Genomic DNA, 57,671 nt, shown 5'->3' on the forward strand with positions numbered 1-57,671 from the left:
CACGGCGACGACGACCAGGTCGTGCCGATCGACACGACCGCGCGCCGGGTTGCGGAGTTCGCGCCGAACGCGACGCTGCAGGTTGTGCCGGGCGCGAGCCATGGCCTCTGCACGGTCAACAAGGACGTCGTCAACGAGGCGCTGCTCGCCTTCATCCGCGCCTGAGTGACCATTTGTTCCGGTGGCCCGGCCCTGCGCCGGGCCACCGGCGTCTCCGGTCGGCCGGAGCCGTTCCGGGAGCCCACCAATGACCGATCCCCGCCATCCGGATCTGATCATCCATCGCGGTCTGATCACCACGCTCGACCGCACCAATCCGGTCGCCGAGGCGGTGGCGATCCGCGATGGCCGCTTCGTCTCGGTCGGCCGCGACCACGAGGTCATGCCGCTCGCCGGTCCCGCGACGACGATCGTCGATGCTGGCGGCCGACGCATCCTGCCGGGGCTGATCGACAATCATCTGCACATCATCCGCGGCGGCCTCAACTTCAACCTCGAACTGCGCTGGGACGGCGTGGCGTCGCTCGCCGATGCCATGGACATGCTGAGGCGGCAGGTCGCGATCACGCCGCCGCCGCAGTGGGTGCGCGTGGTCGGCGGCTTCACCGCGCACCAGTTCGCCGAGAAGCGCCTGCCGACACTCGACGAGATCAACGCGATCGCGCCCGATACGCCGGTGTTCCTGCTGCATCTCTACGATCGTGCGCTCCTGAACGGCGCGGCGCTCCGGGCGGTGGGCTACACGCGCGACACGCCGGAGCCGCCCGGCGGCGAGATCGTGCGCGATGCGGCCGGCCATCCGACCGGCCTGCTCATCGCCAAGCCGAACGCGGCCATCCTCTATGCGACGCTCGCCAAGGGGCCGAAGCTGCCGCTCGACTACCAGATCAACTCGACGCGCCATTTCATGCGCGAGCTGAACCGGCTCGGCGTCACCGGCGCGATCGATGCCGGCGGCGGCTTCCAGAACTATCCGGACGACTATGAGGTCGTCGCCAAGCTCGCCGAGGCCGGCCAGCTGACGATCCGGCTCGCCTACAATCTGTTCACGCAGAAGCCGAAAGCTGAGAAGGACGACTTCCTGAATTGGACGAAGACGTCCAAGTACAAGCAGGGCGACGACTATTTCCGCCACAACGGCGCCGGCGAGATGCTGGTGTTCTCCGCCGCCGACTTCGAGGATTTCCGGCAGCCGAGGCCGGACATGCCGCCCGAAATGGAGGGCGACCTCGAGGCCGTCGTGCGGATCCTCGCCGAGAACCGCTGGCCCTGGCGCATGCACGCGACCTACGACGAGACGATCTCGCGCGCCCTCGACGTGTTCGAACGGGTCGCGCAGGACGTGCCGCTCGATGGGATCAACTGGTTCTTCGACCATGCCGAGACGATCTCGGAACGGTCGATCGACCGGGTCGCGGCGCTCGGCGGCGGCGTCGCCGTGCAGCACCGTATGGCCTACCAGGGCGAATTTTTCATCGAGCGCTACGGCTTCGGCGCGGCCGAGGCGACGCCGCCGGTCGCGCGCATGCTGGAGATGGGTGCGCGCACCTCGCTCGGTACCGATGCGACACGCGTCGCCTCCTATAACCCCTGGGTCGCGCTCGCCTGGCTGGTCACCGGCCGCACCGTCGGCGGCACGCGCCTCACGCCGCAGCGCAATTGCCTCGATCGTGAGACGGCGCTCAGGATGATCACCGAGAAGGTGACCTGGTTCTCCGACGAGGAGGGCAAGAAGGGCCGGATCGAGGCGGGCATGCTGGCCGACCTGATCGTGCTGGAGCGCGACTACTTCGCCTGCCGCGACGAGGAGATCGCGGACATCACCGCCGCGATGACCGTGGTCGGCGGCAAGGTGGTCTGGGGCGCGGGTGATTTCGCCCGCTTCGACCGGTGCGAACCGCCGCCGGCGATGCCGGACTGGTCGCCGGTCCGGACGTTCAAGGGCTATGCGGCCTGGGGCGAGCGGGAGCGCGGCGAGGGGCAGGCGACGGCGCAGCGCCTCTCGGCCGCCTGCGGCTGCGCGTCGCGCTGCAATGTCCACGGCCATGCCCACGCGAGCGCCTGGGGCAGCCGCGTCCCGGCCGGCGATCTCGCCTCGTTCTGGGGCGCGCTCGGCTGCGCCTGCTGGGCGGTTTGAGGCGCGGTCCCGGAATTGCGCGCCGGAGCGAGCATCGTGCGAGTTCGACGGGCGAAGCGACGTAGCGGTACGATCGACGGTCGGCGCCGATCGGCGTAAGCACTGTCAGGCTCCAGGCGGCGAGCAGCGGCGAAGAGGGGACATCGCCTATGCCCACAAGCGGATCGACGGCGCCGAAGATGGTCGAGAAGACCGAGCCGCAGGCGTCGTTCGTGCGGTTCGAACTGCCGCCGGGCGGGCGGGTCGAGCTCAATCGGATCTTTCACGAGACGGTCGTGGTGATCGCCTTCGTCGGGTCGGTCTGGCACAGCCGGCAGGGCGGGCGCGACTATCTGGAAGTGCCGGGCTCGGTCGTGCTGCGCGATGCGGGCGAGGTGTTCGACACCCGCACGCTCGAGGTCGATCCGGTCCATGGCTCGCTCTGCCGCGAGATCCATCTGGCGCCGAAGCAGATTTCCGATCTGCTCGGCGAGGTCGGCCTGTCGATCGATTTCGGCCAGGCCGTGCTCGGCAATCGGCTGCTCTACGAGCAGGTGGTGGCGACCCACAGCGCCCACGAGACCGATGGCTGCGCGCTGCTGCGCTCCTCCGCGCTCGCCTCGATGGTGCTCTCGCTCGCCGAGGCGACGGCCGGGCGGGTGGCGAACCTGCCGGGTGACCGCCGCCATGCGATCGTCGTCGACTACCTGCGCGAGAACTACGACCGTGCGGTCACACTCCAGGAGCTGGCGGACGTGGCCAGGGCCAATCCCTTCGTGCTGCTGCGCCAGTTCAAGCGCGACTATGGCGTGACCCCGCACGAGTATCTGCGCGTCCACCGCGTCAATCGGGCGCGGGAGTTCATCCGCCGCGGCTTCCGGCTCGCCGAGGTCGCCGCGCTTTGCGGCTTCGCCGACCAGAGCCACCTCAATCGCCAGTTCAAGCGCACCGTCGGCGTCACGCCCGGCAAGCTGATCGTCTCTGGCGCATAGCGCGCGGGATTCGCGCCGAGAGGCGATCTCCCCATCCTACAGTTCCGAAGCCGAACGGCCTCGGGGCGCGGTCCCCTTGCGGCGTCCGGCCGTCGAGTCCCGTCGGTTCCTCCCGGATCGGACCCGGCGCTGCGTCGGCGGACCAGCGCACCGGCCTTTGCGCGCGGACGACACACGCGTCCTGTGCGCGGGGCTTCGCGTGTTATGCGAAGCAATACGCTGCGGTATTCATGTTATTTCGCAGTCAAGACTTATAATAATTACAATCAAAAAGCGCATATCAGTTCTTATTCTCGTTGACTCTGAGTATATATCCGCTAAGCATGCATCGAAGAGTGCCGAAATAGACAGCTATTCGGCGGTTAAATAGTCGTGTTCTTGTGTGGTTGGGCGGGAAGATATGTCAGTCGATCGTCGTATTCGTTCCGGGGGCGTGGCCAGCATTGTCACGGGGCCATCCCGCCTCGTCCTGATGCAGACGACGACGGCGCTCGTCACGGCCCTGTGCGTGGTCGCAGGCGCGCGGGCTGTCCGCGCCGAGGAGACGGTGGCGCTGCCCGAGATCGTGATCGAGGGCGCGGGGCGGGCTCGAACCGGCTGCCGGAGTTCGCCGGCGGCCAGGTCGCGCGCGGCGGCGCGCTCGGCCTGCTCGGGGCGAAGGACACGTTCCGGGCGCCGTTCTCGCAGACGAGCTACACCTCCGAAACGATCCGGAACCTGCAGGCCGCGACGGTCGGCGATGCGCTGGTGCTCGATCCATCGGTGCGCCTGCAGACGCCGCCGGGCGGCATCCTCGATTCCTTCTACATCCGTGGTCTGCCGATCGGGGAGGGCACGTCCGGCGAGGTCGCCTTCGACGGCGTCTATGGCGTGGCGCCGGGCTTCCGCGTGTTCACCGACTACGTTGACCGGATCGAGGTGTTCAAGGGCCCCTCGGCGATGCTCGGCGGCATGTCGCCGAACGGCGGCGTCGGCGGCGTGGTCAACGTGGTGCCGAAGCGCGCCGAGGCCGATCTCACCCGCGTCGGCTTCGGCTACGCGACCGACGCGCAGTTCGGCACCCATTTCGATGTCGCGCGCCGCTACGGCGACAACCGCGAATTCGGCATTCGCGCCAACGGCTCGTTCACGGGCGGCAAGACCGCGCTCGCCCACCAGAGCGACAAGGCGCTGGTCGGCTCGCTGGCGCTCGACTATCAGGGCGAGCGCTTCCGGATCTGGTCCTATCTCTACGGCCAGAACGAGCGGCTCGACGCGCCGACGCGGCCCTTCGCGATCGCCAAGGGCATCGCCGTGCCGCGGGCGCCGAACGGCGCGAACAATCCGACGCAACCGTGGGAATGGTCGAACGCCTTCGATACCGGCGCGCTGGTCAAGACCGAAGTCGACCTGTCGGACCAGGTGACGGCATTCGCCAATATCGGCGGCGCGCATGGCGAGGTCGAGCGCTTCTTCGGTCTGCCGACGATCGTCAATGCCCGCGGCGATACGACCACGACGCCGCAATACTACGATCTGCGCGTCGATCGCTTCACGGCCGAGGGCGGGCTCCGCGCCAAGTTCGATACCGGCTTCGTCAGCCATGCCGCTTCGGTGCAGGTCATCCGCTACCGCGACGACCAGTATCGCGCGTTGCCGGCCGGCAAGGCCTACCTGTCGAACATCTACACCCCGGCGACGATCGCCGAGCAGGGCTACGTCGTGCCGTCGACCGTGCCGAAGCTCTCGGACACGACGCTGACCAGTCTCGCGGTCGTCGACACGATGTCGGTGCTCGACGAGCGGATCGCGCTGACGCTCGGCGTCCGGCAGCAGCGGGTCGAGTCGCACAACTTCTCGACCACGACCGGCGCCGTCACCGCCGCCTATGACCGCAGCGCCGCGACGCCGATGGCGGGTCTCGTCGTCCGGCCGCTCGATTTCGTGTCGTTCTACGGCAACTACATCGAAGGCCTCAGCAAGGGCGACGTCGCGCCGACCACGGCGCGCAACGCCGGCGAGGTGTTCGCGCCCTATCGCTCCAAGCAGGTCGAGGCGGGCGTGAAGTTCGATCTCGGCCGGATCGGCCTGACCTTCGGCGCCTTCCAGATCACCAAGCCGAGCGGCGAGCTCAACGGCGGCGTCTACAGCGTCGGCGGCGAGCAGCGGATCCGCGGCTTCGAGGTCGAGACCTTCGGGGCGATCACGCCGGACCTGCGCGCCGTCGGCGGCTTCACCGTGCTCGACGGCCGGATCACCAAGACCGCGACGCTCGCCAATCTCGGCAAGACGCCGATCGGCGTCGCGCCGTTCCAGGCGAGCTTCGGCGTCGAGTGGGATTGGCCGGGGCTCAAGGATCTGACGCTGTCGGGGACCGTGGTCTACACCGGCCGCCAGTATGTCGACAGCGCCAACACCCAGTCGCTGCCGGACTGGACCCGGCTCGATCTCGGCGCCCGCTACGCCACCACGATCGGCGACCGCAAGGCGACCTGGCGCGCGTCGGTCGTGAACGTCGCGGACACGAAGTACTGGGCCGGCGTCGCCTCGTTCGGCACGTTTGCTCAGGGCGTGCCGCGCACCTTCCGCGTCTCATTCGACATGGATCTCTGAAGCGACGGAGGGCGATCCCGGCCCGTCGCGGCCGGGAACCGGCCGCGCGAAGCCGGCGACGCCTTCTCGACGACAGCGAACAGATGAGGACGAGAAGCCATGGCCTCGGTTGATCTTCAGATCGCGGCGGCGCCGGTGTCGCCGACTCCGCTGCCGCCCGGCCTGCCGCCGCTGGTCGAGCCCGCGATCGAGCGCTTGATCACGCAGGACCCCGACCGGCTCCGCGACCTCGTCGCGAGGCACGGATCGCCGCTCCATCTCGTGTTCCCCACACCGTCGCGACCAATACGGCCGCGCTGCGGACGGTGCTCGAGCGGCACGGGGTCGACCATGCGATCTACTACGGTGCCAAGGCCAACAAGTCCTGCGCGTTGGTCGCCGCGGCGGTCGCGGCCGGCGCCGGGGTCGACGTCTCCAGCCTGGCCGAGTTCCGCGATGCGGTCCGCGCCGGCGCGACGCCGGACCGGATCTGCGCGACCGGGCCGGCCAAGTCGACGGCGTTCCTCCGTGCGCTCGTCGAGGCGGGGGCGTTGATCGCGGTCGACTCGCTCGAAGAGCTCGACGACATCGCGGCGCTCGCGCCCGCCGGGGCAGGGGAGCGCGCGATCCGCATCCTGCTTCGCTACCGGCCGACTTCGGCCGAACGGTCGCGCTTCGGCATGGAGCGCGGCGCGCTCGCCGTCGCGCTGGAGCGGGTCGCGGCCTGCGACTCGGTGTTCCGGCTCGAGGGCTTCCATTTCCATCTCGGCGGCTACGACCCCGAGACGCGGGTGGTCGCCCTGCGCGAGCTCGTGCCGCTGATCGAGATCGCGCGGATGCGCGGCCTCGATCCGCGCACCATCGACATCGGCGGCGGCCTGCCGGTCCGCTATGTCGAGCCCGAGCTCTACGAGGCCCATCTCACCGCGCAGGGGCCCTGGCACTACCGGACCGGCCGCGTACCGCGCTCGTTCTACCCGTACGGCGGCCGCATCTCGGCGGCCGACTGGCTCGAGCGCTTCCTGTCGGCGACGCCGATGGTCGGCACCACGGTCGCGGCCTTTCTGCGCTCGCGTGGGCTGACGCTCGCGCTCGAACCGGGCCGCAGCCTCGTCGACCAATCGGCGATCAGCCTGTTCCGGATCACGCGGGTGAAGGCGCTCGGTGGCGACGAGCGGGTGATCTTCGTCGAGGGATCGAGCTTCAGCGCCTGCGAGACCTGGTTCGCATCGGAGTTTCTGGTCGATCCGATCTTGGTGCCCGGCGCAGCGTCCGGCGTGGATGAGGCCGCGCGGCCGGTCCGCGCCTTCGTCGCCGGTCACAGCTGCCTCGACGAGGATGTCCTCACCCACCGGCTGATCCGCTTCGACCGCGAGCCGCGCGCCGGCGACCTCATGATCTGGGCCAATACCGCCGGTTACCAGATGGACCTGCTCGAGAACGAGTTCCATCGCCATCCCGCGCCCGCGCGGCTGACCGCGACGGTCGGCGCCGACGGCGCCTTCCACTTCGCAAGCGACATCTAGCGTGTCGATCGCGGCGGGCCGTCGCGCCCGCTACGCCGCCCCTGCGCCACTTCGAGCACCGCCCCATCGATCTCGTGGAGACGATCATGATCCTCGACCGCGTCACCGATCTCATCGGCAACACCCCGATCCTGCGTCTGCCCGTCGGCAACGCCGCGCTGCTTCTCAAGATGGAGAAGAACAATCCGGGTGGCAGCACCAAGGATCGCATGGCCCACAACATGGTGCTGGCCGCGATCAAGTCCGGACGGCTGAAGCCGGGCGGGGTGATCGTGGAATCGTCCTCCGGCAACACCGGCATCGGGCTCGCGATCACCGCGGTCGAACTGGGGCTGCGCTTCATCGCGGTCGTCGACCATCATGCCGCGCCCGACAAGATCGCCGTCATGCGCGCCCTCGGCGCCGAGATCCGCATGGTCGAGGGCAGCTATCGCGACGACGAGGTCGCGGTGGTCGAGCGGCAGCGGCTGGCGGCCGAGATCGCGGCCTCGATCCCGGGCGCGATCTTCATGAACCAGTCGGACAATGCCGCCAATGCGGGCGGCTATTCGGCGCTGGTGCGCGAGGTGATCGAAGAGACCGGCGGGGCGATCGACGCCTATGTCGGCTGCGTCGGCACCGGCGGCTCGATGACCGGCATCGGCCGCGGCCTCAAGGCGCACCGGTCGGGGACGATGATCGTCGCGGTCGAGCCGGCCGGCTCGATCGTGTTCGGCCGGCCGGGCCATCCCTACTACCAGTCCGGTACCGGCACCCCGGCCGGCGACACGGTCGGGCTGGTGCTCGACTACAGCTGCATCGATCTCGGGCTCCAGGTCACGGACGCGCAGGCGTTCGAGACGGCGCGCTATTTCGCCCGGCGTATCGGCCTGCTCGTCGGCGGCTCGACCGGCGGAGTGCTCTATACCGCGCTCAGGCTGATCCACGAGGGCACAATCGGCGGCAACGTGCTCGTCTCCGTCGCCGATGGTGGCGAGAAGTATCTCGGCACCATCTTCAACGACGACTGGATGGCGGCGCGGCGGCTCAACGATCCGACGGTCTGGATCGACCTCGACCGCTGGCTCGGCCGGGCCGCGCCCGCGATCGCCGCGTCCGATTTCCCCTACCTGTCGGCGGCCTGAGATGCGGGCGCTCAATGTCACCGTGTGCGGCGGCGGCCGCACCGGCCATCTCGACGCGGCCCTGTTCGCCCGCCGCGACGGCGTGCGCGTCACCTGGCTGACCGGCAATGCCGCGCTCGCGGCGGGCGCCGCGGGAGAGCGTACCGACGGGCAGGGTATCGCCATCCACTGGCCGGACGGATCGATCGCGTTCGGCCGTCCGGACCGGATCACCACCGACCCGGCCGCCGCGGTCGGCGAGGCCGATGTCGTGGTGATCACGGTGCCGGCGCAGGCGCGGCCCGATCTGGTCGCCCGCATCGCGCCGCATCTCCCGCGCGACAAACCGGTGTTCCTCGGCGCGATCCCGGGCTTCTGCGGCTTCGACTGGCTCGCCGGCGGCCTCGTCGCCGATCGGCCGAACGTTGTCGTCTGGGGCATGAAAGACGTGCCGCATACCGCCTTCGACTGCGTCGCGGGGACCGCGATCCGCGTCGGCGGCGCCAAGGAGCGGCTGCATGTCGCGACGCGGGGCACGCCGTCGCCGGCGCTGCGCGACGCCCTGCACCGGCATCTCGAACGCCTGTTCGCGATCCCGGTCGACATGCTCGCCGACTATCTGGAGATCACGCTGACGCCGGGCAATCCGATCATGCATGCCTCGGTGATCTACGGCCTGATCGGGCCCTATGGCCAGTGGCACCGGCGCCCCTTGCCGGAGGGCCTGTGCTGGTGGAGCGACTGCCCGGAGCTCGGCGCCTATTTCCTGGAGCGGACCGACGAGGAGAACCAGCGGATCAAGGCGGCGCTCGAGGCGCGGCTCGGGATCGATCTCGGTTCGGTCAAACCGCTGAAAACCGAGATCGTCGAGGCCTATGGCGACCAGATCGCCGACGCCGCCACCATGCTCTCGGTGCTGCGGACCAACCGGGCCTATGCCGGCATTCCCGCGCCGGTCGCGCACGACCCGGCGCTCGGCGGCGCCACCATCGATCCGGCGAGCCGGGCGTTCCGGGAGGATGTCGCCTTCGGCCTGACGCTGCTGGTCGAGATGGGCCGGCGGCTCGATCTGGCGACGCCTCACATGAGCGAGATCCTCGACTGGAGCGTCGCCCGTATGGGCGGGCTCGGGCGCTCGGCGCTCGACTATGTGCCCGCAAACTGGCCGGAGGTGGCGTGATGGCCGTCGAACCGATCCGAGCTGCCCGCGTCGAGACGCCGGCCGGCGCTCCCGATCCCCACCAGGCGGTCGCGCGCCGCAACGGGTTGCGGCGCCTCGTCCGCTGCCTGTTCGCCGAAGGCATCGTCGACCGGCGGAAACTCGTCGTTCCGCCGGGGACGACCACGGCCCGCATGGTGCTGGCCGGGCAGGGCGGCACACTGGAGTTCGAGCGGCTGACGCGCGCGCCGGCCGATACGGTCCTGCTCGACAGCGACATCGTGCATGTCGCGCCGGACGGACGTCGGACCCGTGTCGAGACGCCGGCCGCGCTCATCGCGCTGCTGCGCCGGGATTTCGCCTTCGACCTGCCGGAGGCGGGGCTCGCCAGGCTCGTCGCCGACATGGACGACAGCATGGCCAATGACGCGGCGGCGCGGGCGTTCCGGGTCGACTGGAACGCCGATCTCGACCGCCGCGCCGCGGAAGTCGGGGCGCCCGATCTCGCCGCCTGTCTGCTGTGCCGCGCGACGCCGGCGGAGGCGTCCGCACTGCTCGATCGCTGGGGGGCGCTCGAAGGCCATCCGTTCCATCCGACCTGGAAATCCCGGCCGGATCTCTCGGCGGCCGAGGTGGCCGCGCTGTCGCCGGAGTTCGACGCCCGCGTCTATCTCCGGCTCGGCGCGATCCGGCGCGACATGGTCCATCTCGAAACCATGCCGCGCGTCGCCGACGCGAACGCCTGGTTCGCGGAGGCCTATCCGACGGCCTTCGCGGCCTGGCATGCCGGCATGACCGCGCGCGGCCTCGATCCGGCGAGCTGGCTGCCGCTGCCGATCCATCCCTGGCATCTCGAGGCGCATGTGCGTTCGAACTACGCCGAGGAGATCGCCGAGGGCATCCTGATCGTCGACGGACCGACGCTGCAGACCGCGCCGAGCATGTCGTTCCGCACCATGATGCCGGTCGCGCCGGCCGATGCGCCGCATGTGAAGCTGCCGATCGCGCTCTGGATGACCAGCGAGCAGCGCAGCCTGCAGGCGAAGTCGATCCACATGGGGCCGCGCAACAGCGCGGTCATCGAGGCGATCCTCGCCCGCGAAGGCGGCTTCGGCGGCCGGCTGGCGATCTTCCCCGAGGAGGTCGCCTATCACTATCGCCATGCCGAGCGGCAGGATGATGCGCCGGGGCGGTTCCTCTCGGTGGTGTTCCGCTCGGTGAAGGCGGTCTTCGCCGATTGCGCGGGGCTGCTGCCGGTTCCGGCAGCGGCGCTGTTCGCCGGGCTGCCCGGCTCGGGGTTGCCCGGCTCGGGGCGGCCGTTCTTCACGGCGCTGGTCGAGGCCGAGGGGCAGGTCGCCACCGTGGCACGCATCGAGGCGTTCTTCCGGCGCTACGTGCGGACGGTGGTTCGGCCGGTGATCGCGATCCATCTGCTCTACGGCATCGGTCTCGAGGCGCATCAGCAGAACACCATCGTCGCCTTCGACAAGTCGGGCGCGGCGGTGCGGACGCTGGTCCGCGACTTCGGCGACGGCCGCAGCTTCGCGCCGCTGTTGCGGGCGCAGGGCTTGTCGTTGGAGCCGTACCGGCATCCGCGCATCCTGCCGACCGTGTTCGAGGACGATATCGAGCCGGTGCGCGCGCTGGTGATGAACGCCTGTTTCGTCTGCCATCTGCATGCGCTGGCCCTGGCCATCAGCCGCGAATACGGGCTCGGCTCCGATCGGCTCTGGGCCGTGCTCGCCGAGGAGACGGCGGCGGCGTTCGAGGCGGTGCGCGACCGGGTCGCGCCGGATCTGTGGCGGCAGGAGCGCGCCGCGTTCCTGGAGGCGCCGTGGATCGGGCGCTCGCTGCTGCGCATGCACATGGAGACCTACGTCGACTACCGCCGCCAGCACGGGCTCACCAACCCGCTCGCCGGGCACGTCGCGGCGGAGGTCCGATGAGCGGGGTGTCCGAGGCCGGCCTCGTGCGTCTGTTGTTCGCGATCCAGTTCGTCACCATGGGCGCCATGGAGATGAGCGGGCCGTTCTGGCCCGTGCGGGTCCGGGAACTCGGCGGCGCCGGGGCCGCGGCGGGCGTCGCCGATACGCTCGTCTATGTCGCGCCGATGCTCGGCATCGCCGCGACCGGGGCGTTCTGGGGGCGGATGGGCGACCGCTACGGCCACCGGGCGATGATGTTGCGCGCGCTCGCCGGGCTGGCGCTGACGCAGCTCGCGCTCGCCTTAGCGACCGACGTCTGGCTCGTGCTCGTGCTGCGCTTCATCCAGGGCGCCTGTGCCGGGTTCTCGGCGCCGGCGCAGGCCTATGGCGTTTCGCTGGTGGCGCAGGAGCGGCGCGGGCGGCTGTTCGCCTTCCTGCAGATCTCGACCAATGTCGGCTCGCTCGCCGGTGCGGTGTTCGGCGGCTGGCTGCTCGACCGGGCCGGGTTCGCCATGATCAATCTCGGCGCGGCCACGCTCTGCGCGGCATCGTTCGGCGCCGTGGTCGTGCTGCTGCCGGCGGTCGCGGCATCGCCGCGGGGTACCGGGCGGGGCCGTGACCGGGCCGAGGCCGGGGCATGCACGGGCCCGGTGTTGGTGCCGCTGATCGTCGGCCTGCTGGTCGTCCATGCCGCCCTGCTGGCGACCCGGCTGATGCCGCAGTCGATCTTCAGCCTCTATGTCGCCTCGACCTTCGTCGCGCCGCATTGGCTGGTCGGGCTCTGCTACGGGCTGCTCGCGACCGGCTTCATCGTCTCGGCGCTCTGGTGGGCGCGGGTGTTCGAGCGGCGCGGGCTCTCCGAGGCGTTACGGCTGCTCGGAGGCGTCGTGCTCGCTTGCGGCGTGCTGACCGCGGCGGCCGCCGCCACCCGCGACATCGTCCTTTTCGCGGCGCTGCAGTTCCTCTGGGGCGTCTGCCTCGGCGCCACCACGCCGGTGCTGACCGCGCTCGTGTCGCGCGCCGCGCCGGCCGATCGTCAGGGGCAGGTGCTCGGCATCGTCCAGAGCACCGCGCAGATCGCCTCGATCACCGGGATCGCGCTCGGCGGCGCCGTGGCGGCGCTGTGGCGGCCGGGGGCGGTCTACCCGGCCGTCTCGGGCCTCTATGTCGCGACCGCGATCCTGATCCTCGTCGTGGAGCGCAGGTTCGCAGGCACATTCGCGCGCGCAGCGGTCGCGCGCCCGACCACCGCGCCTGCCGCGCGCGGTCCCGCCCAGCCCAAGGAGACCTTGCCATGAGCCATCCCGACTTCGCGCTCCTGCCACCCTGCGATATCCGGCCGACCGAAGAGATCCTGCCGGACCGTGTGGCTGAGGTCGTCGCCATGATCCGCGGCCGCCGCGCCTGGACCCGGCCGATCGCGGTCGAGGCGTCGAGCCGGGCGCTGCTCGACGGGCACCATCGGCTCGCGGCGGCGGCGATCCTCGGGCTCGAACGCGTGCCGGTGCAGTTCTTCGATTATGACGAGGTCGAGCTGACCTCCTGGCGGGTTGACTTCGCGCCGACCCGCCGCGAGGTGATCGACCGGGCGCTGAGCGGCCGGCTCTATCCGCACAAGACCACGCGTCACCACTTTCCGGCGCGTCCGGCCGTCGTGATCGCGCTCGATGCACTCGGCGCCGCACCGGTGCTTCCGGCATTGGTCCCGGGCGGACGCGTGGCCGCGCCGTTCCACGGGGCCCTGGCATGACCGGACGCAGATCGACGCGCCGAAGGTCGGCGGCAGCGGATGCGGGGCGCCGGCGGTTCCTCGCGGGCGGCGTGGCGCTGGCCGGCGCCATGCTGGCCGGGTTGGGCCGCCCCGGTCGGGCAGCGCCGAGCGGCGGGATCACCGTCACCGACATTCTCGGCCGCAGCGTGACGGTCGCGGGGCCGGTCGAGCGCGTGATCCTCGGCGAGGGGCGGCAGATCGCGTTCGTCGCCGCCCTCGACCGGGAGGCGCCGTTCCGGCGCGTGGTCGGCTGGCGTGACGACCTGATCAAGTCCGATCCCGCGACCTTTGATGCCTACCGCGCCCGCTTTCCCGACATCGCTTCACTGCCGCGGTTCGGCACGGTGTCGACCGGCGGCTTCGACGTGGAGCGGGCCATCGCGCTCGCGCCTGATCTCGTCGTGTTCAATGTCGAGGCGCGCGGCTCGATCGACGAGAGCCGCGTCGTCGACAAGCTGGCGAGCGTCGGCATTCCCTGTGTTTTCATCGATTTCCGTGATCGGCCGTTCGAGCACACCGAGCCGTCGATGCGGATCCTCGGCCGGCTGTTCGGCCGCGAGGATGTGGCAGAGGCGATGATCGCGTTCCGGCGTGCTGAGATCGCGCGCGTGACCGAGCGGCTGGCCGCGCATCCGGATCTCGTCCGGCCGCTCGTCGAGATCGACCGGATTCCGGGGACGACCGACGACTGCTGCCTGTCGTTCGGAGCGGAGAATTTCGGCCGCGTGGTCGAAATTGCCGGCGGGCGCAATCTCGGCAGCGCGCTCATTCCCGGCACATTCGGCATCCTGAACCCCGAGGCGATCGTGGCGGCCGATCCGGCGGTGGTGATCGCCACCGGCGGCAATTGGCAGGCGATCGCGCCGGGCGGCGGCTGGGTCGGGCTCGGCCCGGGAGCCGATCTTGCCGAGGCGCGGCGTCGGCTCGCCGCGCTGATGCGGCGGCCGGCCTTCGTCGAGACCTCGGCGGTCCGCACCGGTCGGGTCCATGCGATCTGGCACCAGTTCTACAACACGCCCTATCAGTTCGTCGCCGTGCAGGTGATCGCGCGCTGGCTCCACCCGGAGCTCTTCGCCGATCTCGATCCGGATGCGACGTTCCGGACCTTGCACGAGCGCTTCCTGCCGGTCGCCTACCGTCCGGGCTATTGGGTCGATCTCGTCGAGAGGGCGCCATGAGCGAGGCGGCTCCCATCGAGGCGGCGCCGGCGCGGGCGAGGGCGAACCCGACCCGCCGGCGTTATCGGACGCTCGTCGTGCGGCGTCTCGTGATCCTCGGCGCCCTCGCGCTCGTGGTGATCGGCGGGCTCGTCGCCGATCTCATGCTCGGGCCGGCGCGTTACAGTGTCGGCGACGTGGTCGCGGCGATCCTGTCGCCGGAGGCGGTCAGGCCGGCGGTGCGGGTGGTGATCTGGGACATCCGGCTGCCGGTGGCGCTGATGGCGGTGCTGACCGGCGCGTCGCTCGCGATCGCGGGCGCGCTGATGCAGACGATCCTCAACAATCCGCTCGCGAGCCCCTTCACGCTCGGGATCTCGGCCGCTGCCGGCTTCGGCGCCTCGCTGGCGCTGGCCTTCGGCGTCGCGCTGGTGCCGCTCGCGCCGGACTATGTCGTCCCGCTCAACGCCTTCGTCATGGCGGCGGCGGCAGCGCTCCTGATCCATGCGCTCGCCCGGCTCAGGGGCGTCACCGGCGAGACCATGATCCTGGTCGGCATCGCGCTGGTGTTCACCTTCAACGCGCTCATGTCGCTGCTGCAGTTCTTCTCGTCCGATCAGGCGCTGGCGGCGATCGTGTTCTGGACCATGGGCAGCCTGACCAAGGCGACCTGGACCAAGCTCGCGCTGACCGGCGCGGTCCTCGCGCTCGTGCTGCCGTTCTTCGTGCGCAACGCCTGGGCGCTGACTGCGCTTCGGCTCGGCGACGACAAGGCGGCGAGCTTCGGCGTGCCGGTCGGGCGGCTCCGGCTGCAGACCATGCTGCTGGTCAGCCTGCTCGCGGCGGTGCCTGTCTCCTTCGTCGGCACGATCGGCTTCGTCGGCATCGTCGGACCGCACATCGCGCGGCTGCTCGTCGGCGAGGAGCAGCGCTACTTCCTGCCGGCCTCGGCGCTCGCCGGCGCGGCGATCCTGTCGGTCGCGTCGGTCGCCTCGAAGTCGATCCTGCCGGGGCTCGTGTTTCCGATCAGCATCGTCACCGCGCTGATCGGCCTGCCATTCTTCTTCGCTCTCGTTCTCGGCGGCCGGAGGCACGCATCGTGATCGAACTCCGTCTCGACGACGTCCGGGTCGCGCACGGCCGCGTGCCGATCCTCCACGGCATCTCGACGCCGCCCCTGCGCGGCGGCGAGGTGGTCGCGGTGATCGGACCGAACGCGGCCGGCAAGTCGACGCTGATGCGGCGTATCGCAGGGCTGGTCGGCGGCGCCGGCACGGTGTCGCTGACGGGCACGAGCCGCGTCGCGGGGCGGCGGGTGCCGAGCTGTTGCTACATGCCGCAGGATGGCGCGGTCGCGGCGGCGCTCAGCGTCTACGAGGCGGTGCTGCTGGCGCTGAAACAGGGCGCGTCCTGGGGCGTGACCGATGCGGATCTCGGCCGCGTCGAGCGGGTGCTCGACGACTTGCGGCTCACCGATCTCGGTTTCCGTTCGATGGCGCGATTGTCCGGCGGCCAGCGTCAGCTCGTGTCGCTGGCCGAGACGCTGGTGCGCGAGCCGGACCTCGCGCTGCTCGACGAGCCGACCAGTGCACTCGACCTCAGCCGCCAGATCGAGATCCTCGACCATGTCCGCGGCGTGGCGCGGCAGCGCGGCACCTGCGTGCTGATCTCGATCCACGATCTCAATCAGGCGCTCAGGATCGCGGACACGGTGCTGGTGCTCGACGGCGGGCGTCTCGTCGCGCTCGGGCCGCCGGCGGCGGTGATCACGCCGGCGCTGCTGCGTACGGTCTACGGGGTCGAGGCGCGTGTGGAGGCCGCAGGATCGGCGGGCCTGCATGTGCTGGTCGACGGCCTGTCGGGCTTGCGCAAGGCTCCGGGCGGGACAGGGGCCGCGACCGCGATCGCGGCACCCTGAATGCAGCCGATCGGCCTTACTTGGTCAGGTCGGCGACGCGGTTCAGCGCCGAGGACAGGCCCTTGAGCGAGATCGTGAACACGACCGGCTCGGTCTGGCCGAGCACGCCGACGGTGACGGTGAGTGCCTTGCCGGCCTTGAGCTTGTTGATGGCATCGGTCTCGAACACGAGCGGCACGAGGCAGCCCTGCTGGACGCAGACCGAGAAGGGCTGCATGGCGCCGAGCGCGGCGTCATCGATCTTCAGCTGGGCGCCGGAGGCGAGCGACAGGCCGAGCGGCAGCAGCAGCCCGCCGCGATACTTGCCGTCCGGAGCCTTCGTGATCTCGGCGGTGAGGACGTGCTGGTTGGTCTGGCTCTTCGCCTGGACCTGCCGGACCACGCAGGTCGGAGCGTTGTTCTGCATCTGGCAGACGACGTTCCAGTCGTCGTAGCTCTCCGTCAGCGAACTGGCGCCACCCGGCAGCGGCGCCGCGCTGGCGGAGCCGGCCATGAGGCCGGCCAGGAGAAGCGCGGCGGTCCGGGCGACGGTGCGGCATGCGAGCATTTCGAAAATCCCTCTGAAATCCGACCTATGCGTACAGTGTCTGTCGGATCGACGCGACGACAAAAACGGTGGGCAATTCCGATCCCGGCATGCGAATGCTCGGTCATTCGGACCAGACCTCGTCCGGCCCGCGGGCGGCGATCCTTCGGATCGGCGCGAGCGATAGCGGAGCAGGCGAGGGCAGGCGAGCGCCCGGCGGCTCTCGTAACACGTGGTCAGGGCTGTTGCTATGCGGGTGCCGGCCACCAGCCATCAAGGCCTGGTGATCGGTTCAGAACCTCAGCGTCAGCCGGCCGCGGAACGTATTCTCCTGGAGACCGCGTCCGAACTGGCCGCCGTAAGTGGCTGAAAGCACGGCGCTGTCGCCGAGCCCGACATCGATGCTGGCGCCGATCTGCGCACTGTCGCGGGCGAAGGGCGCGCCGGCAACGGCGAAGGGTCGCGATCCGCTGGCGAAGGATGCGGTCGCGGACGGCGCGACGTCGCCGAAGGCGTGGACCCAGGCGAAGCTCAGGCTCGGCGTGATCGACAGGTAGGGCATCGGATCGAACCGGCCGCCGAGGCGCAGGCCGAGGCTCGAGAACACCGTGTCCGTGTCGCGGGGCGCTATCGCGAGGGCCGCGTCGACGCCGCTCTCGGTCGCGCCACCGGCACCGACATGGACATAGGCGAGGCCGGCGAAGGGCTCGACCGAGAGCCTGTCGAACCGGGCCGTGTAGCTCGCCTCGCCGAACACCTGCGTGGTGGCCGCGCGATATCCGGCGTTGTTCGCTTCGCTGAAGCCGGGGAAGGCGACGGTGCGGCGCATGGCGATATCGTGCCAGGTGTGGGTCACGCCGGCCTTGAGGCCGACCGCGCCGAAGCGGCCGCCGAGATAGGCGCCGAGATCGTAGTTGTCGATCGTGCCGGACGTGGAGCGCGCGGCGACCTTCAGCGTCGAGCGGCTGTAGCCGCCGACGATGCCGAGACGCCAGGTCTGGTCGAGCGCGACGTCGGCTCCGCCGAAGCCGCCGGCGATGCCGGTCCGCACCGTCGCGGCGTTGCCGTTACCGAAGACGTTGCCCCAGGCACCGAAGCCCTGGAACCAGACGGTCGGCGCGAAGCCGGGCGCGAGCGGCGCGGCCGTCGCGCCGCTCGCCGCTACGCCATCGTCCGCGGCACTGCCCGCCTCGAAGCGCCTGACCCAGTCGGGCGCCGACAGCGTCGCGCAGATGCGACGATTGCGAGAGCAGGATCGCGCCGGTCGAGGCGTAGGCCTCGCCCGAGAGGGCGTCGAAGGCGGCGGGCACCGCGTCGGGGGTGAGGCCGACGAGCGCGCCGTAGAGCCGCCGGGTGGTAGCGAGCGTTTCGGCCGCCGTGGCGGGTGCGCGCTGGTTCGCCGTCACCGTGCGGCTCGCGAAGGTGATCGTGTTTCGATCGAGCGTCAGCACGACGTCGTTGGCGCCGTAGGAGAGCACGGGCGTCAGGAAGGCGAGGTTCGACGTCGCGGTCGTGAAGGTGCCGTTCACGCCGCCGTCGGCGTGCAGGATGGTCCGGCTCGTCGTCGCGCCGTAATTGCCGGTCGCGGCATTGACCGCCACGGTGCCGCCGGTCAGCGTCGCGCTGCCGGTCGCGGTGATCAGGTCGTGGTCGCCTGCCGCGGTCATGTCGACGCTGTACACCGAGCCGGGCTGGAACGCGACATTGCCGGTGACGGTGAGCGTGCCCGGCGAATAACCCGGTGCGGCGGTGCCGCCGCTCGTGACGGTGAGGTTCGCGATCGTGCCGATGCCGGAGATCGTGGCGCCGGCATCGATCGTGTAGCTCGCCGGCGATACGGCCCCGCGCGCGAGTACGAAGTTCGTACCCGCGATGCTGATCGTGCCGGTGAATCCGCCGCCGGTGCCGGTGAAGCTCGCGGTCCCGCCGCCGAGGATGGAAACCGTGCCCGAGCCGGAGAGCGCGGTCGGGAATTGATAGGTGCCGCTGCGGTTGAACACGAGCCGGGCATTGTTGACGATATTGCCCTGGATGGAGCCGGTGCCGCCGCCATTGCCGATCTGGAGCGTGCCCTGGGCGATCGTCGTGCCGCCGGTGTAGGTGCTGTCGCCGGTCAGGATCAGCGTGCCTGGGCCCGTCTTGGTCAGCGAGCCCGAGCCGGAGATCGCGCCGGGCAGGGTGATCGAGCCCGAGCGATCGATCACGAGTGTCCCGTTATTGGCGATGTCGCCGACGATCGAGCCGGTGCTGCCGCCATTGCCGATCCGGAGCGTCCCGCCGGCGATCGTGGTGCCGCCGGTATAGGTGCTGTCGCCGGTCAGGATCAGCGTGCCGTACGCGGTCCTGGCGAGCGACCCGGAGCCTGAGATCGCGCTGGAGAGGGTGAACGGGTCCCAGGAGCGATCGATCACCAGGCGCCCGTTGTTGACGATGTCGCCGACAACCGAACCTTCGGAGCCGCCGTCGCCGAACGTGAGGGTGGCGTTGTCAATCGTGGTGACGCCCGTATAGGTGTTGTCGCGGAGCATCACAGTTGTGCCGCCGCCCGTCAGCGTAACGCTTCCTGTTCCCGAGATCTCTCCGTAGACGCGGATGCGGCCTGGTTGGTTGTACTGCAGCACTGCATTATTCGTGATTCGATCTGCAAAAAAACTGCCGGCTCCCATCCGCAGCGTACCCTCCGCGACCGTAACATGGTCCACGAACAACGAGCTGGTGACTGTGAGCGTGCCGGTCCCGCGCTTCACGATGTCGCCTGGACGACCGAAAACGATCCCCGCGTAGGTCTGGTCGTAGGGGCTGTTGAATTCCAGCGTTCCGCCGGCCACGATGTACACGTTGCCGATAATCGACCCGCCCGGCCCGATCTGGAGCGTGCCTCCAGCGCGGTCGATTATGGTTCCGCCGGAATAGGTGTTCGCGCCGGTCAAAACGAGGGTGCCTGGCCCCCCCTTGGTGAGGGTGCTGCCATCGGTGATCACGCCGGACAGCGTGAGCGTGGTTCCTGCGTCTTGGACGAGCATGCCGCCGTTTGCGATGTATACGTTCCTGGACGTCGCGAAGCTGTCGGTGGTCTGCAGCCGACCGGTGGAGCCGACGTAGAGCATTCCTCCCGGGGCGCCGAGATTGGCATCCGACCCGATCAATAGGTACCCGCCGCCACCGAGCCAAGGCCGGTCGCCCGGGCGCCACGTGCCGCCCCCGATCGACGTATATCCGGTGTAGGTGTTCGTGCCGGTCAGGGTCAGCCAGCCGTCTCCGTAAACCTCGAGATTGCCCGGACCCGAGATCACGCCCGACAATGTCACTGTTCCTCGACCCGTGTCGAAGTTCGTCGTGCCGCCGGGGAGCGTGATCGGCATTGACGATGAGGTGACGCTGCCGGCGCGCGCGGGCGGACGATCGAACGCCGGCCATAGCAGGGCGAGCACCGCGGCGCTGGTCAGAAGGCGGCGCCTGCGCGCGTAGGTCTTTGCCGATCCGGCCATGCGATACCCTGACCAACAGCCGCTTCGGCGTCGTCGGCGCAGCCTATCGACGTGTCGGGACGTGAAAAATCAGCATTCGCCGAGCGTCGCCCTTATCCCGACGGGTTGCAGCCGCGTGTTGCGGTTGCGTCACGCTTTGGAAAGGTGCCCACACCCTTGTCCTATCGCGGCCTGATGTTGCCAAAGGCGGACGCGGCGAGGCTCCCGCCGTGCAAGACGGATGGTGCTCGATTCGCATCGGTCGCGCAGGGCGTCGGTGGCGCAGGGCATCGGCCGGCCGAGCGTCGGTCGATAGGGCGTCGCGCGGCCGGGTCAGCCCCAGGCCGCGAAGGCGCGTTCGATGATGCCGAGCTTGTCGGCCTGATAAGCCGCGTAGTCCTGGAAGAATGTCGGCGAGATCCAGAGCCGCGAATGGAAGCGCCGGTCGCTCCAGCCGAGGATGCCGGCCTCCTCGGCCTCGCGGAACTTGCGCTGCAGGTGGCCTTGCGAGATCGAGACCATCTCGCAGAGCTCGTCGAGCGAGTGCCACTTCAGCGGAATCGGTCCGGTGCCGGTGACCTCGCCCTCGATGCCGACGATCAGCCAGTCCATGACGATGCCGCCATCGGCCATCCAGGTGAAATGCGAAAACGACGGCGGTGGCCAGCGGACGCGGGCGGACCGCAGCAGTTCCCGGCAGATCGGCGGATGGACGCGCTCGAGCGCGGTCGGGTCATCGCGGAAGCGCTTGCCGCGGCCGCCATCGCCGCCGGGGCCTTCGATCTGGTCGAGCGTATCGAGGTGGGTCGCGATCCAGCTCTCGAAGAAATGCCGGCCCGAAGCGCTGAGACCGAGCGGCCGCCGGCGCCGGTCGCGGCCGGCCGGCTTGGCCTCGATCATCTGATAATGCATGGCGGTCTTCAGGAAGCCCTCGGCCGCGCTACGGCTGGCGACGCGCTGCTCGGTCGCGGCATCGAGGAAGTCCGACGCGAAGGTCTGTTGTTCGTCGCTCTCCAGGGTGAGCGCCGCGAAGATATGGGCGAACAGCCAATGATGCTGGGTGGCGAAGATCCGCGCGCGCGGACGGTCCCGGAGGCTCAGGGCCAGCCTGCTCTGCGTCTGGGCGCGCAGCACCGTCGCGAATCGCGGGTGGCGATGGAGGCCGGTCCCCGTCGATGGGACGGCCGAGATCGTGGCTTCAAGCAACATGATCGGTGCTCGCCCTTGTTACTCCCCGGACCGAATGCCGTTCGTCGTCCCGCTCGACGGCGAGAGCGCGGCGTTCTTTCGCGGACGTGGTTTCCGCCCAGTCGCAAACGGTCGTCGCGCCCGGTCATCGTAGCTGCGCTGCCGCAACAGGGAAACGTCAAAATTTGACGCGACGCAGTTTTGTAAGATTTCGGCTAGATCAATTTCGCATTTCATAGCCGAAACATGTTTCCCGTGTGTTGCGATGGGCTGAAATTTCAACTCTGCTCAAATACACCCCGAAATGTTCGGGGCGCTTCTGTTGATCGGATCGCCCAAAACGGCTCATAAGGAGGGGGACCAGCGGCCGAGATGCCGTCTGGGCTTCGTTTGATACAATTTACTTAGGGTAAGTGTCTGGCCATGTTCGTTACCCGTCTTCGTTCTGTCTGTCTCGGCTCGTTGCTGATCCTGGTGTCCGCAGCCCCGAGTTTCGCCGATGCCGACGACGTCGCGTGGATCAAGCGCTGCGTGTCGGACAATGCCGACCAGGGGCAGAGCGCCGAGACGATCTCGGTCTACTGCACCTGCATGAATTCGAAGATGTCGTCGACCGAGACGCTGTCCATCACGGCCTGGGAGAAGGCGCATCCGGTCGAGACCGAGGCCTGTTCGAAGCAGGCGAACTGGAAGAAGTGACATGAACCGTCGCGGCGCGTGCCCGGTCCGGGTCGCGCCGCGGCGGTCCGGTTCGGCCTGGCCGACTGCGCGTCGAGCATGCGCGTTCGACCCGGCCGGCCGCAGGGCAGTCCGTTTCGCGGTGCCTCGCACCGAAGGCCGACCGCTCGGTTGCCGGCGACGCCGTCACGGCGTCGCCGGCTATCGTCGTCGGGGCCACGCAGACGGTCTCGATGTTCGATGAACCTCATGCCGCAGTGACCAGCATCGGGGGGCGTTTTTGCTGCTCCCGTTCTTTCTAGAATTCAGGGATTTTCGCCATGCCCGCTTTTACGACCGATCCGCACCATTACGACGCCGTCGCCGGCTTCGATACCTCCGCGCTGTTCTCGGCCGGGGCATTCAATGTCGCGGCGTTGCAGGATGGCACGGGCGGCGTGGCGATCGCGGCGGCCGCGCGGGCGGCCGGATCGACGGCGGGCGGTCTTGCGCTCATCGCGGCGGTCGCGGCCGACCAGGGCGTGAGCCCGATCTGGACCTACACGTCCTTCGCGGGCCGGACCAAGGCACTCGGCGGCTCGGCCGCCGATCTCAACGCCGTCGGTGCGGCGATCGCGGGGCGCTTCGCCAATCCGGTCGCCGGGGTCACGGATTCGCTGTCGGATCTGAGCTCCGCCAGCGGCGCGGGCCAGATCGCCTTCGCCGATGTGATCGGCCTGGTGGTCGGCATCGCCGCGGCCGGCACCGACCGGCTCACGCTGCTCGCCGGCATGACGCTCGGCAACGTCGTGCAGCAGCAGCCGCGCGGCGGCGAGGGCGGCGAGGGTGGCGGCAGCGAAGGCGGGGCGGCTCGACCTCGCCGATCTCGACCGCCGTGACCGCCGCGCAGGCGGCGCTCTCCGGCGGCACGCTGACGACGATGCGCTTCGTCGCGCTGATGGCCGGTCTCGACGGCACCGTCTCCGACTTCCGCAATACCGCCCGCAACGCGGCCTTCACCGCGATCGGGACCGATGCGGGGCTCATCGCCAGCACGTTGCGCATGCTGGCGTCGGCGTCGCCGGCGGTCTCCTATCTTTCGAGCCTGGCCAATTTCATCAATGCGCTCGGCGACCGGGGCTCGCTCGATCTCGCGACCGTGTTGCAGACCATCCGCGCCGAGGTTTCGGCCGGCAATCTCACGGCGGCGGCGTCGATCCGGCTCGGCGAGGCGCTGGTCTACTACGCCTATGGCCTGACCTCGAACCGCGACAGCGTGTTCGCGTCGGAAGTCGTGGCTCAGATCGATGCCGGGCTGATCTCGGCGACCAGCGCGGTCGCCGCGCTCGGCGCCGTGCGCGACGAGTTCGGCGTCTACGAGGCCGACCGGCACCTCATGGACCTGGTGTCGGCGCGCAACACCGCCACGATCCGGATCGCGGTCGCCCAGCAGATCGCCGCATCGGTCTACAACATCGATCCGAACGTCATGGATCCGGCCAGCCAGGGCAATCGGATCCTGGTCTCCAACGCCATCGGGTTCATCCGCGGCCGCATCGATGCCGGGATCACCGCGACCGACGCGACGACGATGCTGACGGCGGTGGCCGCTCTCGGCGGCTACGCATTGCGGGCGATCGGCGACAACCTGCGAACCAACGCGCCGGGTACCGCAACGATCGATACGGTCGCGGCTGCCGCCGACGCACTCGGCCTCACCGCCGCGCAGAAGATCACCGTGCTCGCCGGCATCGGCGGCAGCTCGGCGATGCAGTTGCAGGGTAACAGCAGCGTCTGGGTCGCCAACACCGACTTCCAGACCGCGGCGGCGGGCTGGATCTTGGGCGTCGCCAACACGGCGCACATGAGCGCGGCGGATCTCGCCGGCGCCTTCATCGCGGCGCTGCCGGACGCCGCCGGCGGCGGCAATCTCTACTGGCAGGAGATCGGCCGCGTCCTGATCGACATGGCGACGGTCGGCTCCAACCCGGATGCCGCCCAGGCGCGCTATGTCGGCGCGGCGATCGCGGCCTATGTCACCTCGGGCCCGGTCGGCGTCGCAAGCATGATCGGCCTCATCGACGGCATGGTCCGGATCAGCCAGACCATGACCGTCGATCAGTCGCTGTCGGTTCTGATCGGCATGGCGGCGAACGGCGGCCTCGCCGTGCAGGCCGCCGCCGCGGGCGAGATCGCCGATCTCGCCACCCGCAACGTGATGCAGCTCGCGACCGGCGTCACGGCGATCACATCCGCGCTCAATGCCTCGATCCTGACCAACGCCCGGGCGGCGACGCTGCTCGCGGGTATCGTCGGCGCCAGTGCGATCGGCACGGTGGGGACCGCCGCGATCGACGCATTGGTCACGCTCACGGGCTCGTCGACATCGACGCTCACGGACGCGATCCAGGCGGCGGTAACGGGCTCGGCGCTGTCGCTCGACGCCGCGCTGCGGGTCTATGCCGAGGTTGCCGGACGCTCGTCCGCGACCGTGCAGGGCGCGATCACCACGGCGATGCTGTCGCTCGTGCCGTCGAACGGCATCGAGGCGGCGATCACCACGCTCGCCACCGAGGCGGCGACCGGGACCACCGGCGTGCAGATCGCGATCGGCCGAGAGATCGCGGCCTTTGTCGCCCAGGGTGGCGTCACGGGTGCGCGGGCGATCGCGCTGATCGACGGGCTCATTGGGGCGAACACGTTGACGGCGGCGCGCGCGCTCGCCGTGCTGGTCGGCTTCGGCGCCGGCGACAGCGGCCGCGAGACGCTGGTGCAGACCGAGATCGCGACGCTGGTCACCAACGGCGCGATCACCGCCGCCGCGGCCGTTTCGGCGCTGCAGGGCCTGCAATCGGGCGCGGCGTCCGACGTTTCGACCGTGATCGACGATGCGCTCGCGGGTCTCATCACCGATCCGGCGTCGCTCGCGCAGACCGCTGGCCTCGGCACGCCGGCGCAGGTGCTGCTGGTCGCCCGGACCATCGCCGGCTACATGTCGACCGACCCGACCGCAGCGGCGACCATCCTCGACGGCCTGTCGCCGCGTATCCGGGCCGGTTCGCTGACCGGCGCGCAGGCGGCGCGGCTGCTCATCGACGTCGCCGCCCAGGGCGGCGGCGCCCAGACGGTCGCGATCCTGCGCCTGACGGTGCTGGCGACTGTCCAGCAGGGGCAGTCCGCAGCCGACGTCGCGCTCTCCGACATCACCGGCCAGGTCTCCGCGCTGCTCGGCGCCGGCACGCTCGGCTCGGCGATCGCGCTCGACGTGCTCGACCACCTGATCTCGCTCGGTGGCGCTCAGATCCGCTCGGCGATCGCCGGCCTCGTCGGCACCGATTCCACGTCGTCGATCACGGTGGCGCAGATTGCGGCGGCGGTCGGCAATGCCTCGCTGTCGGATTCCGACGCGATTTCGATCCTCGGCCTCGTCGCCAAGGCGAACGGCGGGGCCTTGCAAGCCTCAGCGATCAGCCAGATCGCGACGCTGGCGACCGACCCCACGACCGTTCAGCAGGCCGTCGACGCCTTCGCCGCGATCGGCTCGGGCGCGACGGCGGCGATCCGGGCGGCGGGCTATACGGCGCTGAATACGCTGCTCGGCGCCAACGCCGGGTTGGCCGACCGCGCGTTCAACGCAATCCTGCCGTTCGCGGGAGCCGGCGATGCCGGCGTGCGCGCCGATGCGGTTGCCGAGATCGCGACGCTGGTCGGATCGCTCGGGCTGTCGACGACGACGGTCCTCACCGAGATCAACGCCCAGCTCGCGTCCTCGGCGGCGGTTCTGACCGCGAACCAGGCGCTCGCGGTGCTCGTCGGCCTGCTCGGCGTGCCCGCTGCCGAGAGCACAGTGTTCCAGGCCATCGACAGCATCGCGTCGAACAACCACTACTCCCAGCAGACGCCGCGGCCGGGCTTCACGGCCGAGGCCGCGATCACCGCGATTGCCGGCGCCTATGGCGACGACAGCGCGCGGGCCGCGACGACGGCGCAGGAACTCAGGGTTCTCAAGACGCTGGTCGGTACGCCGAGCTTCCTCGGGGCGCTGGCCGGCGTGGCGGCCTCGACGCAGTTCACCGTGCTGTCGAACCTGCTGCCGAATGCCGACGCCGACACCTCGACCGCCTATATCCAGCGGATCGTCACGTTGCTGGCGGGCATGTCGTCGACCGACGCCACGACCGCCCGCACGGGCCTCCTCAACAACAGCGCGCTCAGCGCCGCGCAGGCCGCGCAACTGGCGGTCGCCTACTATGTGAGCGGCAGCGCCTCGGCGTTCCTCTCCGCCGCCGGATCGATGAATGCCGGTGTGTTGACGGGCGGTATCGCCGACCTCGTCACCGCCGGGACGGTCTCCGTCCTCTCCGCGCAGGAGATGCTCGCGGTCCTCGCCACCCAGGGGACGGCGGGACTCAAATCGTCCGCCGTGACCAAGCTCTCCGATGCGCTGGTCGGGCAGACGTCGCTCGCGACAGCGCTGATCAGCCATATCTCCGGCTTCATCGACAGCGCCGTCCTGACCGGCGCGCAGGCGGTCGGCTTGTTCGCCCGGATGCTGCTGTCCAATCCCTCCGCGCTCGGGTCGGCGCTTCAGACCGCCGAACTCGATCTGATCACCCAGGGCAAGATCGGCTACCTGGATGCGCTGACCGCGGTCGCGGAGACGGCTGCCGGCGTCAATGCGTCCGGCATGGCGACGGTCGCCCAGGAGATCGCCGGGATTCTCTCCGGCCGCACGATCGACGCGAGCCGCGTTGCCGACGCGATCGCGGCGCCGGCCGGCGGACCATCGCCGAGCCTGACCACGGCGCAGGACGTCGCGCTTCTGATCGCGGTCGGCGGCGCGGTCGGCGAGCCCATGCTCACGGCCGCCGGGCGCAAGATCGGCGCCTTCGCCGCCGCGGGCTCGATCGCCGGCGATGCGGCGGGCTATGCGATCTATCAGGCGAAGGTCGACGGTCTCGTCACGGCCGCGCAGGGGGTGGCGATCGCCATCGGCGCGCTCGCCGGCGGCAGTCCGGCCGCTGCCAACGCGGCGATCTACCAATTCCTCTACCAGAATGCGATCAGCGCCAGCGATGTCACGACCGCGCTCGACGGCGCCGTTGCGGCCGGTACGATCACCGCGACCGCGACGGTCGATCTGGCGGAGAGCTTCCTCAACACCTCGATCTCGACCGATGCCACCGTCGCGATCCTGTCGACGCTGATCACCAATGCGCGGGCGACCGGCGCCGCGGTCGTCGGCGAACTCGGCAGCTTCATCGGTACGGTCGGCGCCACGATCTCGCCGGCGCTGTTCATGTCGGTCGTGGCGAAGGTGGCGACCTCCGCCGCCCGCACCTCCGGCGCCGACGCCTCGATCGGCCTCGGCCTCGCCGACCTGATCGCGGCCAACAAGATCACCAAGGCGCAGGTCTCCGACGGGCTCGTGCTGGCGGTCAACGGCGCGACCACGCCGGTGCAGATCGCCGCGACGCTGTCGTTCGCGAACGCGCTCACGATGCTCGTCGGCATGGCCGCCGATACCGCCACGGCGGCGGTCACGGCCGGCGTTGCCGGCACCGCCGGATCGCTCGCCGCCGCGCTCGCCGGCTCGGACGCGACCCGGCTCGCGGACGCCGAGACCGCCTTCGACGGCGCGAAGACGGCGGGTACGCTGACCGCTGCGCAGCTTCTGAAGGTCTATGCCGGCCTGGTCGGGGCAGGGGTGTCGGCCAGCGCGACGGGCGTGCATCTCGCCGGGCTCGTCGCCGCGGGCACGCTCTCGGTCTATGATCTCTACACGCTGAACGGCCTGCTGCCGGCCGATACCTATACGACCGTGATCGCCTCGGCCGCGCTGACGATGATCGCCGCCGGCGGCACGACCACGCTGGTGCGCCAGGCGCTCGAGAACGATCTGTTCGCGGTGGTGGGCACCGACAACGGACAGATCAGCTCGACCACCTCGCTGTCGCTGATCGGCGCGGCCGGGACAGCGATCGGCACCCCGAGCAGCGCCACCGCGCTGCTGCTGACCGAGATGGGGCAGTATCCGACGCGTCTGGCCTTCGGCGTCGGCGCGGGCGCGGAACTCGCACGGCAGGTCGCCGCCGGCAGCGTGTCGGCGTCCGACGCGCTGTCGAGCGCGAGCGTGGCGATGCTCGCCGGCATGGCGGAAGCCGACCGGCTGCAGGTCGCGAGCGTCTCGTCGACCTTCCGGGACCTGATCTACGCGACGCTCCAGGCGCGGGCGGCCGCGCCGATGACGGCCAGCGTCGCGGCGACGCTCGTCCAGCTGATCACCGATGGCGCGCTGTCGGCGGCCAACGGCCTCGACGTGATCGCGCAGGCCGCGCATCGCTTCGGCCAGTCCTTTGCGCTCAACCTGGGTGGGGCGCTGAAGCCCCTGCTGGTCGCTGGCACCGTCACGCCCACGCAGATCGGCACCGCGCTCTCGGACGCCGGGATCGCCGGCACGGAGGCGATCGTGTTCCTCGCGAGCATGATCGACCCGCGCCAGATCAATGCGGGCACGCTGCTGTCCAGGCAGATCCTCGACGCGACGCGCGATCTCCTGACGACGTCGGGCACCACGGCCGGTGTCCAGGCTTTGACGACCGCGCTCGCGGGGCCGTCACGCCGACGGGCGCGATCCTCCTGTCGCCGGCGCAGGCCGTCGCCGCCTGGGCGGCGCTGGCCTCGGTTTTCGACGCGCAATCCGTCGCGCCGATCCTGACGCAGATCACCCAATGGGTCACGGCGACGCGGCTCGACGCGGCCACGGTTCATGCCGTGATCGGCCAGACGCTGGCCGCTTTGCCGGCCGGCTCTCGCTTCAGCACGGTTCTGTTCGAATTGCAGGTGGCCCGCGGTCTCGGCGAGAGCGCGAGCCAGCTGGTCGGCGCGATCGTCAATGCGACGGCGGTCGGTCTCGGCGTCGACGCCGCGATCGAGGTGCTCGGCAGTCTGACCACGGCGAACAGCGCCCGCTACCTCGACCAGACCGCCAGCAACCAGCTCTATGCCGGGATCGGCGCGGCCGCCGGAGCCGGCATCGCGGCGCTGGTGGCAGCGGGTCAGACCGACGTCTCCCACGCGCTCGGCGGCATCGCCGCCGTCTCGGGCGTCAGCGACGACAACCGTGCGCTCCTCTATCTCGGCTTCGGCGGGGCGGCGACGACCGCCGGCGCCATCAGCGCCGGCCGCGCGCTGGCCGCCTTCGTCGATGGCGGCGGCGCGCCCGATCTCGAGAGCGAGATCTTCGGCAATGTGATTTCGCCCGAACGGGCCGCTCTGGTGCTCGGCGGCATGGCGCTCAACGGCTCGGTGGCGACAGCGGCGCAGGCGGCGAGCCTGTTCGCCTCGGTCGGGCAGGTCGGCGGATCCTCGACGATCGCGACGCTGATCGGCGCGCTCGGCGCCGCCCATGACAGTGGCGCACTCTCCTCGCTCGACGAGTTCAAGCTGCTCGGCCTTCTGTCGCAGGGTGTCCATGTCGCCCCATCGCCGTTCGGGCATCTGACGCCCAACAATGCCGAGGCGCTGCGGGCGGCGCTCGACACGGAGCTCCTGCGCGTCGCCGGCACCAATCCGAGCACGGTCAGCGCCGCGATGGCGATGCTCGCCGGGATCGGCGCTGGCGGGTCTGCGAGCCTCATGGTCGGCATCGGCCGGCTGCTCGGCACGCTTCGAGGCCGCCGGCCGGACCACGGCGTCGGCGATCATCAGTGCCGTCTCCGGCGGCAACCTCACCACCTTGCAGAAGATCGCCGTGCTGACAGGCGCGGCGCTGTCCGACGCGAGCATCGCGGCGCCGCTCGGGACGCGCATCGGGGAGCGGGTCGCGGCCGGGCTCGTCATGGCCGACGACGCGATCTCGACCATCGCCGATGCGGATGCCGCCTATGCGACCGGATCGCTCGCGGCCGAAGCGACGATGCTGATCGCGGCTGCCGTGCAAGGCGGCACGAACATGCCGGTCGCGGCCGGCGCGCGGATCGGCACGCTGTTCGCGCGCGGTCTCGCCTCGGCGTCGATTCTCGCGAGCATCGACGCCGCGACCGGCACCAACGGCTCGCTTCCGGCGATCAACGCGGCGGATCTGCTCGCCGGCATGGCATCGACGGCGCCCGACGCCGACCGTCTCGCCATCGCGGCCGAGATCGATGCGCTGATCGGTGCCGGCAAGCTGTCGCTGGTGACGGTCACCAACGAGATCAAGTATCAGGTCGCGATCGGGCGTCTGTCGCTCGGACGGGCGGCCGACGTGCTGGTCGCCATGGTGGCCGGCGCTCCGGGAACGGCGGGCGACGTCGCCTCGGCGCTCACGATCATGATCGCCGCCCAGACCGCCAGTGGCGCCCAGGTCCTCGGCGCGCTCTATGCGGCCGCCGGCATCGCCGATCGGGCGACGGCGCTGCCGGGCACCGACGCGGCAATCGCGGCCGTGGCCCAGAGCCTGATCGCCAGCAACACCGTGTCGCTCGCGGACGCCTCGACGGCCTTCGCGACCGCAGCCGCCACGCCGGGCGCGTTCTCCGGCGCCCACGGCCTCGCCATCGCGCTGGCCATGGCGGCCACCGGCGCACCGGCTGCCAACGGCTTCGGCGCCACGCTGCCGGCGCTACTCGCGGACGGTCTGACGACGACGGCGCTCGGCAGTCAGGTCGCGGCCGCCGTCGGCGGCGGCGCGTTGACGCTGACGCTCGCGGTGCGGTTCCTCGGTTTTGGGACCTATGCGGCCGACGCCAATCATCTCGTCGCGACCGAGCGGGCCGCCGGTTCGGCCCTGGCCGCCCTGATCGGTGCGGGTGTCGCAACGCCGGCGCAGCTGGTGACGGAGCTCCGCGCGCTCGTCGCCGACGAGGTGCTCGATCCGGGCCGCGAGGCGGCGCTGATCGCGGCGGCTGCAACCGGGGTCGCCGCGACGGTCGACGTGTCCGCCTTCACGGCGGAGCTGTCGCGCCTGATCACCGCGCCGGCGATCAGCGCGGCGGACCTGTTCAGCAGCATCGAGGCGGTTGCGGGCTCGCCGGTCGGCGCCCGCTATGCGACCGTGATCGCGAGCCTCGATCGTTCGCTCGCCGGGGCCATCGGCACGGAACTGGCGAGCCTCGTCGCGCGCAATCTGATCAGCGCGTCCGATCTCGCCACCGCCATCACGGCGGCGCCGATCGCGGCCGATCTCACGGACCGCTATCTGGCGACGGCGCTGCCGGCCGATACCGCGGGCGCCGCGATGGTCGGGCTCGTCACGGCCGGTCGCCGGACGCTCGGCGACCTCGTCACCGATCTCGGCAATGCGGTCACCGCGGGTGCGATCGATCGCGACGCCGAAATCAAGCTGATCGCCGCGATCGCGGTTCGGACCGCCGACCAGACCGGCATGGCGACGCTCGGCGCGGCCCTGACCGCGCTGGTCACGGCCGGATCGGTCACCGCGGCGCAGATCTTCTCCGACGTCGCCGCCTATGCGACGGCGGTCGGATCCTATTCGACGCGGCTCGGGCAGCTCATCGGCGCGATGTCGGCGACCGGCGATGCGGCCCTGCAGGCCTCGGTCGGCGCCGAAATTCAGCGGTTGGTCGGCGCGGGCTCCCTGCCGGCCGATTCCGCGCTCGACGCGATCATCGCCGGTTCGGGCGGCTCGGCGCTGGCTCCGGCGGCGCTGGCTTCGCTCCTGTCGATGGCGGCCTCCGGCAATGCCGCGATCCAGGCGGCGGTCGGCGATCGTCTCGGCCGGGCACTGAGCGGCGCCTCCAACCCGTCGAGCGCCGCCGCCGATCTCAAGGCGCGCCTCGATGGCGCGGTCTCGGCGTCGCAGATCTCGGCCGTGCAGATGGCCGGCGTGCTCGCCGGCCTCGCCACCACGAGCTACACCGGTGCGACCGGCGCCACCGCCGTGACCGGCGAGGTCAACGGCCTGGTGCTGTCCGGCGCGCTGTCGATCGCCGATGCGCGGGGCTTCCTCGCCTCGGTGACGAGCGAGCCGATCCGGGCGTTCTTCGCCCAGTTCGCGCAGCTCAACGCTCAGGCGCTGACCGGAACGGACGGCATGGCGCGGGCGCGGCTCGCGCTCGACAGCCTCATCGTCTCGACCTACTACGCCACCTACCAGTCCGGCGTGACGCGCACACAGCTGGAAGGGCTCGTCACCGCGCTCGGCGGGCTCGGCAGCACCTCGGCGCTCGCCCGTTTCGCGGCGGCGGCGACGGCCAATGCCCAGGCGCCGGCGCAGGCGGCTGCGGCGCTCAACGCGCTCGACGGTTCTGGCGTGCTGACCGCGACGTCGGAGCTGGCGAGCCTCGTCGGCGCGGGCGCGCTGACGGTGCAGGCGGCGGTGCAGGCCGTGGCGGCCGGGATCGGCACGCTCGGGGCCACCAAGGTGGTCGCATGGCTCGCCGAACTGTCGGCGCGGCCGGCGTTCGCGGGCGCGGTGGCCGATCAGATCGCGGCGCTGATCTCCGGTGGTACGCTCACCGCGGCGACGGCGATCGCCGCGATTGCCGGCATCACCAACCAGTCGTCGGCGAGCGTCGGCGCCGTGGCGACGATCTCGACCGCGACGGCGACCAACCTGCTCGTCGGGCTCGCGGCGCGGCGACACTGCGCTTCTCGATGCGGCGGGCGCGCAACTCGCCGCGCTGGTCGGCGCGCCGCAGGGCGCGTCGGCCATGTCGCCGACGGGGATCCTGAACACGATCGACGCCGCGATCACCGGCGGCGGGCTCGGCGGCACCAAGGGCGTGCGGCTGCTCGCCGACATGGCCGTGCGCATGACCGGCAACGGCATCGTCTCGGACTACCTGATGACGCATCTGCCCGGCTATGTCACCGGCGGCGCGGTCTCGCTCGCCGATGTGGTGGCGGTCGGCCAGGCGGTTGCGACCGAGTCCGGGTTCCAGGGGCACGGGGCGCTCGTCAGCGCGTCGCTCGCCGGCAATCTGGTCGACCTCGCCGGCGGGGCGTCGACGGCCGTCACCCAGATCCGCACCTGGGTGACGGGCGGCGCGCTCTCCGGCGAACGCGGTGTGGCGGCGCTGCTCGGCGTTATCGCCCAGGAGAACGGCATTCAGGCCGCGCGTTTCCAGGCTGATCCGAACGCTTCGTACCAGGTGGTCACCGCGCGGACGGACGCGGCCTTCGCCGCGGCCAAGGCCGAGATCCTGTCGATGATCTCGGCCGGTCGGGTCACGGGCGCGACCGTGGCCGCCGATCTGCAGGCGCTCGGCGGACTGTCGTCGGCCCAGAGCTTCGGGTTGCTCATCGATCTCGCCCGCACCGGCGACAGCGCCACGCAGGCGGCGGTCGCGACCATGCTGGTCGGCATGGGCACCAAGTGGGGCCCGGCGAGCGATCCGTTCTTCTCGGGCGCGCTGATCCAGGCGGCGAAGGATTTCGCCGCGGTCGTCGGCGGCACCATGAGCGTCGGCGCCGCCATCGCCGACGTGAAGGCCTATGCCAAGGCGAACGGGGCCTCGACCGATGCCGGCCTCGTCATGCTCGGCTCGCTGCTCGGCCAGTACGACTTCGTCACCAACGCGCCCGGTTCGCGCCGGGCGCCGGTCGATACGGAGCTGACCAACCGGATCGCGGTCGGCGACATGGCGGCCGAGCTGGCCGGGCGCGTCGCGCAGGGCACGACGCCGTTTGTTCCGGCCTTCGGCGCGCAGCCGCAGCCGACCGATCCGAGCGCGATCTCCTACGCCGATGCCAAGGCGCTGCTGTCGCGGATGGTCGACCAGTATGCGACCAGCCACACGGCGGCGGACGCCCTGTTCGCGATGGACGTGTCGATTTCGCAGATCGCCCGCACCGCCAGCTTCAACTGGGACTCGATCCCCGGCCGTGTCCTGACGGAGCTTCAGCGCGGTCTCACCTATACCGGCCTGTCGTCGGCGACGATCAACACGATCAACAGCACGCAGATCGCCGGCTATGCCTACGATCAGGCGCTGGCGGCGCTGGTCGACCGGCTCGGCTCCTCGACGGCGCCGACCGCGGCCGGCAACGCGGCCCAGGTCCGCGACATCCTCTCGCGCCGGCTCATGACCGGCGTCGCCGCGACGGATCTCGTCAATCAGGTCGCCAACGGCACCATGACGACGGACCAGGTGAAGGCCGCCGTCGATAAGCTGCTAGCGCCCGTTGTCGCCGGACTGGACGCGGATTCGGCCGCGCTGATGCGCAAGACGGCGTTCGGCTGGCTCGCGATCAAGTCCTCGCAGTACATCGAGGGCAACTACCAGATCGTCACCAATGCCGACGGGACGAAGTCGCAGACCTATTTGCAAAGCCCGGTCAACGACCTGTTCAGCATGCTGCTCGGCGAGGTGCGTGACGACGCGCTCGCCGGCCTCGGCGCGATCACCTCGATCCAGAACAAGGCCATGGTTTCGGCCGCCGATCTGGCGACCGGCTTCAAGGTCGTGCAGACGATCTACAGCAACATCGCCTCGAGCGTCGTCTCGACCTTCTCGAACCTCGGGAACAGCGATGTCGTCAAGGCGGCGTCCGACGCCGCGCAGGCGGCGATCCGGGCGGCGGCACCGCTGTTCGAGGCCGGCTGGACGGCCATGCAGGGGCAGTGGGACAAGTCGGCCGGTTCGCAGGGCCTGCCCGGCGTGCTGCATGACGAGGTCGTCGCCAATCCGAAGGACTACAAGGGCTACATCGACCTCGGTGCCCAGCTCGCCGCGACCGGCGTTCCCGGCGGCGGTCTGTTCAAGCTCACGAACATCTCCGGCAACATCTGGAACGAACTGGCGGGCAATGGCGCGGCCACGGCGGTGATGGTCGTCAGCGTCGGCTCCAAGGTGATGACGGCCATACTCGGCATCAACGCGGTGTCGAACGCGCTCGGTTCGGCGGCGCCGGCGCTCAAGGGCGTCTTCAACGTCACCGGCGCGACCGCGGACCTGCTCGGCAACGTCGTCGCCGGCGTCGTCAAGGCCGAGGCGCAGACCTATGCGAAGGCGGCGATCGATCTCGGCACGAGTTTCGCCAATCTCGGGACGGGCAATTTCTCGGGCCTGCAGAGCAGCGCCGGCGACGTCGCGAAGGGGTTGTTCACGCTGACCTCCGGCGGCTTCTCGCCGGAGGATCTCGGCGCCGTCGCCTCGAACGCCGGCGCGGCGATCGTCGATCTGATGAGCGGCAATCCGAAGGATGCGGGCGCCGCGGCGCGGGCGCTCGGCGAGAGCGCGCTCAAGGCGCTGACCGGCAACGTCTATCTGAGCGCGGCCAAGGACGCTGTGCTCCGCTATGCCGACACGATCGCCAACGATCTGTTCTCGGCCGCCGCGGCCGCGATCGATTTCTTCAATAACCTGATCCACAATCCGAAGGTGGTGTCGTCGTCGCCGCAGACGCTGATCAAGGATCTGGCGAACATCGCGGCGGTCGGGTTCAAGGATCCGAAGAGCCTCAGCAATTACGGCAACTTCTACCATGGCAGCGCCGTCGACGGTTATCTCGCCGGGGCGACGGTGTTCGTCGATGCCAACGGCAACGGCGTGCTCGACGCCGGCGAGTACAGCACGACGACCGACAACAACGGTGCCTATTCGCTACCGGCCGGCCTGATCGGGCCGATCGTCATCACGGGCGGCACGGACACCGGCACCGGGCTCGCCAACCCCGCCGCCTACACGGCGCCGGCCGGCTCGGCGATCGTCTCGCCGCTGACGACGCTGGTCCAGAAGGTCGCGCAGGCGACCGGCGACACCAGCTCCGCCGGCATCGAGGCGGCGAAGCGCTCGGTCGCGACCGCGGTCGGGCTCTCCTCGGGCACCGATCTCCTGTCGCTCGATCCGGAGGCCGGCGCGCTCCAGGGCGATACGGCGGCGACCGCCGCGTTCCAGGCGGGGGCGGCGCTGATCAACATCGTTACGCTGATCGGGGCGGCCGGCGGTTCGGCGGCCGGCCAGAGCGTGTTCGCCAATCTCGCGACGCAGATCGCCGGCGGCGCCACGGTCAATCTGACCGACGGCGCCGCGGTGAACGGGCTCGCGGCATCCCTGGCGACGAGCGCCGGCCTGTCGTCGGCGGCCGCGAGCGCGATCGGCTCGATCGCGGGGGCTTCGACGAGTGCGCTGGCGGCGGATCTCGCCGGGGCGAACTCGGCGACGGCGCGGTATACGCTGATCATCAGCGCCGCGCTGGCGACACAGACGGCCGGCGCGCGGGCCGTGGCTTCGGCGGCGGCCTCGGGGATGCCTCGGCTTTTGCCGCGGCGGCGACGGACTTCACGACCAACCTGCCGGCGACACTCACCGCGGCGAAGAGCGCGACCTCGATCAAACTGCCGGCCTCGGCCGACATCGCGCCGACGATCTCGGGCACGGCGTCGGGCCAGACCGTCGCCGTCGGCGGCACCGCGACGCCGTTCGCCGGCGTCACGATCGCCGATCCGGATGTCGGCGCGACCGAGAGCGTCGTGCTGACCGTGATGGTCAATGGGGTTGCGAGCGACGCCACCGGCACGCTGTCCGGTGCCGGACTGACCAAGACCGGCACCGGCGTCTACACCTTGACGTCCGGTTCGCCGGCCGATGTCACCACGCGGCTTCGCGCCCTCGTGTTCACGGCCGCGGTGGGGATCACCGCGCCACAGGCGACCACGATCAGCGTGCAGGCGTCGGACGGGATCCTGACCACCACGGACACCGCGACGAGCCTGCTCGTCAGTCCGGTGGACGCCTCCGGCCCCACCGGTCAGGGCTGGGGCGACGTGCACATGGTGACGTTCAAGGGGCTCGCCTACGACTTCATGGCGGTCGGCGACTACACGCTGGTGAAGTCGGTCGAGCCGGGCAACGCGTTCGACATCCAGATCCGCACCTCGGGCGAGCACGGCGTCATGAGCTACACGACCGAGATCGCCGCGCAGGTCGGCGCGAACACGGTCGACTTCGAGCTCGACGGCGCGGTGAAGCTCAACGGCGTCGCCACACCGATCGCGGTGGGGAGTGTTCGCAAGATCGACGGCGGCACGATCAGCCGAACCAAGGACGACACCTATGTCGTGAACTGGGAGACCGGCGAGAGCCTGAAGGTCGTCAACAAGGGCGGGGAATACTTCGACGAGATGGTTTCGCTCGGCCCGAATGCCCGCCCTGGCTCGGTCGTCGGTCTGCTCGGCGCCAACACCACCCAGGCGAACGACATCCAGCTCGCCGACGGCACGGTGCTGCACAACCCGACCAACGACGAACTGGTCGGGGCCTATGCGTCGAGCTGGTCGGTCGGCACCGACCTCTCGCTGCTCGACGACGGCGGCCTGCTGCCGGCCGCGATGTCGAACCTCGGCGACGCCGCGACGCCGTTCAACGGCAAGTCCTCGATCGACCTCGCGGGTTTCGATGCTTCCAAGGCGACGCTGGCCTTCAGCGAAGACGCCGCGGGCGGGTTCGGCACGCTGACCGTGACGTCGGGCAGCCAGCACACGGCGATCCTGCTCATGGGGCAGTACGCTGCGGCAGGCTTCGGTCTCGCGAACGACGGCCACGGTGGTACGACCATCGACTACCAGCCGCCGCGACCGACGTTGCTGGGCTGAGGGGGCTCTCGTCATGTTTCAGCGTTCCGGGGCGGGACCGTCCGATCCCGCCGAGGCGACCCATCCGGGCGACGGCATGATCGCGGATACCGACGCGGCCGCGCCGGCCGGATCCGCCGCGGGGGCGAGCGAGAGTGCCGCGCCCCGGGGCTCGGCCTCGTCGCGCTCGCCTGGTGTCTCAACATGCTCGGTCTGCCGGCCGATGCCGATCAGATGCGGCACGACCTCGGCATCGCCGGCGGGGCGGTCGGCGAGACCGATCTCTTGCGCGCCGCGCGCAAGTTCCCGGTCAAGGCGCGGGCGATCGGGTCGCATTACGACCGGCTCGAACAGACGCCGGTGCCGGCGCTCGCCGAGGTCGAGGGCGGGCAATGGCTCGTCGTCGGCCGCGTCGACGCCGACAAGGTGCTGGCGCTCGATCCGGCCAAGGGCACGCCGGAGCTGATCACGCGCGAGGACTTCAAGGCGCGCTGGACCGGGCGGCTCCTGCTCGTGACGCGGCGGGCGAAGGGGCTCGGGCTGTCGACCAAGTTCGGCATCGGCTGGTTCGTGGCGGCGATGGCCAAGTACCGCCGACCGCTCACGGAAGTGCTGGTCGCCTCGCTGTTCATCCAGGTGTTCGGGCTGCTCGCGCCGTTGTTCTTCCAGGTCGTGGTCGACAAGGTGCTGGTGCATCGCGGCCTGTCGACGCTCGAGGTGCTCGCCGCCGGGCTCGCGATCCTGTCGCTGTTCGATGTCGTGCTGACCGGCATCCGTAGCTGGCTGTTCGCCCATACGGCCAATCGCATCGACGTCGAGCTCGGCGCGCGGCTGTTCCGGCACCTGTTCGCGCTGCCGATGGCCTATTTCGCCGCGCGCCGGGTCGGCGATACGGTGGCGCGGGTGCGCGAACTGGAGCAGATCCGGCAGTTCCTGACCTCGTCGGCGCTGACGCTGGTGCTCGATCTCCTGTTCGGCACCATCTTCATCGCGGTCCTGTTCCTTTATTCGCCGTCGCTGACGCTGATCGTGGTCGGCTCGATCCCGCTCTACGTGCTGGTCTCGGTGATCGCGAGCCCGGTGTTCCGCCGGCGCATCGACGAGAAGTTCCGGCGCGGCGCGGAGAACCAGTCGTTCCTGGTCGAGAGCGTCGCCGGCATCGAGACGGTCAAGGCGATGGCGCTCGAGCCGGCGCTGCAACGGCGCTGGGAGGAGGGGCTCGCCTCCTACGTCTCCGCCGCGTTCGGCGTCGTCGGGGTCGCGACCTGGGCGCAGCAGGCGGTGCAGGGCATCTCCAAGCTCGTCGGCGTGCTGGTGCTGTTCTTCGGCGCGCGCGCGGTGATCCAGGGCGAACTCACGATCGGCGAACTTGTCGCCTTCAACATGATCGCCGGTCAGGTCGCGCAGCCGGTCTTGCGGCTCGCGCAGCTCTGGCAGGATTTCCAGCAGACGCGCGTGTCGATCGACCGGCTCGGCGACATCCTCAACGCGCCGCCGGAGCCGTCGCCGGCCGGACAGGCGAGCCTGCCGCCGATCCGCGGTTCGATCCGGTTCGAGGCGGTCAGCTTCCGCTACCGGCTCGATGCCTCGGCGATCCTGTCCGACGTCTCGATCGAGATCGCCGCCGGCGAGGTCATCGGCATCGTGGGCGCGTCCGGTTCTGGCAAGTCGACACTGGTAAAGCTGGTGCAGCGCCTGTTCGTGCCGGAGCGCGGCCGCGTGCTGGTCGACGGCACGGATCTGGCGCTCGCCGATCCGGCCTGGCTCCGGCGCCAGCTCGGCGTGGTGCTACAGGAGAACGTGCTGTTCAACCGCTCGGTCCGCGAGAACATCGCCATCGCCGATCCGGCGATGGACATGAACCGCGTGATCGCGGCGGCCAAGCTCGCCGGCGCGCACGAGTTCATTCTCGGCCTGCCGGAAGGCTACGAGACCGTGATCGGCGAGCGCGGCGCGAGCCTCTCGGGCGGTCAACGCCAGCGCATCGCCATCGCGCGCGCGTTGAGCCTCGATCCGCGCATCCTGATCCTCGACGAGGCGACCTCGGCGCTCGACTACGAGAGCGAGGCGATCATCCAGGCCAACATGACGGCGATCAGCCGGAACCGCACCGTGCTGATCGTCGCGCACCGGCTATCGACCGTGCGCAACGCGCACCGGATCATCGTCATGGACGAGGGGCGGGTGATCGAAAGCGGCACGCACGACCAGCTTCTGAAGCTCAACCGCCGTTATGCGCGGCTCTGGCGGATCCAGGCGGGCGGCCCGAGCGCGGTCGCCGATGCGCCACGGATCGAAACGTGACGGATCGGGGGAGGGCCGGATGGGCGCCGAAATCGTAACCCTGCGCCGCACCAACGCGGTCGCGACACCGGTCGAGCGCGAGTTCCTGCCGGCGGCGCTCGAGATCGTCGAGACGCCGCCCTCGCCGGGCACGCGCTGGCTCGGCTTCGTGCTCTGCGCGCTGTTCACGGCGGTCATCGTATGGGCCTCGATCGGTCAGGTCGACCTGATCGCGACCGCGCCGGGCAAGGTCGTGCCGGTCGGCCGGACCAAGGACGTGCAGGCCTTCGAGGCCGGAACGGTCGCGAAGATCCTGGTCGACGACGGTACGGCCGTGAAGGCCGGGCAGACGCTGATCCTGCTCGATCCGACAGTCGCGACCGCCGATCGCGACCGGTTCCGCGAGCAGGCGATGCGCGCCTCGCTCGACGTGGCGCGGCTGCAGGCGCTGACCGCGCCGCCGGGCACGAGCGCCGATCCTTTCGCGGGCCTGGACGCGTCGCCGGAGGCGATCGCCGAGGCGCGCGGGCGCTATCTCGCCGACCGTGCGGGGCGCGAGGCGAAGCTCGCCAGCGCCGATCTCGCCATCGCCGCCAAGCGCGCCGAAGCCGTCAGTTACGAGGCCGAGATCGGCAAGATCGACGCGCAGCTGCCGCTCGTGCGCGAGCGGACGCGCATTCGCAAGGAAGGCTCCGACAAGGGCTGGGGCTCGCGGCTCGATTTCCTCAACGCCGCGCAGGCCGAGGCCGAACTGGTCAACCAGCGCAAGGTCGTGGTCGAGAAGCACAATGCGGCCGCGGCGGCGGTGCAGGCGCAGATCGCCGATCGCGAAAGGCTCGCCGCCGAGACCGAACGCGACTGGCGCTCCGACCTGCAACGCGCGATGCGCGACCGGGCCGAGGCGACGAGCGAGCTCGCCAAGGCCGAACGGCGCACCGGGCTCACGTCGGTGACGTCGCCGGTCGACGGCGTGGTCGCGGATCTGCGTGTGCACACCGAGGGCGGCGTCGTGCAGGCCGGGCAGCAGCTGCTCCGGGTCGTGCCCTCGCACGGCTCGGTGATGATCGAGGCGGTGGTCGAGAACAAGGACGCCGGCTTCGTCCGGGCGGGCCAAGAGGTCGAGGTCAAGGTCGATGCCTTCTCCTACACGCACTACGGCCTGATCCCCGGCCGGGTGGCGCAGGTCTCCAAGGATTCGCAGCCCGATCCGGAGCTGATGCAGCAGTCGCGCGCGGCCCAGCCGCTCGGCGACAGTCCGGATGCGGTGCGCCGCTCCGGCGCGCTCGTCTATGTGGCGCGCATCGAGATGGCCGATCCGAGCCTGATGGTCGGCGGGGTGCGCACCGCGATCGAGCCCGGCATGGCGGTGACGGTCGAGATCAAGACCGGCCGGCGCACGGTCATCGATTATCTCTTGTCGCCGATCATCCGGCAGGCGCACGAGGCACTGCGCGAGCGCTGAGCCACGGTACTTGGACCGGCGGCGTCGGCCGCGGTCCGCATCCGACACGACCATGCGTCGGATGCTGCGTTTCGTTGCGTTCCCGGCCTTGATTGCGGATGACAGAGGCGGGACGCCCGGCTAGAAGACTTCCCCTGTCGCGATCGTCGCGGCCCGCATTCCGGACAAGTCGACGGGTTCCGCCTCAGGTGCAACGACCCGTCCGCTCGTGGCGGACCATCAGAAAATGCATGTCGCGCCTCGAAGCGCGACGGAAGCTGGGGGAGGTATCTTCATGTTCACCCGCGTGCACTTCGGCACGGTCGCTCTCGCGCTCGCGATGGGCCTCGCCGGAACCGGCGCCGCTTCGGCCGCCGATACGCTCAAGCTCGGCATGGTCGCCGAGCTCTCCGGCGCCGGCGCCCCGGCCGGAACCAACTGGCGCGACGGTGCCAAGCTCGCGGTCGCCGAGATCAACGCCGCCGGCGGTATCCTCGGCAAGAAGGTCGAGCTGCCGGAATACGACACGCAGACCGATCCGCAGGTGTCGCGCGCGCTGGTCCAGAAGGCGATCGACGACGGCGCCATGGCGATCATCGGCACGATCTATTCCGGCTCGACGCTGGTCAACATGCTGGTCGCCAAACAGAACTCGATGCCGCAGTTCGTCGGGTCGGAAGCGCCGAGCATCGTGGAGAAGGGCAATCCCTTCGTCTATCGGACCTCGTCGGGCTCGCAGAAGGGCGTGCCGGCGCTGACGCCCTATTTCAAGGACACGCTGAAGGCCAAGAAGGTCGGCGTGGCCTGGGTCAACAACGAGTTCGGCAAGGGCGGCCGCACGATCTTCGTCGCGGAGATGAAGAAGGCCGGCATCGACGTCGTCATCGACGTCGCCTCCGAGCAGGCGCAGACCGACTACGCCGCCGACGTCGCCAAGCTGAAGAGCGCCAATCCGGACGCCGTGTTCGTCTACATGAACCAGGAGGAGTCCGCGCGCTTCCTGGTCGAGGCGAAGAAGCAGGCGCTGCCGATGCCGCTCGTTGGCGAGGTCACGCTGACCGAGGCCAAGGTGATCGAGCTCGCCGGCGAGGCGGCCGAGGGCGCGATCGCCCACGTCGGCCTGACCGCGACCGCGACGCAGATCCCGGGCATCGCGGCCTTCGCCAAGGCCTTCGAGGAAACCTACAAGCGCCGGCCGACCCATGACGCCATCAAGGGCTACATCGGCGTCTGGACGACCAAGTATGTCTCCGAGATGGTCGGCAAGGTCGACGGCGAGGCCTTCGCCGCCAAGATGCACGGCCTCTGCCTCAAGGCGGCCGAGTATCCGAAGGTGCTGCTCGACACCTGCTGGGACGATCGCGGCGAGATGTCCCGCCCGAGCTTCATGGTCCAGGTCAAGGGCGGTTCGCCGGTCGTGATCGGCACCGTTCCCGCCAACTGATCTCCCTCCGACGCCGCGGCGGCGACCCGCCGCGGCTCACTCGTGCACCAAGGCTCATGTCCCAGTTCCTTCAGGTCCTGCTCGCGGGCCTCGCGACCGGCGCCATCTATGCGCTGGTCGCGATCGGCTTCACGCTGGTCTGGCAGGCGGCGCAGACGGTGAACTTCGCCCAGGGCGAGTTCGTCATGCTGCCGGCCTTCTTCGTGCTGATCGGCCTGAAGTGGCTGGCGCTGCCGCTCTGGGGCGCGCTGCTCCTCGGCGTGCTCGTCTCGATCCTCGTGCTCGGCGTCCTGTTCAAGAAGCTGATCGTCGAGCCGATCCTGCCGCATGGCGGCATCACGCTGATCATCGCGACCATGGCGCTCGGCATCTTCCTGAAGGAGGGCGTCAAGGAGTTCTACGGCGCGGAGGCGCAGCCGTTTCCGGCGCTGTTCCCGACGAGCTCCATCGACGTGTTCGGCGCGGCCATCTCGATGCGCGACCTTTCGAACCTCGCGATCTCGGTCGCGGTGGTGGCGCTCTTGACGCTGTTCCTGAACCGGACCCGCACCGGCCGCTGCATGCAGGCGGCGGCGCAGAACCCGGCGGTCGCCGAGATCCTCGGCGTCGATGTGAAGCGGATGGTGCTCTACACCTTCCTGATCAACGCGGCGCTGGCCGCGCTCGCCTCGATCCTGATCAGCCCGATCTATCTCGCCAAGTTCTCCAACGGCGAGACGCTCGGTCTCGTCGCCTTCATCGCCGCGATCGTCGGCGGCTTCAACCAGATCCGCGGCGCGCTGGTCGGCGGGCTCCTGATCGGCGTGCTCGACAATCTGACTGCGACCTATGTCACCGCGCAGTACCGCGCGGCGCTGCCGCTGATCCTGCTGATCGTGATCATCCTGGTCCGGCCGCAGGGCATCATGGGCACCTCGGAAGGGCGGACCGTCTGATGCGCCCGCTCTGGAAGGCCGTGATCCTCATCGCGCTCCTCGCCGCTGCGCTCGCCGCGCCGATCGGCCAGAAGGGCTACGTGGTCTATGTGCTGTCGTCGTGGCTGATCTTCGTGATCGCCGCGATGGGGCTTAACCTGACGCTCGGCTATGCCGGCCAGATCTCGCTGGCGCAGGCCTCGTTCATGGCGATCGGCGCCTATATCACCGCGCTCCTGACGCTCGCCGGCTGGCATTGGCTCGTCGCCATGCCGCTCGCGCTCGTCGCCTGTTTCGCGGTCGGGCTGGTGCTCGGCTATCCGGCCTTGCGGGTGAAGGGGCATTTCCTCGCCTTCGTGACGCTCGCCTTCAACACGCTGGTGTTTCTGGTCCTGCGCAACGAGGACTGGCTGACCGGCGGCAGCTACGGCCTGCAGGGCATGCCGCGGCCGCATTTCGGGCCGGTCTCGACCGACAAGCCGCTCGCCTTCTACTACTTCACCCTCGCGATCACGGTGGTCGCGGCGCTGGCGCTGTGGGGGATCGTGCGGTCACCCTGGGGCCGGGCGTTCCGGGGCCTGCGCGAGAACCCGATCCGCGCCGAGAGCCTCGGCCTCGACACGCGCCGGGTCACGCTACTCGCCTTCGCGATCGGTTCGGCCTATGGCGGCCTCGCCGGCACGCTGATCGCGCCCCTGGTGCAGTTCATCGAGCCGGGCTCGTTCGGCCTCGCGCATTCCCTGCGCATCCTGCTCATGGTCGTGGTCGGCGGCTCGGGCGCCTTCTTCGGGCCCTTCGTCGGCGCGGCGGTGGTGATCCTGCTGCCGGAGGTGCTGCGCTTCACCGAGGGCTACTATCTGATCATCTATTCCGGCCTGGTGATCGTGATGTTCGTGTTCATGCCGAGCGGATTGATGGGCATCGCGGAGCGGCTCGGCCAGATGGTTCGGGGAAAGCGCGTGCGCGCCGACATGGCGGAGGGGGCGCAACTCAAATGAGCGAGGCCGTTCTCTCCGTCCGCGACATCACCAAGAGCTTCGGCGGCATCCGCGCCGTACGCGGCGTCTCCTTCGACGTGAAGCCCGGCGAAGTGCTCGGGCTGATCGGGCCGAACGGTTCGGGCAAGTCGACGCTGTTCAATTGCATCCTCGGCCAGCTGAAGCCGGACACCGGCTCGGTCTCGGTCTCGGGCCGTGACGTCTCGGGCCTGCGCGCCTCGGAGCTCAACCGGCTCGGCGTCGGCCGGACGTTCCAGCAGCTGTCGGTGTTCCCGAAGATGTCGGTGCTCGACAATGTCATCCTCGCCGGCCAGGAGCACCGCGGCACGCTCGTGTCGCGCCTGTTCGGGCCGTCGGATGCCGGTCTGACGGCCGAGGCCGAACGCATGATCGCGTTTTTCCGGCTGACTCCTCTGAAGGACCAGCAGGCCGGTTCGCTCTCCTACGGCCAGCAGAAGCTCGTCGACGCGGCGATGGCCTTCATGGCCCGGCCGCGGCTCGTGCTGCTCGACGAGCCGGCCGGCGGCGTCAACCTGACCATGCTGGCGCATTTCAAGGACCGGCTGGCCGCCTACAACGCCGAACACGGCACGACCTTCGTGGTGATCGAGCACAACATGGAATTCGTGATGAGCCTTTGCACCCGGATCATCGTGCTCGCCGAGGGCGCGATCATCGCCGAGGGCACGCCCGACGAGATCCGGTCGAACCAGACCGTGATCGACGCCTATCTCGGGGGCTGAGCATGCTCGAAGTGCGCGACGTCCATGGCGGCTACGGCAAGATGGCGATCCTGAACGGCGTCAGCTGCACGATCCCCAAGGCCTCGATCACCACCGTGATCGGTCCGAACGGGGCGGGCAAGTCGACGCTGTTCAAGGCGATCTTCGGCCTCCTCAACATCCACTCCGGCCAGATCCTGCTCGACGGGCAGGACGTGACCCGGCAGACGCCGCGCCAGATGATCGCGCATGGCGTCACCTATGTGCCGCAGGGCCGCAACGTGGTGCCGCAGCTGTCGGTCTATCACAACCTCGAGCTCGGCGGCATCACGGCGCCGGACCAGAAGCAGCTCAAGGCGCGCATCGAGGCGGTCATGGACCGTTTCCCGATGCTGCGCGAGTTCCGCGACCGAAAGGCCATCGAGCTTTCCGGCGGCCAGCAGAAGCAGCTCGAGGTCGCGCGCGCATTGCTGCTCGACCCGAAGCTGATCCTGATCGACGAACCGTCGATCGGCCTGTCGCCGAACCTCGTGCAGGAGGTGTTCCGCACACTCATGCAGCTGCGCGACAATGGCGTCGCGGTGCTGATGGTGGAGCAGAACGCCAAGGCGGCGCTGGCAATCTCCGACTACGGGCTCGTTCTGGAGCTCGGCCAGACCCGCATGCACGACAAGGCGTCGACGCTGCTGACCGATCCGCGCGTCGGCCGCATCTTCCTCGGCGGTCACGTCGAAGGCGCGACCTGAGGGCGGAACGCCCGGTCGCCTGCGATCGTCAGCGATGGTCCGCCGGAGCGAGTCCCGACGCCAGCCGCGCGGCGAGCGCGGAGCGAGCCCGGTGCTCGCCTTCGGGGTCGGGCGGCGGTAGGTGCCGGTGGTCGGCTTGACCGGCGCGAGCGCCACCAGAGCCTCGGCCTGTTTCACCGCCGCGACCATGGCATCGACGCAGGGCACCGGAATGCGGTGCCGGACCCGCCCGGCGAGGCCGGCGAGCGGGGCGCCGCCGAGCACGATCACATCGGCGCCGTCCTCCGCGACCGCGCGGCCGGCGAGCGCGACGAGATCGTCCTCCAACTCGTGCTGCACGTCGGTGACGGCCGAAAACTGGCGATCGGCGCAGCGCACGCCGGTCGAGCGGTGCGACAGGCCGGCGGCGTCGATGGTCTCCTGATACCAGGACGCCATGGCAGGCGTGAAGGTCACGACCGAGAAGCGGCGGCCGAGCATCAGCGCCGTGACCATTGCGGCTTCCGAATAGCCGATCACCGGCACGTCGAGCAGCTCGCGGGCCGCGCCGAGGCCGGGGTCGCCGAAGGCGGCGAGGATCACGGCATCGAAGCCGCCAGCGGTCTCGGCCAGCGTTTCCATGAGTACGGCGCCGGCGATCTGCGCCTCGACCCGGCTCGAGATATAGGGCACGCCGCGCGTCGCGGTCTGGCCGACCAACTCGGTGCCGGGCGCCGCCGCCGTCCGGCCGACCGCGACCAGCCGCTCGGTGATGGCCGTCGTCATGTTCGGGTTGGTCACGAGAATGCGTGGGCCGGACGCGGTCATGCGGTCTCCAGAGCCGGAACGGCGCTCGTCTGATCGTCGGGGGCGGACTGAGCGGGATCCGACTGCGCCGGGGCGGGCGCGGTCCGCTCGCGCAGGCGGCGCGCACCGCCCGGCAGCCCCTTGGCGCAATGGGTCGCGACCAGTTCGCCGGTGCGGGCGACATGGCCGGCGAACAGCCGGCGCGCGGCCTCCGTGTCGCGGGCCTGAAGGGCCGCGAGGATCTGCCGGTGTTCCTCGATCGACTCTTCGACGCGGCCGAGCGAGCTCAGCGCGAGGTTGCGGGCGCGCTGGAGCCGGCCGATCAGCCGGGTGTGCGCCTCCGACAGCGCCGGGTTCGCCGCACCGGCGACGATGGCGGCATGGATCTTCTGGTTCAGCCGGATGTAGCCGGGCCGGTCGCCGCGGGCTTGGCGCTCCTCCATCTCGGCCTGCAGCTTGGCCAGCCGGTCGATCTCGGCGTCCGACATGCGGGTCGCCGCGAGGCCGGCGGCGAAGCTTTCGAGCGCGGCCTCGACCTCGAACATATGGGCGAGCTCGACGCCGTCGAGCGGCGCCACGACCGCGGCGCGGTTGCGCCGGAGCAGCACCAGGCCGTCGGCGGCGAGCAGTTTCAGCGCCTCGCGGACCGGCGTGCGCGAGGCGCCGAGCTTTTCGACGAGCCAGGGCTCGCTCAGCGTGGCGCCGGGCGCGATCTCGAGCATGACGATCATCTCGCGCAGCCGCGCGACCGCCTGTTCGGCGAGCGAGGGCGGATCGGCGCGGCGGCCAGGGCCGCGGACGGTGCGGCGGCGCGAAGGGGTTTCGGCGGTCACGGCCACAGGCCCTCCTCGGCGAAGATCGACTCCGCGGTTGCGGCGAAGCCGAGTACACGGTCGTCGTAGCCGCGCGGGGCCACGATTTGAAGCCCGAAAGGTAGGCGATCCCGGCCGCGCCCGCAGGGGATCGAGATCGCCGGCACCTTGGCGTGGTTGAACAGCGGCGTGAACACCGCATGGCCGCGCGGTGCCACCTCGACGCCGCCGATCCGCTCGGGGCCGAGCCGGTCGTTCGGCCAGGCGACGCAAGGGACGGTCGGGCCGATCAGGATGTCGACGTCCATGAAGAACCGGCCGACCGCGCGCATCACATCCTGGCTCAGCACCTGCGCCTGGGCGACCGCCGCGCCGTCGAGCGACAGGCCGCGCTCGATCTGCGCGCCGACATCGGGATCGAACACGCCCGGATCGCGCTGGAACGCCTCGCCGTGGAGCGCGGCGAGGCCGGCATGCTGGATCGGCATCAGCGCGGCCTCGGTGATGCCCGTGGGCCAGACCGGATCGCGGCGTTCGATCGGGATCCCGGCGCGGGCGAGCGCGTCGACCGCGCGGGCGATGCCGTCCTCGACATCCGCATCGACGGGTACGTCGAGGCCGAAGCGCGGCGAGACGGCGACGCGCACGCCTTCGGCGGGCGCGGATCGTGGAAGGCGAGAAGCGTCGTGTCGGGATCGCGCGGATCGAAGCCGCGCAGGACGGCGAACAGCGCGGCGGCATCGGCGACGGTCCAGGTGATCGGGCAGGGGCAGGAAATGCCGGCGAAGGGGCTCGGGAAACCGGGCCCGCGCGGGATGGCGCCGAAGGAAGGCTTGAAGCCGACGAGCCCGGTGTGGGCCGGCGGCCGGCGGCTCGAGCCGCCGGCATCGGTGCCGAGCGCGACCGGAACGAGCCCGCCCGCGACCGCCGCGACGGGGCCGCCGGACGAGCCTCCGGGTGTCAGACGCGGGTCCATCGGGTGCCGCGTCGTGCCGTAAACCTTGTTTGTCGTCATGCCCTTGCAGGCGAATTCTGATGTATTCGACATGCCGACCACGACGGCGCCGGCGCGGCGCAGCCGCTCGACCGAGATCGCATCGGCGGGGGCGACGAAATCCTCGAACAGCTTTGAACCTTGCGTCACGCGGCGGCCGCCGACCCAGATGTTGTCCTTGATCGCGATCGGCACGCCGGCGAGCGGCAGGTGTTCCCCGGTGGCGAGCCGCCGGTCGACGGTGGCGGCATTGGCGCGGGCCTCCGCCGGATCGAAGTCGACGATCGCGACGAGGCCGCGGCCGGCCTCGATGCGGGCGATCGCTGCCTCGGCGACGGCGGCGGCGCTGGTTTCGCCGGCGCTGACGGCGGCGGCGATCGCCACCACGGAGCGGTCGGGCGTGGTCATCGGTCGGTCCTTTCGAGGATCAGGAGGATCGCGCCGGCGAGCGCGATCACGCCGAGCGTCGCGAAGCTCGCCGCGAGTCCGCCGATCGCGGCGGTCATGGCGACGATGCCGGGGCCGGCGAGCAGGCCGGCGTAGCTGATCGACAGCACCGCCCCGGTCGTCTCGGCGATGCGGGCGTCGGGGGCGAGGCGGGTCACTTCGGCGACGAAAATGCCGTTCCAGCCGCTCGCGGTCGCGCCGAAGACGGCGGCGAGCGCGATGAGCGCCGGATAGGTGATGAACGGCCCCGCGACGGCGAGGCCGACCGCGGCGAGACCCATGCCGAGGCCGAGGCCGGCGACGATCATGCGCGCGGAGCCGATCCGGCCGACGCCCATCGCCCAGCCGAGCCGGCCGGCGAGGCCGGCGAGCTGGGCGACGCCGAGCGCGATGCCGGCCTCGACATGGGAATGGCCGAGCCCGACCGCGTGGCTGAGGAAGAAGGTGTTGAGCGTCAGCTGCATCGCGCCGAAGGCGGCGGAGGCGAGCGCCAGCGCGGCGAGCGGCCGATGCGAAAGCACCAGACGCAGTCCGGCGAGAAAGCCGGCCGCGGGAGCCGTCACGGAGGTGCGCGCCGGGCGTGGCTCCCGATCGACCACGGGGCCGTCGTAGCGCTTGGACAGGACGAGGCAGAGGGCGGCGACAGCGAGCGCGGGGACCGCCACCGCGACATAGCCGAAGCGCGGATCGACGGCGGCGACCAGCGGCGGCAACAGGAAGGAGCCGAGCGCGGCGCCGATCTGGTTGCCGGTCTGTCGCACCGAGAAGACCAGCGGCCGGTCGGCCGGGCGCGCGAGCCGGCCGAGCAGGGCCGCGCTCGCCGGCGTCTCCGGACCGAAGGCGATGCCGAGCAGCACGCCGGCACAGGCGAGCGCGACGATCGAACCTTCGGCCGCGACGGCGAGGGAGGCTGCCGCTGCGAGGCAGACGATCGCGGCGACCCGCATCGCACCGAAGCGGGCGACCAGCGCACCGCCGCGCGCGGCCATGACCATGGCCGTGCCGAACACCAGCGCCGCGAACAGCGACAGCGCCGCGGGCGAAAGTCCGATGCGCGGCGCCACCGTGCCCGGCACGAAGATCGCCGCGGCGATCACGACCTGCACGGCCATCATCGCGCCGAGCGCCGGCAGGAGCGGGGGCGCGAGGGGCGGGGACACGAGGGAGGGGCGGGTTCGACCGGTGTGGTGAGCCGGGTCGCTCCCCGCGCGGCATCGCGGGCGATGGCGCCGGCCGGTTCAGAGGCTACCATGGCGCTCACGCGGGATTCTCGAAAACGGAGGGCGGAGGCGTGGCGAACGCGGGCGGCATTTCGATACACGGCGTCGACATCGCCAAGGGCGTGGCGGCCGAGGGGCTCGAAGTCGAGCTGTTCGCGCTCGCGCCCGAGCGGCGGCTGATCGCGGCCGGCCGGCTCGGCGCCAACGGTCAGCTCGATCATCCGAGCGTGCGCGGCGAGGGCATCGCCGCCGGGCCGCACGAGGTGGTATTCCACCTGGGCGCCTGGCTGCGCGGCGCCGGCTATTCCGAGCGCGAGGCGGCGTTTCTCGACGTGGTGCCGTTCCGCTTCGTCGTGACCGAGGTCGAGAAGCACTACCATCTGCCGTTCAAGTTCACGCCCTGGGGCATCCAGCTGTTTCGCGGCGTCTGAAGTGCTCATGCGAGCCTCCGCGACAGGCCGGTCAGCCGTTCCATGACCAGGATCAGCGCGATGGTCGCGACGATCAGCACGCCGGAGAGCGCGGCGATGGTGACGTCGAGCTTGCCTTCGAGATCCTGCCACATGCGGATCGGCAGCATGTCGGTCGCCGCATCGCGCAGGAACAGCGACACCGGCACGTTGTCGAAGGACGACATGAAGGCGATGAAGCCGCCGGAGAGGATGCCGGGCCGGATCAGCGGCAGCGTGATGCGGCGGAAGGTCATGATCCGGCCGGCGCCGAGGCTCGCGGAGCATTCGAGCAGCGTCGGGTCGAGCTGCGCCAGCGCGGCGACGGTGTTGCGCACGACATAGGGCACGCAGACGACCGTGTGGCCGATGATCAGCGTCGTCAGCGACACCGGCATGCCGAGCGCGGAGAAGAACATCAGTGCCGACAGGCCGAAGGCGAGTGCCGGCAGTACCAGCGGCGACATGAACAGGCTGTCGAGCAGCCGCGCCGACAGCGCCTTCGAGCGCGCGATCGCGAGGCCGGCGGCAGTGCCCATCAGGATCGACAGCCCGGTCGCCCTGGCAGCGACCTTGAAGCTGTTCATGGCGGCGAAATGGAGCTGCCAGGCGTCCCAGAGCTCGGCGTACCAGCGCAGCGAATAGCCGGGTGGCGGGAATTTCAGCGAGAAGCCGCTGGTGAAGGACACGACGATCACCACGACTGTGGGGGCGGCGAGCAGCACGAGCGTCAGCACCGCGACGAGCCCCATGACGACGTCGAACGAGATCTTCTCCCAGTCCCGGCGCATCGGCGGCCCCCTCAGGCTTCGGTCAGGCCGCGCGACAGCCGGCCGAGCATGTTGAAGACCGTGACGACGGCGAGCACCGCCACGAGGAAGATGATCGAGATCGCCGCCGCGAACGGCCAGTTCTGCAACGTCGAGGCCTGCTGGTAGAGGTACATCGGCATGAACAGCATCTGGCCGCCGCCGACCAGGCTCTGGGTGATGAAGGCGGTGATCGCGGCGGCATAGGTCAGCATCGAGCCGGCGATGATGCCGGGGAGCGCCAGCGGCAGCGTGACCTTCACGAACGTCCGCCAGCGGCCCGAGCCGAGCGAGGCGGAGGCGTCGGCGAGGTTCGGATCGATCCGGCCGATGGCGGTCGCGAGCGGCAGCACCATGAGCGGCATCTGCACCTGTGCCAGCGCCACGACGAGGCCGCCCTGCGTATAGAGCAGCTTCAGGGGCGTCGCGATCAGGCCGAGCGACAGTAGTGTCGAATTGACGATGCCCTGCCGGCCGAGGATGACGATCCAGGCGAAGGTGCGCACCACGACGGAGGTCAAGAGCGGCAGGAGCACGATCAGCATGATCAGGCTGCGCATGCGCGGACCGGCGCGCGTGTAGAGATGCGCGACGGGAAAGCCGAGCACGAGGCAGAGCGCGGTGACCTCGAGCCCGAGCAGCAGCGTCGTGCCGAGCACGCCGAGGCTGAAGGCATCGCCGAGGAAGGCGGTGTACTGGCTCACGCCATAGGCCGTGCCCTTCGGGTCGACCTGCAGGCTCAGCGCGAACAGCACGGCGAGCGGCGCGACGAAGAACACGGCGAGAAAGCCGCCGAGCGGCAGCGCCAGACGCCAGTCGTAGGTGGTCGTGCTCGTCGCCATGGCAAGCGGCTCCGGTTTCCGGGGAGGCCGAGGGCAGGGCGCCGCCCTCGGGGGTGTTGCGCGGCGTGCGGCCGAGGCCGCGGCCCGGCTTCAGATCTTGATGTCGCGATTGAACTTCTCGATCCAGGCCGAGCGGTTCTCGTTGATCTTCTTCCAGTCCTGGAACACGAACTTCTTCTTCAGTTCGTCGGTGTCCTTGGCGAGCACCTTGGCAATCTCTCCGCCCATCTTGACCTTGGTGTTGGTCGGCACGATCAGATACGGCGCATCCATCAGCTTGGCCTGCACCTCCGGCGACAGCGCCGCCTCGATCAGCTTGAAAGCGAGTTCCTTGTTCGGCGAGTTCTTGACGATGTGGATGGTCGTCTTGAACGCGATCGCGCCTTCCTTCGGCGCCACGAACTCGACCGGCACGCCCTTGGCCTTGAGGATCTGGATGGCATTGAAGTTGCCGGGCGAGATGTCGATCTGGCCCTGCTGGAACAGCGTCGCGAGCGCGCCCGGATTGGCGGCGACCGCGGCGAGGTTCGGCTTCAGCTTCTCGATCGCGGCGAAGGCCGGGTCGATGTTCGCCTCCGAGCCGCCGTGCATCTTGGCGATCTCGACCATGAAGCCGGTGCCCAGCGTCGAGTTCATGTTGGTGATGCCGACGCGGCCCTTGTACTCGGGGTTCCACAGGTCGGCCCAGGAGGTCGGCGGCGTCTTCACTGCTTCCGGGTTGTAGGTCAGGCCCACGACCTGGAAGAACGGCGCCGGGCCGGTCGCGACCTGCGCCTCGGAGATCAGATCCTTGTAGTAGGCGCTCTTGTCGACCGGGTAGGGCTCGACCAGATCCTGGCCGATCGCGACCAGCGCCGGACCCGGATCGTGCAGCATGACGTCGATCGGCGGATTGGCCTTGGCGGCGTTGACCTTGGCGATCTGATCGACCGACAGCATCGGGTCGAGCACGATCTGCGCGTCGCCGGCCATCTTCTTGAACGCCGGCACCAGCACGGCCTTGTGCGCCTCTTCCCAGCTGCCGGTGAAGGTCGCGAAGACCAGCGGACGGGCCTGCGCGAAGCTCAGGCCCGGGAAGGCCTGCATGGCGCCGAGCGCGAGCGCGGTCTTCAGGAGCTGACGACGATCGAAGTCCATGGAAACCTCCTCGAAAGCGGAGTTCAGGGGAAGGACGGTCACGGCGCCGGATAGGCCGTGGCGAGATCGGGCGCGGCCGGGCGCACGCGCACCGGCGTGCCCGCCGGTCTGAGCGCCGCGCCGGCGAGCCGGGGTTCGGAGACCTTGATGCCGACACCGTCGGCGCCGCGCACCTCGTGGACGACGGTCGGTCCGAGCGGCAGGCCCATCTCGACGACGGCCGCGAAACCGCTCGCGTCGTCGTCGAGGACCAGATGTTCCGGGCGCAGGCAGACCAGGCAGCGGGCGCCGGCGGCGAGACCGCCCGCGGGCGTCCGCGCGACGATCTCCGCGCCAGCGTCGAGGCGGATTTTCGCGCCCGTGGCATCGGCATCGACCACGGCACCGCTCAGGCGGTTGGCGCTGCCGACGAAGGTGTTGACGAACAGGGTCGAGGGGCGGTCGTAGATTTCGGTCGGCGAGGCGAATTGCTCGAGCCGGCCCTGGCTCAGCACCGCGACGCGATCGGCCATCGACAGCGCCTCTTCCTGGTCGTGCGTGACCATCACGGTCGTGACGCCGGACAGGCGCTGCAGGCGCTTGATCTCGATCTGCATGTCGAGGCGCAGGTTCTTGTCGAGCGCGGCGAACGGCTCGTCGAGCAGCAGGATGCGCGGCTTGATCGCCAGCGCACGGGCGAGCGCGACGCGTTGCTGCTGGCCGCCGGAGAGCTGGCGCGGCAGGCGATCGGCGAGGTGGCCGAGCTTGACCAGCTCGAGCATGCGCAACGCCTCGGCCTCGCGCTCGGCCTTGGCCACGCCCTGCGCGGCGGGGCCATAGGCGACGTTCTCGGCCACGCTCATATGCGGGAACAGCGCGTAGTTCTGAAACACAATGCCGATGCGCCGATGGTTCGGCGGCAGGTCGTCGACGACCTCGTCGCCGAGCACGATCCGGCCCTCCGACTGACGGATGAAGCCGGCGACGATCCTGAGCAGGGTGGTCTTGCCGCAACCCGACGGCCCGAGCAGCGCGACCAGCTCGCCCGCGCGGATGTCGAGATTGATGTTCTCGACGGCGACGCTGGTGCCATAGCGATGCGTCACCGCGTCGACCACCAGCGATCGTCCACCCTGTTGTCCGCCGCCGCTTGGCGGTGTGCCCTTGTCCTGCATCGCGTCCGTCCGGCATTCGTCTTGCACCAAAGACGAGAGCAACGGGCATGCCAAATGCAGGTTTATGTATAAAAAACAACGATATATGTGATTTCAAAAATGTCTGCGCATGGCCGGAGCCCGAATCCTGTGCAATCTCTTGGAGCAGTTGACGTGAAAAGCGGCGATGGGATGGGCGAGGGGGCCGACGCCCCGAAGGCTGCCGGGGGCGAGCCGGTCGCGGCGGTCGAACTGGCCGGGCGGCTCGCGCGTCGCGAGGTCGCCGCCGAGACGGTCGTGCGCAACCATCTCTCCCGCATCGCGCGGCTCGATCCGGCTTTGCGAGCCTTCATCACCGTCGGTGCGGAGGGGGCGATCGAGGCCGCGCGCGCGCTCGACCGCCAGCCGGTGCCGGTCGGGCCGCTGCACGGGCTGCCGATCGCGGTCAAGGATCTGACCGATACCGCCGGCCTGCGCACCACGATGGGCTCGGCGCTTCATGCCGACCGCGTGCCGGAGCGCGACGATCCGGTCGCGGCGCGGCTGAAGGCGGCGGGCGCGATCGTCCTGGGCAAGGCCAACACGCCGGAATTCGGCTTCGGCGCGGTCTGCGCGAACCGGCTCTGCGGGCCGACGGCCAATCCGTTCGATCCGCGGCTGACCTCGGGCGGCTCGTCCGGCGGTTCGGCGGTGGCGGTCGCGACCGGCATGGCCGCGCTCGCCCATGGCACCGACTTCGGCGGTTCGGTGCGCACGCCGGCCGGCTTCTGCGGCGTCGTCTCGATCCGGCCGACGCCGGGGCTGATCGGCGATGCCGCGCGCGATCTCGCCTGGAGCGGGCTCGCGACCCATGGCGCGCTGGCGCGGACGGTCGACGATGCGGCGCTGATGCTGTCGGCCATGGCGGCGGCCGAGGTTCTTGATCCGCTCTCGGCCAGTGCCCATCGTCCCGATCCGAACGTGAACTCTCGTCCGCAAAGGATCGCCGCGACGCCAGATTTCGGCATCGCGCCGGTCGCCGCTGTCGTGCGTGCGCGCTTCGCCGAGGCCGTGGCGGCGGCGGAGCCGGTCGTCGGCCCGATCACTGCCGCGACGCCCGATTGCACCGGCGCCGGCCGGGCGTTCCGGACCCTGCGCGCGGCCCAGATCGCGCGCGGTTTCGGTGCGCTCGCCGGCACCGAGGGCGACCGGCTGACGGAAACCGTGCGCTGGAACGTCGAGGCGGGGCGGCGCCTGTTGGCCGCGGACTATCTGGAGGCCGAGGCGATCCGCTCGGCGCTCTGGCGGCGCTTCGTCGGCTTCTTCCGCGACCACGACGTGCTGATCGCGCCCTCGGCCTCGGTCATGCCCTGGCCGAACGACGACGGCGAGGTCACCACGATCGACGGTGCGCCGCTCCTCGACATTCTCGACTACCTGACCGTGACCTTCGTCGTCTCGCTGGTCGGGTTCCCGGTCGTGACCATCCCGGCGCCGCAGGGCGCGCATGCGCTGCCCTTCGGGCTGCAGCTGATCGGCCGGCCCGGCGAAGAGGCCGGCCTGATCGCCTTCGCCCGCCGGCTCGAACGCGAGGCCGGCTTCGCCTGGCGCGCGCCCGCCATCGCCGCCGCCTGATCCCGCTTTCCTGATCCCACGCACTCCGGAGACCTCGATGACCCACCGCATCGGCATGTTGACGCCGTCCTCGAACACCGTGCTCGAACCGGTCACGGCCGCGATGCTCGGCCCGGAGGGCGATGTGACCGCGCATTTCTCGCGCTTCAAGGTCACCGAGATCGCGCTCTCGGACGCGGCGCTTGGCCAGTTCGACGCCGAGCCGATGCTGGCGGCGGCGGACCTGCTCGGCCACGCCAAGGTCGACGTCGTGACCTGGAACGGCACGAGCGCGAGTTGGCTCGGCCTCGATCGCGACCGGGCACTGGCGGCCGCGATCGCCGCGCGGACCGGCATCCGGGCGACGACCTGCGTGCTCAGCCTGTTCGATCTGATGCGCGCCAAGGGCATCGGCTCGATCGGGCTCGTGACGCCCTATACCGCTGACGTGCAGGCCGAGATCGCCAAGGTCTATGCGTCGGAAGGCATCGTGGTCGCGGCGGAGAGCCATCTCGGCATCCGCGACAACTTCTCCTTCGGCCTCGTCGACCGGCCGACGCTCGATCGGCAGATCGCGACCGTGGCAGCGGCGCGGCCGGAGGCGATCGTGATCCTGTGCACCAATGTCGCCGGTGGGCCGCATGTGGCGCGCTGGGAGGCCGAACACGGCGTGCCGGTGATCGACAGCGTCGCCGTCACGCTGTGGGGCGCGCTCAGCGAGTTCGGGCGGCCGGGGCTTGCGACGCCTGAGTTCGGACGACTGCTGTTCGGACGACTGCTCGCCGGGTGACCGGCTGGCTATGAGCTAGCCGTGCGGCGCCGAATATTCGGCGTCGGAGACGTGCTCGAGCCAGTCGACGGTGCGGCCGTCGAGCGCCTCCTGAATGGCGATATGGCTCATCGCGGTCTCGGCCGAGGCGCCGTGCCAGTGCCGCTCGCCGGGCGGGAACCAGATCACATCGCCGGGGCGGATCTCCTCGATCGGCCCGCCCTCGCGCTGGGCGAGGCCGCGGCCGGACATGACGATCAGCGTCTGGCCGAGCGGATGGGTGTGCCACGCGGTACGGGCGCCGGGCTCGAAGGTGACCAGCGCCCCGGCCGCCCGCGCCGGCGCGGCGGCAGCGAACAGCGGATCGATGCGGACGGTGCCGGTGAACCAGTTGGCCGGCCCCTTGGCCGAGGGCTTTGCACCTGCGCGCTGGATCTCCATCGATCGGCTCTCCTCGTCGTTCCGGCCGGCTTCTGTCCGCCCCAGACGTATCACGCCCTGCACCGGCGCCCAATGAAAGGCGCGTGACGAAGCGG

General features: G+C 70.2%; 38 protein-coding genes and 3 pseudogenes (1 of these 41 only partly in view). 28 read left to right on the top strand and 13 right to left on the bottom strand.

From position 1 onward, the window contains the following. From ABS361_05465 to ABS361_05525, 13 genes are all read left to right on the top strand, one after another. Positions 1 to 165: the 3' portion of an alpha/beta hydrolase gene (locus ABS361_05465; GenBank protein XBY45718.1), read on the top strand. 663 nt of this gene lie to the left of the window's left edge; only the last 165 of its 828 coding nucleotides appear in the window; the start codon falls outside the window, past its left edge; the stop codon is at positions 163 to 165. A gap of 82 nt (positions 166 to 247) precedes the next feature. After that, positions 248 to 2,137 carry an amidohydrolase gene (locus ABS361_05470; GenBank protein XBY45719.1) on the top strand — a complete coding sequence of 630 codons (1,890 nt, stop codon included), beginning with the start codon at positions 248 to 250 and terminating at the stop codon, positions 2,135 to 2,137. Between the two features lie 179 nt (positions 2,138 to 2,316). After that, positions 2,317 to 3,108, top strand: coding sequence for an AraC family transcriptional regulator (locus ABS361_05475; protein XBY45720.1), 792 nt, complete (start codon positions 2,317 to 2,319; stop codon positions 3,106 to 3,108). A gap of 504 nt (positions 3,109 to 3,612) precedes the next feature. Then, positions 3,613 to 5,700 (top strand): TonB-dependent siderophore receptor, encoded by a 2,088-nt coding sequence (locus ABS361_05480; protein ID XBY45721.1) that lies wholly within the window; start codon positions 3,613 to 3,615, stop codon positions 5,698 to 5,700. A gap of 305 nt (positions 5,701 to 6,005) precedes the next feature. Beyond that, entirely contained in the window at positions 6,006 to 7,205 is a 1,200-nt protein-coding gene (locus tag ABS361_05485; protein ID XBY45722.1) for an alanine racemase, read from the top strand. 86 nt (positions 7,206 to 7,291) lie between these two features. Then, on the top strand, positions 7,292 to 8,329 hold the full coding sequence (locus ABS361_05490) for a cysteine synthase family protein (protein XBY45723.1): 1,038 nt from the start codon (positions 7,292 to 7,294) through the stop codon (positions 8,327 to 8,329). Between the two features lies 1 nt (position 8,330). Beyond that, the gene (locus ABS361_05495) at positions 8,331 to 9,488 is read left to right on the top strand and encodes an NAD/NADP octopine/nopaline dehydrogenase family protein (GenBank protein XBY45724.1); all 1,158 of its coding nucleotides are present in this window, start codon (positions 8,331 to 8,333) and stop codon (positions 9,486 to 9,488) included. Further along, the gene (locus ABS361_05500; GenBank protein XBY45725.1) at positions 9,488 to 11,413 is read left to right on the top strand and encodes an IucA/IucC family protein; all 1,926 of its coding nucleotides are present in this window, start codon (positions 9,488 to 9,490) and stop codon (positions 11,411 to 11,413) included. Before ABS361_05495 ends, ABS361_05500 begins: the two co-directional genes overlap by 1 nt. Then, positions 11,410 to 12,690, top strand: a complete 1,281-nt coding sequence (locus ABS361_05505; GenBank protein XBY45726.1) for an MFS transporter — start codon at positions 11,410 to 11,412, stop codon at positions 12,688 to 12,690. The genes ABS361_05500 and ABS361_05505 overlap by 4 nt, the downstream gene beginning before the upstream one ends. Next, positions 12,687 to 13,142, top strand: coding sequence for a ParB N-terminal domain-containing protein (locus ABS361_05510; GenBank protein ID XBY45727.1), 456 nt, complete (start codon positions 12,687 to 12,689; stop codon positions 13,140 to 13,142). The genes ABS361_05505 and ABS361_05510 overlap by 4 nt, the downstream gene beginning before the upstream one ends. Further along, positions 13,139 to 14,341 carry an ABC transporter substrate-binding protein gene (locus ABS361_05515; GenBank protein XBY45728.1) on the top strand — a complete coding sequence of 401 codons (1,203 nt, stop codon included), beginning with the start codon at positions 13,139 to 13,141 and terminating at the stop codon, positions 14,339 to 14,341. The genes ABS361_05510 and ABS361_05515 overlap by 4 nt, the downstream gene beginning before the upstream one ends. Continuing rightward, entirely contained in the window at positions 14,338 to 15,423 is a 1,086-nt protein-coding gene (locus ABS361_05520) for an iron ABC transporter permease (GenBank protein XBY45729.1), read from the top strand. Before ABS361_05515 ends, ABS361_05520 begins: the two co-directional genes overlap by 4 nt. Further along, on the top strand, positions 15,420 to 16,238 hold the full coding sequence (locus ABS361_05525) for an ABC transporter ATP-binding protein (protein ID XBY45730.1): 819 nt from the start codon (positions 15,420 to 15,422) through the stop codon (positions 16,236 to 16,238). The genes ABS361_05520 and ABS361_05525 overlap by 4 nt, the downstream gene beginning before the upstream one ends. A gap of 16 nt (positions 16,239 to 16,254) precedes the next feature. On the opposite strand, the gene ABS361_05530 is transcribed toward ABS361_05525, so the two are convergent. The 4 genes and pseudogenes from ABS361_05530 to ABS361_05545 all read right to left on the bottom strand — a co-directional run bounded on the left by ABS361_05530 (position 16,255) and on the right by ABS361_05545 (position 21,440). Beyond that, complete coding sequence (locus ABS361_05530; GenBank protein ID XBY45731.1) at positions 16,255 to 16,785, bottom strand: invasion associated locus B family protein; 531 nt, start codon at positions 16,783 to 16,785, stop codon at positions 16,255 to 16,257. Between the two features lie 271 nt (positions 16,786 to 17,056). Further along, on the bottom strand, positions 17,057 to 17,998 hold the full coding sequence (locus ABS361_05535) for an autotransporter outer membrane beta-barrel domain-containing protein (GenBank protein ID XBY46820.1): 942 nt from the start codon (positions 17,996 to 17,998) through the stop codon (positions 17,057 to 17,059). Next, positions 17,940 to 20,252: pseudogene (locus ABS361_05540) on the bottom strand (autotransporter-associated beta strand repeat-containing protein). The gene ABS361_05535 and the pseudogene ABS361_05540 overlap by 59 nt, the downstream one beginning before the upstream one ends. A gap of 312 nt (positions 20,253 to 20,564) precedes the next feature. Further along, positions 20,565 to 21,440 (bottom strand): hypothetical protein, encoded by an 876-nt coding sequence (locus ABS361_05545; GenBank protein XBY45732.1) that lies wholly within the window; start codon positions 21,438 to 21,440, stop codon positions 20,565 to 20,567. Between the two features lie 453 nt (positions 21,441 to 21,893). Here ABS361_05545 and ABS361_05550 point away from each other — a divergent pair, with 453 nt between their 5' ends. The 12 genes from ABS361_05550 to ABS361_05605 all read left to right on the top strand — a co-directional run bounded on the left by ABS361_05550 (position 21,894) and on the right by ABS361_05605 (position 46,144). Further along, positions 21,894 to 22,118 carry a hypothetical protein gene (locus tag ABS361_05550; protein ID XBY45733.1) on the top strand — a complete coding sequence of 75 codons (225 nt, stop codon included), beginning with the start codon at positions 21,894 to 21,896 and terminating at the stop codon, positions 22,116 to 22,118. A gap of 299 nt (positions 22,119 to 22,417) precedes the next feature. After that, positions 22,418 to 22,975, top strand: coding sequence for a hypothetical protein (locus ABS361_05555; GenBank protein ID XBY45734.1), 558 nt, complete (start codon positions 22,418 to 22,420; stop codon positions 22,973 to 22,975). Next, positions 22,972 to 28,794: a hypothetical protein gene (locus ABS361_05560; protein ID XBY45735.1), complete on the top strand. Its 5,823-nt coding sequence runs from the start codon at positions 22,972 to 22,974 to the stop codon at positions 28,792 to 28,794. The genes ABS361_05555 and ABS361_05560 overlap by 4 nt, the downstream gene beginning before the upstream one ends. Before the next feature lie 3,937 nt (positions 28,795 to 32,731). After that, positions 32,732 to 36,502 (top strand): hypothetical protein, encoded by a 3,771-nt coding sequence (locus ABS361_05565; protein XBY45736.1) that lies wholly within the window; start codon positions 32,732 to 32,734, stop codon positions 36,500 to 36,502. Continuing rightward, on the top strand, positions 36,496 to 37,617 hold the full coding sequence (locus ABS361_05570; protein XBY45737.1) for a VWD domain-containing protein: 1,122 nt from the start codon (positions 36,496 to 36,498) through the stop codon (positions 37,615 to 37,617). Before ABS361_05565 ends, ABS361_05570 begins: the two co-directional genes overlap by 7 nt. A 111-nt stretch (positions 37,618 to 37,728) precedes the next feature. Beyond that, the gene (locus ABS361_05575) at positions 37,729 to 39,900 is read left to right on the top strand and encodes a type I secretion system permease/ATPase (GenBank protein XBY46821.1); all 2,172 of its coding nucleotides are present in this window, start codon (positions 37,729 to 37,731) and stop codon (positions 39,898 to 39,900) included. 19 nt (positions 39,901 to 39,919) lie between these two features. Beyond that, complete coding sequence (locus tag ABS361_05580; protein ID XBY45738.1) at positions 39,920 to 41,341, top strand: HlyD family type I secretion periplasmic adaptor subunit; 1,422 nt, start codon at positions 39,920 to 39,922, stop codon at positions 41,339 to 41,341. 319 nt (positions 41,342 to 41,660) lie between these two features. Continuing rightward, positions 41,661 to 42,764: an ABC transporter substrate-binding protein gene (locus tag ABS361_05585; protein XBY46822.1), complete on the top strand. Its 1,104-nt coding sequence runs from the start codon at positions 41,661 to 41,663 to the stop codon at positions 42,762 to 42,764. A 56-nt stretch (positions 42,765 to 42,820) separates the two neighbouring features. After that, on the top strand, positions 42,821 to 43,699 hold the full coding sequence (locus ABS361_05590; protein XBY45739.1) for a branched-chain amino acid ABC transporter permease: 879 nt from the start codon (positions 42,821 to 42,823) through the stop codon (positions 43,697 to 43,699). Then, on the top strand, positions 43,699 to 44,676 hold the full coding sequence (locus ABS361_05595; protein ID XBY45740.1) for a branched-chain amino acid ABC transporter permease: 978 nt from the start codon (positions 43,699 to 43,701) through the stop codon (positions 44,674 to 44,676). Before ABS361_05590 ends, ABS361_05595 begins: the two co-directional genes overlap by 1 nt. Next, a complete protein-coding gene (locus ABS361_05600; GenBank protein XBY45741.1) occupies positions 44,673 to 45,419 on the top strand; it encodes an ABC transporter ATP-binding protein in 747 nt (248 codons plus the stop codon). The genes ABS361_05595 and ABS361_05600 overlap by 4 nt, the downstream gene beginning before the upstream one ends. Before the next feature lie 2 nt (positions 45,420 to 45,421). Further along, the gene (locus ABS361_05605) at positions 45,422 to 46,144 is read left to right on the top strand and encodes an ABC transporter ATP-binding protein (protein XBY45742.1); all 723 of its coding nucleotides are present in this window, start codon (positions 45,422 to 45,424) and stop codon (positions 46,142 to 46,144) included. Between the two features lie 81 nt (positions 46,145 to 46,225). On the opposite strand, the pseudogene ABS361_05610 reads toward ABS361_05605, so the two are convergent. The 4 genes and pseudogenes from ABS361_05610 to ABS361_05625 all read right to left on the bottom strand — a co-directional run bounded on the left by ABS361_05610 (position 46,226) and on the right by ABS361_05625 (position 50,343). Continuing rightward, positions 46,226 to 46,951 (bottom strand): annotated as a pseudogene (locus tag ABS361_05610) (aspartate/glutamate racemase family protein). Beyond that, positions 46,948 to 47,763, bottom strand: a complete 816-nt coding sequence (locus ABS361_05615) for a GntR family transcriptional regulator (GenBank protein ID XBY45743.1) — start codon at positions 47,761 to 47,763, stop codon at positions 46,948 to 46,950. The pseudogene ABS361_05610 and the gene ABS361_05615 overlap by 4 nt, the downstream one beginning before the upstream one ends. Then, positions 47,760 to 49,144, bottom strand: a pseudogene (locus ABS361_05620) (amidase). Before ABS361_05620 ends, ABS361_05615 begins: the two are co-directional and overlap by 4 nt. Further along, positions 49,141 to 50,343, bottom strand: a complete 1,203-nt coding sequence (locus ABS361_05625) for an MFS transporter (GenBank protein ID XBY45744.1) — start codon at positions 50,341 to 50,343, stop codon at positions 49,141 to 49,143. Before ABS361_05625 ends, ABS361_05620 begins: the two are co-directional and overlap by 4 nt. Positions 50,344 to 50,474: 131 nt before the next feature. On the opposite strand from ABS361_05625, the gene ABS361_05630 reads away from it, so the two are divergent. Further along, a complete protein-coding gene (locus tag ABS361_05630; GenBank protein XBY45745.1) occupies positions 50,475 to 50,834 on the top strand; it encodes a hydroxyisourate hydrolase in 360 nt (119 codons plus the stop codon). Between the two features lie 5 nt (positions 50,835 to 50,839). On the opposite strand, the gene ABS361_05635 is transcribed toward ABS361_05630, so the two are convergent. From ABS361_05635 to ABS361_05650, 4 genes are all read right to left on the bottom strand, one after another. After that, positions 50,840 to 51,643, bottom strand: coding sequence for an ABC transporter permease (locus ABS361_05635; GenBank protein ID XBY45746.1), 804 nt, complete (start codon positions 51,641 to 51,643; stop codon positions 50,840 to 50,842). Between the two features lie 11 nt (positions 51,644 to 51,654). Then, complete coding sequence (locus ABS361_05640; GenBank protein XBY45747.1) at positions 51,655 to 52,503, bottom strand: ABC transporter permease; 849 nt, start codon at positions 52,501 to 52,503, stop codon at positions 51,655 to 51,657. Between the two features lie 90 nt (positions 52,504 to 52,593). Next, positions 52,594 to 53,640 (bottom strand): ABC transporter substrate-binding protein, encoded by a 1,047-nt coding sequence (locus ABS361_05645; GenBank protein XBY45748.1) that lies wholly within the window; start codon positions 53,638 to 53,640, stop codon positions 52,594 to 52,596. A gap of 38 nt (positions 53,641 to 53,678) precedes the next feature. Beyond that, positions 53,679 to 54,794, bottom strand: a complete 1,116-nt coding sequence (locus ABS361_05650) for an ABC transporter ATP-binding protein (GenBank protein ID XBY45749.1) — start codon at positions 54,792 to 54,794, stop codon at positions 53,679 to 53,681. A gap of 153 nt (positions 54,795 to 54,947) precedes the next feature. Here ABS361_05650 and ABS361_05655 point away from each other — a divergent pair, with 153 nt between their 5' ends. Together ABS361_05655 and ABS361_05660 are read left to right on the top strand one after the other, a co-directional pair. Beyond that, the gene (locus ABS361_05655; protein XBY45750.1) at positions 54,948 to 56,387 is read left to right on the top strand and encodes an amidase; all 1,440 of its coding nucleotides are present in this window, start codon (positions 54,948 to 54,950) and stop codon (positions 56,385 to 56,387) included. Between the two features lie 37 nt (positions 56,388 to 56,424). Next, positions 56,425 to 57,156, top strand: coding sequence for an Asp/Glu/hydantoin racemase (locus tag ABS361_05660; GenBank protein ID XBY45751.1), 732 nt, complete (start codon positions 56,425 to 56,427; stop codon positions 57,154 to 57,156). 15 nt (positions 57,157 to 57,171) lie between these two features. Here ABS361_05660 and ABS361_05665 read toward each other — a convergent pair whose 3' ends face one another. Continuing rightward, on the bottom strand, positions 57,172 to 57,576 hold the full coding sequence (locus ABS361_05665; protein XBY45752.1) for a cupin domain-containing protein: 405 nt from the start codon (positions 57,574 to 57,576) through the stop codon (positions 57,172 to 57,174). Positions 57,577 to 57,671: the final 95 nt, after the last annotated feature.

The sequence above is a fragment of the Ancalomicrobiaceae bacterium S20 genome (assembly GCA_040269895.1).
GTDB classification, from domain to species: Bacteria; Pseudomonadota; Alphaproteobacteria; order Rhizobiales; family Ancalomicrobiaceae; genus Methyloraptor; species Methyloraptor flagellatus.

Coding starts and splice junctions, on each gene's coding strand:
- ABS361_05470 (XBY45719.1), top strand. CDS start 248: ATGACCGATCCCCGCCATCCGGATCTGATCATCCATCGCGGTCTGATC.
- ABS361_05475 (XBY45720.1), top strand. CDS start 2,317: ATGGTCGAGAAGACCGAGCCGCAGGCGTCGTTCGTGCGGTTCGAACTG.
- ABS361_05490 (XBY45723.1), top strand. CDS start 7,292: ATGATCCTCGACCGCGTCACCGATCTCATCGGCAACACCCCGATCCTG.
- ABS361_05495 (XBY45724.1), top strand. CDS start 8,331: ATGCGGGCGCTCAATGTCACCGTGTGCGGCGGCGGCCGCACCGGCCAT.
- ABS361_05500 (XBY45725.1), top strand. CDS start 9,488: ATGGCCGTCGAACCGATCCGAGCTGCCCGCGTCGAGACGCCGGCCGGC.
- ABS361_05505 (XBY45726.1), top strand. CDS start 11,410: ATGAGCGGGGTGTCCGAGGCCGGCCTCGTGCGTCTGTTGTTCGCGATC.
- ABS361_05510 (XBY45727.1), top strand. CDS start 12,687: ATGAGCCATCCCGACTTCGCGCTCCTGCCACCCTGCGATATCCGGCCG.
- ABS361_05515 (XBY45728.1), top strand. CDS start 13,139: ATGACCGGACGCAGATCGACGCGCCGAAGGTCGGCGGCAGCGGATGCG.
- ABS361_05520 (XBY45729.1), top strand. CDS start 14,338: ATGAGCGAGGCGGCTCCCATCGAGGCGGCGCCGGCGCGGGCGAGGGCG.
- ABS361_05530 (XBY45731.1), bottom strand. CDS start 16,785: ATGCTCGCATGCCGCACCGTCGCCCGGACCGCCGCGCTTCTCCTGGCC.
- ABS361_05545 (XBY45732.1), bottom strand. CDS start 21,440: ATGTTGCTTGAAGCCACGATCTCGGCCGTCCCATCGACGGGGACCGGC.
- ABS361_05555 (XBY45734.1), top strand. CDS start 22,418: ATGCCCGCTTTTACGACCGATCCGCACCATTACGACGCCGTCGCCGGC.
- ABS361_05565 (XBY45736.1), top strand. CDS start 32,732: ATGTCGCCGACGGGGATCCTGAACACGATCGACGCCGCGATCACCGGC.
- ABS361_05580 (XBY45738.1), top strand. CDS start 39,920: ATGGGCGCCGAAATCGTAACCCTGCGCCGCACCAACGCGGTCGCGACA.
- ABS361_05585 (XBY46822.1), top strand. CDS start 41,661: ATGGGCCTCGCCGGAACCGGCGCCGCTTCGGCCGCCGATACGCTCAAG.
- ABS361_05590 (XBY45739.1), top strand. CDS start 42,821: ATGTCCCAGTTCCTTCAGGTCCTGCTCGCGGGCCTCGCGACCGGCGCC.
- ABS361_05595 (XBY45740.1), top strand. CDS start 43,699: ATGCGCCCGCTCTGGAAGGCCGTGATCCTCATCGCGCTCCTCGCCGCT.
- ABS361_05600 (XBY45741.1), top strand. CDS start 44,673: ATGAGCGAGGCCGTTCTCTCCGTCCGCGACATCACCAAGAGCTTCGGC.
- ABS361_05605 (XBY45742.1), top strand. CDS start 45,422: ATGCTCGAAGTGCGCGACGTCCATGGCGGCTACGGCAAGATGGCGATC.
- ABS361_05635 (XBY45746.1), bottom strand. CDS start 51,643: ATGCGCCGGGACTGGGAGAAGATCTCGTTCGACGTCGTCATGGGGCTC.
- ABS361_05640 (XBY45747.1), bottom strand. CDS start 52,503: ATGGCGACGAGCACGACCACCTACGACTGGCGTCTGGCGCTGCCGCTC.
- ABS361_05645 (XBY45748.1), bottom strand. CDS start 53,640: ATGGACTTCGATCGTCGTCAGCTCCTGAAGACCGCGCTCGCGCTCGGC.
- ABS361_05650 (XBY45749.1), bottom strand. CDS start 54,794: ATGCAGGACAAGGGCACACCGCCAAGCGGCGGCGGACAACAGGGTGGA.
- ABS361_05660 (XBY45751.1), top strand. CDS start 56,425: ATGACCCACCGCATCGGCATGTTGACGCCGTCCTCGAACACCGTGCTC.
- ABS361_05665 (XBY45752.1), bottom strand. CDS start 57,576: ATGGAGATCCAGCGCGCAGGTGCAAAGCCCTCGGCCAAGGGGCCGGCC.